General features: G+C 61.3%; 53 protein-coding genes and 1 other RNA gene (1 of these 54 running past the window's edge). 38 read left to right on the forward strand and 16 right to left on the reverse strand.

The window, feature by feature from the left end; all coding sequences use genetic code 11:
- Nucleotides 1-233: hypothetical protein (locus VBE63_RS06720; protein WP_323682237.1), on the reverse strand; the 233-nt coding region annotated here is incomplete at its 3' end.
- A gap of 152 nt (nt 234-385) precedes the next feature.
- Between VBE63_RS06720 and VBE63_RS06725 the strand changes: the two genes are divergently transcribed.
- On the forward strand, nt 386-562 hold the full coding sequence (locus VBE63_RS06725; RefSeq protein WP_323682238.1) for a hypothetical protein: 177 nt from the start codon (nt 386-388) through the stop codon (nt 560-562).
- Here VBE63_RS06725 and VBE63_RS06730 read toward each other — a convergent pair.
- A complete protein-coding gene (locus tag VBE63_RS06730; RefSeq protein ID WP_323682239.1) occupies nt 546-863 on the reverse strand; it encodes an MTH1187 family thiamine-binding protein in 318 nt (105 codons plus the stop codon). The two genes, VBE63_RS06725 and VBE63_RS06730, sit on opposite strands and share 17 nt — an antisense overlap.
- 63 nt (nt 864-926) lie before the next feature.
- On the opposite strand from VBE63_RS06730, the gene VBE63_RS06735 reads away from it, so the two are divergent.
- Both VBE63_RS06735 and VBE63_RS06740 read left to right on the forward strand, forming a co-directional pair.
- Nucleotides 927-1,403 carry a hypothetical protein gene (locus VBE63_RS06735; protein WP_323682240.1) on the forward strand — a complete coding sequence of 159 codons (477 nt, stop codon included), beginning with the start codon at nt 927-929 and terminating at the stop codon, nt 1,401-1,403.
- Nucleotides 1,404-1,510: 107 nt separating this feature from the next.
- Nucleotides 1,511-1,780, forward strand: a complete 270-nt coding sequence (locus VBE63_RS06740; RefSeq protein ID WP_323682241.1) for a DUF6489 family protein — start codon at nt 1,511-1,513, stop codon at nt 1,778-1,780.
- Nucleotides 1,781-1,971: 191 nt separating this feature from the next.
- Here the strand turns inward: VBE63_RS06740 and VBE63_RS06745 are convergent, their stop codons facing one another.
- The 4 genes from VBE63_RS06745 to VBE63_RS06760 all read right to left on the reverse strand — a co-directional run bounded on the left by VBE63_RS06745 (nt 1,972) and on the right by VBE63_RS06760 (nt 4,259).
- A complete protein-coding gene (locus tag VBE63_RS06745; protein ID WP_323682242.1) occupies nt 1,972-2,310 on the reverse strand; it encodes a TusE/DsrC/DsvC family sulfur relay protein in 339 nt (112 codons plus the stop codon).
- Nucleotides 2,311-2,486: 176 nt separating this feature from the next.
- Nucleotides 2,487-3,179, reverse strand: coding sequence for a type I-MYXAN CRISPR-associated protein Cas6/Cmx6 (gene cas6 / locus VBE63_RS06750; protein ID WP_323682243.1), 693 nt, complete (start codon nt 3,177-3,179; stop codon nt 2,487-2,489).
- Nucleotides 3,180-3,188: 9 nt separating this feature from the next.
- Entirely contained in the window at nt 3,189-3,908 is a 720-nt protein-coding gene (locus VBE63_RS06755) for a hypothetical protein (RefSeq protein WP_323682244.1), read from the reverse strand.
- 159 nt (nt 3,909-4,067) lie between these two features.
- On the reverse strand, nt 4,068-4,259 hold the full coding sequence (locus VBE63_RS06760; RefSeq protein ID WP_323682245.1) for a sulfur relay protein DsrC: 192 nt from the start codon (nt 4,257-4,259) through the stop codon (nt 4,068-4,070).
- 572 nt (nt 4,260-4,831) lie between these two features.
- On the opposite strand from VBE63_RS06760, the gene dsrA reads away from it, so the two are divergent.
- The 15 genes from dsrA to VBE63_RS06835 all read left to right on the forward strand — a co-directional run bounded on the left by dsrA (nt 4,832) and on the right by VBE63_RS06835 (nt 19,302).
- A complete protein-coding gene (gene dsrA, locus VBE63_RS06765; RefSeq protein WP_323682246.1) occupies nt 4,832-6,088 on the forward strand; it encodes a dissimilatory-type sulfite reductase subunit alpha in 1,257 nt (418 codons plus the stop codon).
- A 119-nt stretch (nt 6,089-6,207) separates the two neighbouring features.
- Nucleotides 6,208-7,281: a dissimilatory-type sulfite reductase subunit beta gene (gene dsrB, locus VBE63_RS06770; RefSeq protein WP_323682247.1), complete on the forward strand. Its 1,074-nt coding sequence runs from the start codon at nt 6,208-6,210 to the stop codon at nt 7,279-7,281.
- 52 nt (nt 7,282-7,333) lie between these two features.
- Nucleotides 7,334-7,726, forward strand: coding sequence for a sulfurtransferase complex subunit TusD (gene tusD / locus VBE63_RS06775; protein WP_323682248.1), 393 nt, complete (start codon nt 7,334-7,336; stop codon nt 7,724-7,726).
- Nucleotides 7,727-7,762: 36 nt separating this feature from the next.
- Complete coding sequence (gene tusC / locus VBE63_RS06780) at nt 7,763-8,173, forward strand: sulfurtransferase complex subunit TusC (protein WP_323682249.1); 411 nt, start codon at nt 7,763-7,765, stop codon at nt 8,171-8,173.
- Between the two features lie 27 nt (nt 8,174-8,200).
- Entirely contained in the window at nt 8,201-8,509 is a 309-nt protein-coding gene (tusB, locus tag VBE63_RS06785) for a sulfurtransferase complex subunit TusB (protein WP_323682250.1), read from the forward strand.
- A 34-nt stretch (nt 8,510-8,543) separates the two neighbouring features.
- Nucleotides 8,544-8,876: a TusE/DsrC/DsvC family sulfur relay protein gene (locus tag VBE63_RS06790; RefSeq protein WP_323682251.1), complete on the forward strand. Its 333-nt coding sequence runs from the start codon at nt 8,544-8,546 to the stop codon at nt 8,874-8,876.
- A gap of 185 nt (nt 8,877-9,061) precedes the next feature.
- Complete coding sequence (locus tag VBE63_RS06795) at nt 9,062-9,793, forward strand: respiratory nitrate reductase subunit gamma (RefSeq protein WP_323682252.1); 732 nt, start codon at nt 9,062-9,064, stop codon at nt 9,791-9,793.
- Between the two features lie 76 nt (nt 9,794-9,869).
- Nucleotides 9,870-11,402, forward strand: coding sequence for a sulfate reduction electron transfer complex DsrMKJOP subunit DsrK (gene dsrK / locus VBE63_RS06800; protein WP_323682253.1), 1,533 nt, complete (start codon nt 9,870-9,872; stop codon nt 11,400-11,402).
- Nucleotides 11,403-11,552: 150 nt separating this feature from the next.
- Complete coding sequence (locus VBE63_RS06805; protein WP_323682254.1) at nt 11,553-13,514, forward strand: NAD(P)-binding protein; 1,962 nt, start codon at nt 11,553-11,555, stop codon at nt 13,512-13,514.
- Between the two features lie 28 nt (nt 13,515-13,542).
- Entirely contained in the window at nt 13,543-14,010 is a 468-nt protein-coding gene (locus VBE63_RS06810) for a sulfur reduction protein DsrJ (protein ID WP_323682255.1), read from the forward strand.
- 30 nt (nt 14,011-14,040) lie between these two features.
- On the forward strand, nt 14,041-14,820 hold the full coding sequence (dsrO, locus tag VBE63_RS06815) for a sulfate reduction electron transfer complex DsrMKJOP subunit DsrO (RefSeq protein ID WP_323682256.1): 780 nt from the start codon (nt 14,041-14,043) through the stop codon (nt 14,818-14,820).
- 72 nt (nt 14,821-14,892) lie between these two features.
- Complete coding sequence (nrfD, locus tag VBE63_RS06820; RefSeq protein WP_323682257.1) at nt 14,893-16,125, forward strand: NrfD/PsrC family molybdoenzyme membrane anchor subunit; 1,233 nt, start codon at nt 14,893-14,895, stop codon at nt 16,123-16,125.
- A gap of 112 nt (nt 16,126-16,237) precedes the next feature.
- Nucleotides 16,238-17,614: a cobyrinate a,c-diamide synthase gene (locus VBE63_RS06825; RefSeq protein WP_323682258.1), complete on the forward strand. Its 1,377-nt coding sequence runs from the start codon at nt 16,238-16,240 to the stop codon at nt 17,612-17,614.
- A gap of 104 nt (nt 17,615-17,718) precedes the next feature.
- On the forward strand, nt 17,719-18,033 hold the full coding sequence (locus VBE63_RS06830; protein ID WP_323682259.1) for an iron-sulfur cluster assembly accessory protein: 315 nt from the start codon (nt 17,719-17,721) through the stop codon (nt 18,031-18,033).
- Nucleotides 18,034-18,099: 66 nt separating this feature from the next.
- A complete protein-coding gene (locus VBE63_RS06835; protein ID WP_323682260.1) occupies nt 18,100-19,302 on the forward strand; it encodes a sulfur reduction protein DsrS in 1,203 nt (400 codons plus the stop codon).
- A 1-nt stretch (nt 19,303) separates the two neighbouring features.
- Here VBE63_RS06835 and rpiA read toward each other — a convergent pair whose 3' ends face one another.
- Nucleotides 19,304-19,972, reverse strand: coding sequence for a ribose-5-phosphate isomerase RpiA (gene rpiA / locus VBE63_RS06840; RefSeq protein WP_323682261.1), 669 nt, complete (start codon nt 19,970-19,972; stop codon nt 19,304-19,306).
- Between the two features lie 236 nt (nt 19,973-20,208).
- Between rpiA and ilvA the strand changes: the two genes are divergently transcribed.
- A complete protein-coding gene (gene ilvA, locus VBE63_RS06845) occupies nt 20,209-21,738 on the forward strand; it encodes a threonine ammonia-lyase, biosynthetic (RefSeq protein WP_323682262.1) in 1,530 nt (509 codons plus the stop codon).
- Nucleotides 21,739-21,802: 64 nt separating this feature from the next.
- On the opposite strand, the gene VBE63_RS06850 is transcribed toward ilvA, so the two are convergent.
- From VBE63_RS06850 to VBE63_RS06865, 4 genes are all read right to left on the reverse strand, one after another.
- Nucleotides 21,803-22,426, reverse strand: a complete 624-nt coding sequence (locus VBE63_RS06850; protein WP_323682263.1) for a 5-formyltetrahydrofolate cyclo-ligase — start codon at nt 22,424-22,426, stop codon at nt 21,803-21,805.
- A gap of 24 nt (nt 22,427-22,450) precedes the next feature.
- A non-coding RNA gene (ssrS, locus tag VBE63_RS06855) (6S RNA) lies at nt 22,451-22,636 on the reverse strand.
- A 13-nt stretch (nt 22,637-22,649) separates the two neighbouring features.
- The gene (locus tag VBE63_RS06860; protein ID WP_323682264.1) at nt 22,650-23,012 is read right to left on the reverse strand and encodes a cell division protein ZapA; all 363 of its coding nucleotides are present in this window, start codon (nt 23,010-23,012) and stop codon (nt 22,650-22,652) included.
- The gene (locus tag VBE63_RS06865; RefSeq protein WP_323682265.1) at nt 23,012-23,221 is read right to left on the reverse strand and encodes a TIGR02449 family protein; all 210 of its coding nucleotides are present in this window, start codon (nt 23,219-23,221) and stop codon (nt 23,012-23,014) included. The genes VBE63_RS06860 and VBE63_RS06865 overlap by 1 nt, the downstream gene beginning before the upstream one ends.
- Nucleotides 23,222-23,491: 270 nt before the next feature.
- Here VBE63_RS06865 and VBE63_RS06870 point away from each other — a divergent pair, with 270 nt between their 5' ends.
- The 8 genes from VBE63_RS06870 to VBE63_RS06905 all read left to right on the forward strand — a co-directional run bounded on the left by VBE63_RS06870 (nt 23,492) and on the right by VBE63_RS06905 (nt 35,390).
- Nucleotides 23,492-24,067, forward strand: a complete 576-nt coding sequence (locus tag VBE63_RS06870; RefSeq protein WP_323682266.1) for a UPF0149 family protein — start codon at nt 23,492-23,494, stop codon at nt 24,065-24,067.
- Entirely contained in the window at nt 24,068-25,459 is a 1,392-nt protein-coding gene (locus tag VBE63_RS06875; RefSeq protein ID WP_416274512.1) for an aminopeptidase P N-terminal domain-containing protein, read from the forward strand.
- 127 nt (nt 25,460-25,586) lie between these two features.
- The gene (gene ubiH / locus VBE63_RS06880; protein ID WP_323682267.1) at nt 25,587-26,849 is read left to right on the forward strand and encodes a 2-octaprenyl-6-methoxyphenyl hydroxylase; all 1,263 of its coding nucleotides are present in this window, start codon (nt 25,587-25,589) and stop codon (nt 26,847-26,849) included.
- A 95-nt stretch (nt 26,850-26,944) separates the two neighbouring features.
- A complete protein-coding gene (locus VBE63_RS06885) occupies nt 26,945-28,207 on the forward strand; it encodes a UbiH/UbiF/VisC/COQ6 family ubiquinone biosynthesis hydroxylase (protein WP_323682268.1) in 1,263 nt (420 codons plus the stop codon).
- A gap of 437 nt (nt 28,208-28,644) precedes the next feature.
- A complete protein-coding gene (locus tag VBE63_RS06890; protein ID WP_323682269.1) occupies nt 28,645-29,898 on the forward strand; it encodes a 6-phosphofructokinase in 1,254 nt (417 codons plus the stop codon).
- A gap of 169 nt (nt 29,899-30,067) precedes the next feature.
- Nucleotides 30,068-30,844 (forward strand): hypothetical protein, encoded by a 777-nt coding sequence (locus tag VBE63_RS06895; RefSeq protein ID WP_323682270.1) that lies wholly within the window; start codon nt 30,068-30,070, stop codon nt 30,842-30,844.
- Nucleotides 30,845-30,985: 141 nt separating this feature from the next.
- Nucleotides 30,986-33,181 (forward strand): sodium-translocating pyrophosphatase, encoded by a 2,196-nt coding sequence (locus VBE63_RS06900; RefSeq protein ID WP_323682271.1) that lies wholly within the window; start codon nt 30,986-30,988, stop codon nt 33,179-33,181.
- Nucleotides 33,182-33,311: 130 nt separating this feature from the next.
- The gene (locus tag VBE63_RS06905) at nt 33,312-35,390 is read left to right on the forward strand and encodes a sodium-translocating pyrophosphatase (RefSeq protein WP_323682272.1); all 2,079 of its coding nucleotides are present in this window, start codon (nt 33,312-33,314) and stop codon (nt 35,388-35,390) included.
- A gap of 280 nt (nt 35,391-35,670) precedes the next feature.
- On the opposite strand, the gene ilvD is transcribed toward VBE63_RS06905, so the two are convergent.
- Complete coding sequence (gene ilvD / locus VBE63_RS06910; RefSeq protein ID WP_323682273.1) at nt 35,671-37,596, reverse strand: dihydroxy-acid dehydratase; 1,926 nt, start codon at nt 37,594-37,596, stop codon at nt 35,671-35,673.
- A 198-nt stretch (nt 37,597-37,794) separates the two neighbouring features.
- On the opposite strand from ilvD, the gene VBE63_RS06915 reads away from it, so the two are divergent.
- The gene (locus VBE63_RS06915; RefSeq protein WP_323682274.1) at nt 37,795-38,355 is read left to right on the forward strand and encodes a DUF3592 domain-containing protein; all 561 of its coding nucleotides are present in this window, start codon (nt 37,795-37,797) and stop codon (nt 38,353-38,355) included.
- A gap of 93 nt (nt 38,356-38,448) precedes the next feature.
- Here VBE63_RS06915 and VBE63_RS06920 read toward each other — a convergent pair whose 3' ends face one another.
- Together VBE63_RS06920 and VBE63_RS06925 are read right to left on the reverse strand one after the other, a co-directional pair.
- Nucleotides 38,449-38,652 (reverse strand): hypothetical protein, encoded by a 204-nt coding sequence (locus VBE63_RS06920; RefSeq protein WP_323682275.1) that lies wholly within the window; start codon nt 38,650-38,652, stop codon nt 38,449-38,451.
- A 300-nt stretch (nt 38,653-38,952) separates the two neighbouring features.
- A complete protein-coding gene (locus VBE63_RS06925; RefSeq protein WP_323682276.1) occupies nt 38,953-39,417 on the reverse strand; it encodes a pilin in 465 nt (154 codons plus the stop codon).
- 1,111 nt (nt 39,418-40,528) lie between these two features.
- Between VBE63_RS06925 and VBE63_RS06930 the strand changes: the two genes are divergently transcribed.
- The 5 genes from VBE63_RS06930 (at nt 40,529) to ppa (ending at nt 48,426) form a co-directional block, all read left to right on the forward strand.
- Nucleotides 40,529-42,802: a hypothetical protein gene (locus VBE63_RS06930; protein ID WP_323682277.1), complete on the forward strand. Its 2,274-nt coding sequence runs from the start codon at nt 40,529-40,531 to the stop codon at nt 42,800-42,802.
- Nucleotides 42,803-43,113: 311 nt separating this feature from the next.
- A complete protein-coding gene (locus VBE63_RS06935; protein ID WP_323682278.1) occupies nt 43,114-43,575 on the forward strand; it encodes a sel1 repeat family protein in 462 nt (153 codons plus the stop codon).
- Between the two features lie 215 nt (nt 43,576-43,790).
- Nucleotides 43,791-45,407, forward strand: coding sequence for a diguanylate cyclase (locus VBE63_RS06940; protein WP_323682280.1), 1,617 nt, complete (start codon nt 43,791-43,793; stop codon nt 45,405-45,407).
- Between the two features lie 14 nt (nt 45,408-45,421).
- A complete protein-coding gene (locus tag VBE63_RS06945; RefSeq protein ID WP_323682281.1) occupies nt 45,422-47,707 on the forward strand; it encodes a YgiQ family radical SAM protein in 2,286 nt (761 codons plus the stop codon).
- 170 nt (nt 47,708-47,877) lie between these two features.
- Entirely contained in the window at nt 47,878-48,426 is a 549-nt protein-coding gene (gene ppa, locus VBE63_RS06950) for an inorganic diphosphatase (protein ID WP_323682282.1), read from the forward strand.
- Nucleotides 48,427-48,468: 42 nt separating this feature from the next.
- On the opposite strand, the gene VBE63_RS06955 is transcribed toward ppa, so the two are convergent.
- Nucleotides 48,469-48,783, reverse strand: coding sequence for a DUF1840 domain-containing protein (locus VBE63_RS06955; protein ID WP_323682283.1), 315 nt, complete (start codon nt 48,781-48,783; stop codon nt 48,469-48,471).
- 160 nt (nt 48,784-48,943) lie between these two features.
- Between VBE63_RS06955 and mdoH the strand changes: the two genes are divergently transcribed.
- The 4 genes from mdoH (at nt 48,944) to VBE63_RS06975 (ending at nt 54,249) form a co-directional block, all read left to right on the forward strand.
- Nucleotides 48,944-50,773, forward strand: coding sequence for a glucans biosynthesis glucosyltransferase MdoH (gene mdoH, locus VBE63_RS06960; protein WP_323682284.1), 1,830 nt, complete (start codon nt 48,944-48,946; stop codon nt 50,771-50,773).
- Nucleotides 50,774-50,948: 175 nt separating this feature from the next.
- Nucleotides 50,949-51,149, forward strand: a complete 201-nt coding sequence (rpmE, locus tag VBE63_RS06965; protein ID WP_323682285.1) for a 50S ribosomal protein L31 — start codon at nt 50,949-50,951, stop codon at nt 51,147-51,149.
- 189 nt (nt 51,150-51,338) lie between these two features.
- Entirely contained in the window at nt 51,339-52,598 is a 1,260-nt protein-coding gene (locus VBE63_RS06970) for a malic enzyme-like NAD(P)-binding protein (protein WP_323682286.1), read from the forward strand.
- A gap of 352 nt (nt 52,599-52,950) precedes the next feature.
- Nucleotides 52,951-54,249: a citrate synthase gene (locus tag VBE63_RS06975; protein WP_323682287.1), complete on the forward strand. Its 1,299-nt coding sequence runs from the start codon at nt 52,951-52,953 to the stop codon at nt 54,247-54,249.
- Between the two features lie 15 nt (nt 54,250-54,264).
- Here the strand turns inward: VBE63_RS06975 and VBE63_RS06980 are convergent, their stop codons facing one another.
- Nucleotides 54,265-54,990: a hypothetical protein gene (locus VBE63_RS06980; RefSeq protein ID WP_323682288.1), complete on the reverse strand. Its 726-nt coding sequence runs from the start codon at nt 54,988-54,990 to the stop codon at nt 54,265-54,267.
- Nucleotides 54,991-55,171: 181 nt separating this feature from the next.
- Here VBE63_RS06980 and pilM point away from each other — a divergent pair, with 181 nt between their 5' ends.
- Nucleotides 55,172-55,778, forward strand: the 5' portion of a protein-coding gene (gene pilM, locus VBE63_RS06985) for a type IV pilus assembly protein PilM (protein ID WP_323682289.1). It continues 464 nt past the right edge of the window; the window shows 607 of its 1,071 coding nt (coding positions 1-607); its start codon is at nt 55,172-55,174; its stop codon lies off the right edge, out of view.

A 55,778-nucleotide genomic window follows, 5' to 3' on the forward strand; every position in this document is an offset into this window, starting at 1 on the left:
CTCTCGACCCGGCGTGAGAATCCGGAGCCTTGCGTCCCGAGCAGGCTGCGCAGTTCGAAGGCAAACCGCGCCAGTCGGCGCTCTGCGGCAGGGAGGGCGTCGAGATCCTTGCGCCAGAAGGTCAGGCGCCCGGTGCGGGGCGTTGGCGGTTGTTGGCGTGGGGATGTGGCTGAGGATTTGGATGAAGATGAGGTTTTGGATGCGGGTCGTGGGCTGCGTGTGCGGCTCGGCATGGTTCGTCTCCGTGGCGGGTTTCGGCCATTGAACCAAAGGCGTGCGACAATGCCTGTCTGGTCAGGCATGCAAGAAGCCTGTCCGAGAACATGGAAGGTGATGGTCTCGACCGTCGATATGATTGCTCAAATGGTTAGCGCGAGTCCCAAGGATGACTACTGTCAGCGGCGACTTGATGACCGAGGAGCAGGTCGAGGCCCGCGGGTTGCGACTCCAGCCAGCAAACGCCGAGATGGCACCGCTGCGGTTCCCTGCGCAAGCCGAGCAACGGATTGGCGTGGTGACTGCCGTTTTACGGGCGACTGACAAGTTTAGTGCCCAACCCTAAGACCGAGCCGCGCCTCAACGCTCGCCGTCTTTTGTGCGAGGCGTCCCGTTGGGCCTTCGCGAATATCCAACTTGACCGTGGCATAGACGCGCTTGCAGCCGGCGGCGGCCAGCAGGGCCTGCGCGCGCTCGATCAGGGCGAGGGCCTCTCCCATCGTCTCGGTCTCGAACAGGGTGCCCATTGCCGTCAACTGGTAATCGAAATCGCTGCCTGCGATCAACTCGACCACTGAGGCAACATAAGGGCTTAAGTGCTCGGCCTGGCCGACTGGGAAGATGCTGAAGTCGACGAGAACAGACATCGGCGTGCCTCCGGGGTTAAGCTAAGTGAGTGATGGCCTTCCCTTTGCCATGCTGACTGATCGATGACTAGAATCCAAACCACTGACTTTGAACTCGGTGCTGATCCCGACTGGGACAGCCCGCTAAACTTTAAACTGACCCCCGAGTTGCTTGTGCATGCGCTGATGGAGACGGCCTCCGCGGTGCATACGGGCTGGGAGAGCTGTATCGACGAAGATGCCATCCTGTCGCAGATTCTGGCGATGGATGATACCGGCGACAAGAGCATCCGGCTGGTTGAGCAAGAGATGCTCGATGAGCAAGATCAGACCGCGACCTGGCATGATTGGACGCTTGAGGTTCGGGTGGGTTCGGTGCTGACCATTGGTCATTGGCAGCTGCGTTCGACGGCGCCGCCGCTTGACTGGGAGTGGACGGCAGCGGCCGCCGAAAGCGCCTTTGAGCGCGCCTGCGTCTTACTTGGCCGTCGGGCGCGTCGCGGTCTGGTGATCGAGGAGCCGATGCGACCTGAGTTGCCGCCGCGCTCGAGTCGACACTGACCGCCCTGGGCCTTCCTCGCGAGGGAGGTTGGCGGTCCAAGCGCTGTTTTGAGATGTCTGTTTTGACAGGTCTTCGCCGCTAACAATGCCGCTGGAGGATGAACACCATGAAATTCCATGTCGACGTCGAAATGACGCCCGCCGAACTTCGTAAGCTGATGGGGTTGCCCGATCTTGAGGCGTTGCAGCAGCGGATGCTGGACGACATTCAAGCCCGAATCGAACGGGGGGTTGAGGGTTATGACCCGATGGAGCTGATGCAGCCCTATCTGAAAACCAGTCTCGCGAGTATGGATATGATGCAGCGGTTGTTCGCTGCTAGCCTGGGGGCGGCTGGGGCGGCTAAAACGCAGACGTCGGGCTCTGGCGGCGACTGAGCGGGGGCAGGCAACGATACCCGCGTAGCCATGCGCATGCAGTGGCAGGATGCGGCGACAGCCTGAATGGCGACCCTGCTGCGAGGCCATGACAGCGCAAAAAAGCCGACTGATAGTCGGCTTTATCGTCAAGGCGTTCGGTTAAAAAGGTCCGTCAACATCTTTCCGTTTTGAGCGCCACCGGAGGACGATCAATAACCGCCCTTGCGGTGAACCTCGGGTAGGCCGGCAATCTTGGTGCCCTGCTTGGTGGGCGCTAGCGGGAACAGCTGATAGACCTCCTTGCTACTCGGCTTGCTGCCCCACTTTTTGCCCATGTCTTTGAGCAATGCCCGTTCCATGGGTTGATTTTGGTTGTTGTTCAGATACTCGTCGCGCAGGTAGTTGATGACGTCCCAGTGACGTTCGGTCAGCTCGACCCCCTCGATGTCAGCTAGCGCTTTGGCGACATCTTCATCCCAGTCCAGCGGGTTGACCAGGAACCCGGACTCGGTGGTTTCGATGCGCTTACCATTCACTTCAATCGTCATTGCGAATGCTCCTCTCGTCGTTAAGTGCCGCCGTTCTGTTGGCAGGCGGTCTAGGGTTAACCGTTATCAGCGCGCGGCCGGAGAGGTGATCCGACGCTCGCATTTGAAAACCCCTGAATATTAGTCAATTGTTGTAGAGGCGTCACCTCTGTGCGCCCGCTAGCCGGTGGTGCTGGTCAGCGAGCGGCCTGGCCGACGGCTTCGATGCCCTTGTGCGGGAGGAAGATCCCACAACCCAGGGTCTGGTGATCGCCGATGCCCTGTTGTTGTAGTGCGATGGCGTCGTCGAGACTGAGCTCGGCCAGCATGAGGCTGCGCGTGACCACAGGGCCTGTTGCCGTGTTGAGGGAGAGGGTCTTGCCGCAGAGGGCCTTGCGGATCTTGATGCCTCGCTGCGCGAGCTCGCTGACAACTCGCCGTAAGAACTGATCCTCGTCTTCGTCGGCATGGGCGACAACGTAGCGCGCGAACAGGGTCTTTTCCGCACTGAGCGGCCGCTCCTTCGCCGGACCAAGGCTGAAACTCGAGCCCTTGACCTCGAGGGTGCTGCCTTCGAGCGCGGCCTTCAGCGCATCAAGCCGGGCACGCGGAATACGGATGCCGAGTTTGGTCCGGCGTGATGGCAGCAGCTGCTGCTCGCCATCGCGCGAGGGGCGTTCCCAGCCATTTTGCGAGCCTGCCACATGGATCGTATGGATCGCCGCTTGCGGCTCCTCGGCGAGCCAGGGTACGGCGCCGAGGACGGCGTTTGCCAGCGCCTGCGCATGGTCGACCGGCAGGGATTTACAGTGCTGCAGGGGAAACATGACGTCGACGACGTCGTTGGGTACCTTGGGATGGATCTCCGGATCGGATTCTTGCCAAAACATCGGTGGGTCTCAGTTGACGGGAAGCTTGCCCTGAAGGGAGTCGCGATCAAACCACCACTCGTCTTGTACGAGCACGTCGACCACATTGCGCAGCCTGACCAGGAACTTCTCGGGCTCGCGAAGCTCGAGCCGGTCACGCCAGAGGTCGAACGCCTCTTGGGACTCGACGCCACTGTGGCGCCGGGCGACGTCGGCTAGGATCTGCGAAGTGAAAAAGGTCAGGTTCTCGTGCAGCGCCCCATCGGCGCGCATATCGGCGAGGAAGAGGGCGGTTGTCGCAGCGACGGCGGCGCCATCGGCATCATCGGGGGTCTCGTCGACGACGTGCGACAGCAGCTCGATCGAGAGCTCGACATCGATGGGGTAGGTGACGGCGAGCCAGATGCCTTGGCCCAGGGCGCTCAGCGATTGCTCCTGCTCGGCGCGAAACAGGACGTCGCAACAGTCGGCCGCCGACTCGAAGGCCTCTGCATCGATGAAGGCATCGAAGGCCTCGCGGCCCAACGGCCACGCCTCTTCGCCGCGGTCTAGCCCGACGAGGGTGCGTGCCTGCTGTAATTGAAGCTCGGCCAACTGCTGGCGGTTGGCGCCGATGCGCTGCAGGGTGGAATACTGCTCCTCAAGCGCCAGCAGGTGAGATTCCAACGCCGCCTCTTCGGCGGCGCGGTTGGTGATGGAGTCGGCGGCGGTATCCTGGAGATGGGTCCGCGTGATGTCGAAATGATTCATGACAACTGCTCTTGTCGCCGCGTACGGCGCTGTCCTCGTTGAATGTATGGCTCACTCCGTGACGACGGCTCAGCCGGCCTTGAGCGCGATCAGGCCTTCCCTCCAGGGGCGGTGGATGCACGACGCCCCTAGCCGGCGGGTTTGTAGTGCGCGGCTGAGCTAGCGCACCAGACCGCTGAATGCAGCCTCGAGTCGATCTTCCCAGTCATCGGGCGTGTCGGAGAAGGGCGGCTTCACATCGATGCGAAAGAAGCGCTCGCCCTGACGCGCTACATCCTGGATCGCCGAAACTAGTTCCTCGAAGCTCTCGAGCTCTTTATTGGAGACGAGGATGTCGCTGAGCATGAGCATGTGTGATGAGCCTCTCTGACTGAAGTGCACCGACGGGCCCGCGGTCGCCACGCATCGGGCTCGATGCCTGGTCGCCGAGGTGGTCTTTCTCGTTTCGAGCAGGTAAAGCCGAGAGCGGGCAAAAACAACTCAAGCCTTGCGGCAGCAAAGCCGCGGCTGGCCAGACGACGGCGCCTTTGGTCGCGGTGCGTCGGCCCTGCGTCTCGCAGGCGCGCGGATGGTTTCAGCCTGCGAAGGCCGCTCGACACCGCTCGGTGGCAGGTCGAGCTTGGCTCAAAATAAGCCATTGGAATATTAGGATATGTTGACAGAGGGCGGCTTGACGCTTATGCTCTGCGCCCCAGTGACGACGGCTGCGATGGCGCTCTAGGTGGCTGATCGCAAAAGAGAAAAAGTGCGGCTGTCAACTATCCCTAAGGGGATAGACGGGGGAGGGTCTACCCCCCTAAGGTGCGGTTTTCGGCGAGGCCCGCCGCCCCGTATAGTGCAGCTCCGTGGCACACGGCGCCGCGAAAGAATCTGAATTCGTTCTGTGTCTTACCACGACGTTTCTCGATAGGAGAGATAGCGACATGGCCCTCGACAAGCACCAAACTCCGATGCTCGATCAACTTGAAGACGGCCCCTGGCCGAGCTTCATCTCGGGTATCAAGCGTCTCCGCGACGAGCATCCTGACGAGCGCATCAATGCGCTGACCAACGACCTGCTCGGCCAGCTCGAGCACTCCTACGAGACCCGCAAGGGCTACTGGAAGGGCGGCACCGTCTCGGTGTACGGCTACGGCGGCGGCATCATCCCGCGCTTTTCCGAGGTCGGTAAGGCGTTCCCGAAGTCTCGCGAATTCCATACCCTGCGCGTTCAGCCGCCTGCTGGTAATCACTACAGCACGGCAATGCTGCGTCAGCTGGCTGATAGCTGGGAGAAGCACGGCTCAGGCCTGGTCACCTTCCACGGCCAGACCGGCAATATCATGTTTATCGGCGCCGACACCGAGTCGACCCAGCACTTCTTCGACGAGATCAACGAATACGGTTGGGATCTCGGCGGTGCTGGTCCCTGCGTGCGCACCGCGATGTCCTGCGTCGGCGCCGCCCGCTGCGAGATGTCGTGCACCAACGAGCTGAAGGCCCACCGCGCGCTGGTCAACAACTTCGTTGACGACGTGCATCGCCCGGCGCTGCCCTACAAGTTCAAGTTCAAGGTCTCTGGCTGCGCGAATGACTGCCAGAATGCCATCGAGCGCTCGGACTTCGCCGTTCTCGGTACTTGGCGCGACGACATGAAGGTTGACCAGGACGAGGTTAAAGCTTACGTCAAGGCCAAGGGTCGCCAGTACATCATCGATAACGTCATCACCCGCTGCCCGACGCAGGCGCTGTCGCTGAATGACGACGACACCCTGGCGGTCAATAATCGTGACTGTGTGCGCTGCATGCACTGCTTGAACGTGATGCCGAAGGCGCTGCATCCCGGCGACGACAAGGGCGTGACCATCCTCATCGGCGGTAAGCGCACCCTGAAGATCGGCGATCTGATGGGCACCGTGATCGTGCCCTTCCGCAAGCTCGACACCGAGGAAGACTACGAAGAGATGGTCGAGATGGCTGAGAACATCATCGACTTCTGGGCCGAGAACGGCCTCGAGCACGAGCGCTGCGGTGAGATGATCGAGCGTATCGGTCTGGCGAACTTCCTCGACGGCATCGGCATCGAGCCTGATCCGAACATGCTGAGCCATCCGCGTCAGAGTTCCTATGTCCGCATGGATGGCTGGGACGAGGCCGCGGAGCAGTGGTTCGAGCGCCAGGCCGAGAAGGCCGCGGGCTAAACGCCTGTAGAGGCTCAGCCGCGAACGTTGGCGCACAGCAAGGCTGGATCTGCGCCAACGTTTGCCGCACCGAATTTGATCAGCACCTAACTGTTTACTGATTTACTGGAGAGTTGCCGATGGCCAAAGACATGCGCGAGCCCATCGAGTCTGGCTGCCCCGACCCTTGGCAGTACATGCACCCGACGATGCGGAAGAACTTCGGTCAGTGGAAGTATCACGAGCATCCCCGGCCGGGTGTGCTGCGCCACGTCGCTTACAGTGGCGACGAGATCTGGACCGTGCGTGCCGGCACCCAGCGTATCCTTGACGTCTTCACGCTGCGCAAGCTGTGCGATATTGGCGACGAGCTCGCCGACGGTTATGTGCATTTCACCCTGCGCTCGAACATCGAGTACATGGTGACCGAAGAGTCACGCGTTGCACCGCTGATACAGGCCCTTGAAGAGGCTGGATTCATCGTTGGCGGTACCCAGAACACCGTGGCGATGATCTCGCACACTCAGGGTTGGCTGCACTGCGATATTCCGGGCACCGACGCATCGGGCGTGGTGAAGTCGATGATGGACGAGCTCATCGACGAGTTCCGCAACGCGACCATGCCGAATCGGGTGCATATCACCACGAGCTGCTGCCAGATCAACTGCGGCGGTCAGGGTGATATCGCGATCAATATCCAGCACACCAAGCCGCCAAAGATCAACCATGATCTGGTCGCGAACGTCTGCGAGCGCCCGTCGGTGGTGGCACGCTGCCCGGTTGCCGCGATCCGTCCAGCCATGGTCAACGGCAAGCCTTCGCTCGAGGTCGATGAGCGCAAGTGCATCTGCTGCGGCGCCTGCTATCCGCCCTGCCCGCCGATGCAGATCAACGATGCCGAGCACTCTAAGCTGGCGATCTGGGTCGGTGGCAACCACTCCAACGCCCGTGGCAAACCAACCTTCCAGAAGCTGGTCGCGGCTGGCATCCCGAACAATCCGCCACGCTGGCCCGAGGCGACCGCGATCGTCAAGCGTATCCTCAAGGCTTATAAGGAAGGCGCGCGTGATTGGGAGCGGGTCAATGAGTGGATCGAGCGGATCGGCTGGCCGCGCTTCTTCGAAGAGGTCGAGCTGCCGTTCACCAAGTACCACATCGATACCTGGCGCGGCTCACGTGCCAGCTTCAACGCCTCTTCCTATATCCGCTTCTGATCAGCGGCTCTGATTAGCAGCGGAAACCGGAGCCCACACCAGCGAGGTCGCAATGAAGTTCGCAATTCAGGTCAATGAAGGACCCTACCAGCACCAGGCTGCCGATACGGCGTATTTCTTCGCCAAGGCCGCCCTTGAGAAGGGACACGAGATTTTTCGTGTCTTCTTCTACCACGACGGCGTCAACAACTCGACGCGGCTGACGACGCCGCCTCAGGATGATCGCAATGTTGTCGCCCGCTGGGCTGAGCTTGCCGAACAACATGACCTCGATATGGTCGTCTGCGTCGCCGCCGCCCAGCGGCGCGGCGTGGTCGATGAGGGTGAGGCACAGCGCAACGGCAAGGATGCCACCAATATCGACCCCCGGTTTCGTATCTCCGGCCTTGGTCAGCTGGTCGAAGCGGCGATCCAGGCTGACCGGCTGGTCGTCTTTGGCGACTGATCATCTGTCCGGAAACAGAAACCAGGGGTACCCACCATGTCCGAAACCATCAAGCAATTTTTGTATCTGAATCGCAAGGCGCCCTACGGCACCATCTATGCTTGGGAGTCGCTCGAGGTCGTGCTGATCGGAGCGGCCTTCGATCAGGATGTCAGCCTTGCCTTCGTTGACGATGGCGTGTTCCAACTGACCAAGGGGCAAAACACCGCGGCGGTTGGCATGAAGAATTTTTCGCCGACCTATGCGGCACTCGGCGACTATGAGGTCAAGAAGGTCTTTGTCGAGAAAGAGTCGCTCGAAGAGCGTGGTCTCTCGCTGGGCGATCTCCAGCACCTGACCTGGGAAGACGAAGACGATGACTGGGCCGAAAGGGATTCGATTCAGATCGTCACGCGCGCCGAGATGGCGGCTATCATGGACGGCGCTGACGTCGTCTTCAGCTTCTAACGATCGAGCGAACATCCGAGGAACACGATGAGCACATTGCACACCGTTAACAAATCGCCGTTCGAGAAGACGTCGCTTGCGGCCTGCCTCGATCATGCGAGTGCTGGCGCTGCTGTCTTGTTGATTGAGGACGGCGTTTATGCGGCACTGACGCAGACGAGCGTTGAAAGCCAGGTCAAAGGCGCCCTCGATGCTGTCAAGGTTTATGCCTTGGGGCCTGATCTTCAAGCTCGCGGCTTGTCAGAGGAGCGCGTCATCCCTGGAATCAGCGTCGTAGACTATGCCGGCTTCGTGGACCTTGCCGCGGAGCACGACAAGGTTCAGGCCTGGTTGTAGTTTTTCCCTTTCCCACCTGTTTAGGAGAGTATCGATGCCAATCGAAGTAGATGGTAAGACGTTCGAGACCGACGAAGAAGGCTACCTGGCCAACATCAATGACTGGGAGCCGGGCGTCGCCACGGTGATGTCGAAGGAAGATGATCTTGAGCTCACCGACGAGCATTGGGACATCATCAACTACCTGCGCGAGTACTACGAGGAGTACCAGATTGCTCCTGCCGTGCGCGTGCTGACCAAGGCCGTTGGTAAGAAATTTGGCAAGGACAAAGGCAACAGTAAGTACCTCTATGGCCTGTTCCCCTATGGTCCAGCCAAGCAGGCTTGCCGTTACGCGGGTCTGCCGAAACCGACCGGCTGCGTCTAAACAACGCTGCTCGACTTGGCCGGGCGGTTTCGCCGGCCAGTCACTCGGGCTCTCTGAAGTCCGAGCAGGCTGTCGACAGCCTCTCGAGGCTGTCGACACTGATAACACGCTCGAGATCGCGCACCTGTTGGGCTGCTCGATCAGGGCAGACGCCATTGGGCCAACGCCACTGAGGTAGCGGAAACATGTCGTTTCTGTCGGATGTTTACGCCGGTCTGTTTTACTTCGCGGCCTTTGTGCTGGTCGCCGGGTTGGCCAATAAGGTCATCCAATATGCGCGCACACCCGCCCCGCTGAAGATCCCGACCACCCCAGCGCCGACCACCAAGACCGGGGTTGCGCTGCGCATCACGCGCGAAGTGGTGTTCTTCGAGAGCCTGTTTCGCGGTAGCAAGTGGACCTGGATCTTTGGCTGGATGTTTCATTTTGGCCTCTTCTTGGTCACCTTGCGCCATCTTCGCTATTTCTTTGATCCGGTGCCGCTGCCGATTGAGATGATCCAGCCTTTCGGTATCTATGGCGGTATCGCGATGGTGATTGGTCTGGCTGGGCTTTGGGCTCGCCGCTTCCTGGTCGATCGGGTTCGCTACATCACTGCGCTTTCCGATCACCTGATCTTAGTGCTCCTGATCACGATCGGACTTTCCGGGCTCTTGATGCGTTTTGTGCTGCACACCGACATCATGCGGGTGAAGCAATTCTTTCAAGGTCTGTACTCGGGTCAGGTCTACACCTTGCCGGCTGATCCCGTGCTGTTATTGCATCTGCTGCTCGTAGCGCTGCTGATGATCATCTTCCCGTATAGCAAGCTGCTGCACGCGCCCGGCCTCTTTTTCAGCCCATCGCGAAATCAGGTCGACAATCCTCGCGAGCAGCGGCATATCGCGCCCTGGGCCAAGCGCCTAGAACAGGACTGAGTAGCTCAGGCTCTGTCGCTCTGGCGCTTTGATCACTGCGACCCTGGCTGGCGACGTTTCGAAACGAGGTTGAATCATGGCGAAGGCCGACTTCCAAGTCCCCGTACTCAAGCAGTACCCAGAGATCCCGGAGATCGAGCCGGGCGTCATGGCGCACTCGAGCCCGTTCAAATCCAAGCCACAATTTCAGGCTGAGTTGGGGTTTCCAGGCGAGCTCGTCGACGACTGGCAGACCAAAGCGATCGACAAGATGGGCGATCTGCTCGGCCGCTATCGCTCGCTGCGAGTCTATCTGGACTCTTGCGTCAAATGCGGTTCATGCACCGATAAGTGCCATTATTATTTGGGCACCCACGACCCGAAAAACATGCCCGTCGGTCGCCAAGACCTGATGCGCAAGGTCTATCGTCGCCATTTCACCCTCGCGGGTCGGTTTTTCCCCAAATTGGTCGGTGCCGAGGATCTGACTGAAGAGGTGCTTGGCGATTGGTACAGCTATTTCCACCAGTGCTCGCAATGTCGACGCTGTTCGGTGTTCTGTCCCTATGGGATCGATACCGCTGAGATCTCAATGGCGGCGCGCGAGATCATGGATCACATCGGTGTTGGCCAGAAGTACTGCAACGAGATCATCGGTAAGGTCTACAAGATCGGTAACAATCTGGGTCTGCCAGGGCCAGCCTTGGCCGATACCCTCGAGGGCCTGGAAGAAGATGTCTTTGACGAGACCGGCGTTGAGGTCAAGTATCCGCTGGACCAGGAAGGCGCCGAGATCCTGCTGGTCACACCCTCGGCGGACTTCTTCGCCGAGCCGCATGTCGATGGCCTAATCGGCTATGGCAAGGTCTTCCACGAAGCCGGCGTCAGCTGGACCCTGAGCAGCCATGCGTCAGAGGCCGCTAACTTTGGCATGTTTATCGGTTCCTACGAGAACATGCGCCGGGTGGCACTGCGTATTCGCGAGGCGGCGTTGAAGCTCAAGGTCAAGCGCATCGTCTTTGGTGAGTGTGGGCATGCTTGGCGCGTGGCCTATAGTTTCCTGAATACGTTGGCTGGCCCCTGGGACTTCCTTGATCCGCGTTATCCGGTGCCGCAGCACATCTGCGAGTTCACTTATGGGCTGATTCAAGAAGGCAAGTTGAATCTCGATAAGAGCCGCAACGATGACATGGTGCTGACCTACCATGACTCCTGCAATGTGGCGCGCGCCTCGCGCATGGGTGACCGGCCCGGTGGCCAATTCGATATCCCGCGCGCCATCATCCGCGCGACCTGCAACAACTTCTACGATATGGACGAGGAGACCATCCGCGATCGCACCTTCTGCTGCGGTGGTGGTGGCGGCTTGCTGACCGACGACCTGATGGAGATCCGCGTCAAGGGCGCCCAGCCGCGTGTGGAGGCCTTGAACAACGTCATGCAGGAGAAAGGCGTGACCCACATGGCGGCGATCTGCGCCATCTGTAAGAGCCAATTCACCAAGGTGTTGCCTTATTACGGGATGGATCTGGACCAGATCGTGAGCGTCCATCAATTGGTTTCAAACGCGTTGGTCTTGACCGGCGAAGAGACCGACGACGAAGACGAGGTTGCCGATGAGGCGGCCTGAGCAGGAATCGACCATGACCCTGCTAATGCATTGAGACTGTAGCTAATACGAGCTTCGGGTGCGACGCATGCATCCAGAGCAGGTGATCATCCAAGAGCTGATCAACCAAGAGCCTCAGCTCGACTTCGACTCTTGTTAGGAGCGTTATCGATGGCAACTTCCACTGACGAAATGACCAAGCTTTCCTGGCGCCGCTTTGAGGATGGCGACAATGTTTGGGACAACCTGACCGAGCAAATCTTTGTTCAGGATACGTCTCATAAGTGCCCCACCTATGTGCACAAGACGCCGCCTTGTCAGGGGAGCTGTCCATCGGGCGAGGACATCCGCGGCTGGCTGCAGATCGTGCGCGGCCTCGAGCAGCCACCGGAAGGCATGACCTGGCAGGAATATGCCTTCCGTCGCTCCACCGATGCGAATCCCTTCCCGTCGATGATGGGCCGTGTTTGCCCGGCCCCCTGTCAGGACGGTTGCAACCGAAACGAGGTCGAGGACTTCGTCGGCATCAATGCCGTCGAGCAGTTCATCGGTGATACCGCCACCGCCAATGGCTACAAGTTCGAGCCGGCGCCGGTTGATACCGGCAAGCGGGTGGCCATCATCGGTGGCGGGCCGGCTGGACTGGCCGCGGCCTACCAGCTGCGTCGCAAAGGCCATGCGGCGACGATCTTCGAGGCGAACAAGGAGCTTGGCGGCATGTTCCGCTACGGCATCCCGGGCTATCGCGTGCCGCGTGATGCGCTCGATGCCGAGATCAACCGCATCCTCGACATGGGCCAGATCGAGCTGAAGATGGGGGTCAAGGTCGGTGTCGATGTCAGCGTCGACCAGCTCGAGAAGGACTACGACGCCATCCTCTGGTCCATCGGTTGTCAATCGGGCCGCGGCCTGCCGGTCCCCGGTTGGGAAGGCACCCCGAACTGCGTCTCGGGTGTCGCCTTCCTGAAGGCCTTCAACGAGGGCCGCATGAAGGTGACTGCCGAGAAGGTGGTCTGTGTCGGAGGTGGTGATACCTCGATCGACGTTGTTTCGGTGGCGCGTCGCCTTGGGCATATCACCAAGAGCGGCAAGAGTGATCTGCCCGAGACCGTCATCCACGATGGCTACGTCGCGCATGACACCGCGATGACGGCGGCTGCTGAGGGCGCTGAGGTGACCCTCACCTCGCTGTTCACCCGCGACAAGATGACCGCTTCCGAGCACGAGGTTCACGACGCCCTGCATGAAGGCGTCACCGTACTCGACGGTGTGATGCCGGTCGAGGTGATCAAGAATGCCGAGGGTCGTGCAATCGGGCTCAAGGTCGCCGACTGCGAGATGAAGGATGGCCGCCCTTCGCCGGTGGAAGGCACCGAGCGGGTGCTCGATGCTGACCTCATCGTTGCGGCCATTGGTCAGGGCGGTGAGCTGACCGGTCTCGAAGACCTCGACAATGGCCGTGGTCTGATGAACAGTGACAAGTTCTACCAGGTGCCCGATAAGCCCGGCCATTTTGTCGCTGGCGACATCATTCGTCCGCATTTGCTGACCACAGCGATCGGCCAGGCCTGGATCGCTGTCGAGTCGATCGATGAATATGTCAATAAGGCGGAGCACAAGCGCCGTCCGAAGGTCGACGTCCATCACTTCGACCTACTCGCTAAGCTCAACGAGGCGAAGCTGGCGCCAGAGCAGTTCAAGGTCGACGGCAGCAGTGATCTGCGCGGTACCTCGAGTGCCAAGTATGCGATCCACAACTACGAGGATCGCTCTGGTGCTGAGGTCATCCCGCACGATGAGCTTTACCTTGGTCATTTTCCCTATACCCCGCGTGTACTGCGCCGCGAAGAGGTGCCCAGTTCTGAAGAGGTGCTCGGCCACTTCAAGGAGCGCGTCATCGGCTACTCCGAGGAGGATGCCGTTAATGAGGCCAAGCGCTGCATGAGCTGCGGCATGTGCTTTGAGTGCGACAACTGCGTCATCTTCTGTCCGCAGGATGCCGTGTTCCGGGTCAACAAGTCTGAGAGCACCACCGGCCGCTATGTCGATACCGACTACGACAAGTGCATCGGTTGCCACATCTGTGCTGATGTCTGTCCGACCGGCTACATCAAGATGGGCCTCGGTGAATAAGCAATCCGCAACAGGGCAGGAGACGTCGATGGCAACGATCATGACCAAAGGCGTCCTCCTCGCGCTACTGGCTGCCGTCCTCGGGGTAGGGTCGGCAGCCCATGCCGAGGAGGTCGGGGACTTCGTGCTGCCAAGCTCAAAGGCGGCAGGGCTGGAGAACTGCGTCGAGCCGACCGAGTACATGCGGCGCAATCATTTCGAGCTGATCCGCCACCAACGCGACGAGACCGTCTACGGTGGTATCCGTGGCTCTGATCACGGTATTTCGGGCTGCGTTTCATGTCACGTCGGTTATGACGACTCAGGCTCTCCTGTCGAGATCAATGCCGAGGGGCAATTCTGCCGAAGCTGCCATGCGTATGCGTCGGTCGAGATGAACTGCTTCGACTGCCATGCAACCGTTCCCAGAGGCGAAGCCTGGAACCACGAAGTTGCTGCGGCGCACGCGCATTTGACCGAGTCCGCATCAACGGAACCCATGGCCGCCGAGCGATAAGGCATTCAGCGAGGCGAGGCAATCGTGACGATGAAGCATGAAACCGAATCGATGAACCAAAGCCGCCGGGATTTTCTCGGCGCTGCTGCTGGAGTGTCCGCCGCAGCGGTCGCACCAGGCGTGTTCTTGCATACTCCTGTGGCCAATGCGGCCGCGCGCACCGATCCTGTCACCGATGTACACCGCTGGGGCCTTTTGGTTGATACCAGCAAGTGCGCTGACGGATGCACGGCTTGTGTCGATGCCTGTGATACCGAAAACGGCTTGAACTTGCAGGCGAAGCCGCAGGGTCAAGACGAGCTTAAATGGGAAAATCAGCGCGCCGTTTGGATTCGCAAGGTCAAGCTGCAGGACAACCTGACCGGTCGCGTGACCAATCTCCCGCTCATGTGCCAGCACTGCGAGCATCCACCCTGCGTCGACGTTTGCCCGACTGGGGCTTCGTTTAAGCGTGCAGATGGCATCGTCATGGTCGATCGCCACACCTGTATCGGCTGCCGTTATTGCATGATGGCCTGTCCCTACAAGGCGCGGTCATTCATCCATGAGCATGTGGATCATAAGCTGACGCGGGCGCCGCGAGGTAAAGGCTGCGTCGAGAGCTGTCATTTGTGCGCCCATCGACTAGATGCTGGCGATCTATCCACCGCATGTGCGGAGGCCTGTTCGGCGGAAGGGCATCAGGCGATCGTCTTTGGCGACCTCAAAGATCCGACTGGACCTTTGCGCCAGGCCTTGGCTCAAACACCGAACCGTCAGATCCGCCAGGACCTGGGCCTGAATACTGGTGTGCGCTACGCCGGCATCTGAACATCGCGTGTTCAGACCCCCTGATTGCCGCCCAGGCTGTTGGCGCCATCGCACCACGTTAGAGAAGTCAGTATGAAAAGAATTGTCTATCGGGAATGGCTAGTCCAGCCTCAGCGCTATTGGGGCTTACTTGCAATCCTTACCACGGTGGTCGCGATCGGCGGTCTGTCGGCACTCTATATGGAGCACCATGGCCACTGGGTCACCGGGATGACCAACTCTGTGGTTTGGGGTACGCCGCATGTGTTTGCGGTGTTCTTGATCATCGCCGCCTCCGGGGCCTTGAACATCGCCTCGATCGGGACCGTCTTCGATAAGAAGGTCTATAAGCCACTTGGCCGTTTGTCGGGGTTGTTGGCAGTGGCCCTGCTGGTCGGCGGTCTGCTGGTGCTAGTGCTTGACCTCGGGCGCCCAGATCGCCTGTTGGTCGCCATGACCAGCTATAACTTTAGCTCGATCTTCGCCTGGAATATCTTCCTGTACTCTGGGTTCGCCGCGATCGTGATTGCTTATCTCTGGACCATGGCCGAGCGCAAGGGCAACTTCCTGCAGAAGCCGGTGGGTACCTTCGCCTTCCTCTGGCGCCTGGCGCTGACCACGGGTACTGGCTCGATCTTCGGCTTTTTGGTGGGACGCGAGGCTTACGATACAGCGATCTTGGCACCAATGTTTGTGGTGATGTCATTCGCCTACGGGCTTGCGATCTATATGTTGGTGTTGTTCTTCACCTTCGATGCCGATGGGCGACCGATTGGCCCAGCAATGCTCAAGCGGCTGAAAAATCTGCTTGGCCTGTTCGTGGCGTCGGTGCTGTACTTCACGCTGATCTACCATCTCACCAAGCTCTACGGTGCTAAGAACTCCGATATCGAGGCCTTCCTGCTGATCAATGGCGGTCTCTATACCGGGTTGTTCTGGGTTGGTTGGATCTTGATCGGTGGCTTGTTACCGCTCGGTATTCTGTATCACCCCGAAATGAGTCAACGGCGTGAATGGATTACCGCCGCCTGTGGTCTGGTCATCCTGGGCGGGCTCGCAGCCATGTATGTGATCATTATTGGCAGCCAGGCCTATCCACAGGAGATGTTCCCAGGACATACCGTCGTCGAGTTCGGCGCCCCTGGGGATATCGGCGGTCAGGTTGCACCCTATTCCCCCAGTTTTCCTGAGCTATTGCTGGGGCTGGGTGGTGTCGCCATTGCGCTCTTGATCACGGCCGTTGGTGTACGTGTCTTGCAGTTCCTGCCCGAGTCACTGGCCGATCGTGACGTTGATCCGCATGCGAGCGTCCGCTCGCCAGCTTGAGCCTGGTCGTGACCGATCGCGGGTACCGAGTTCTGTACCCGCCAGCGCCATGACAGGGGTTTTCTTGGCCCCGCTCGCGAGCGGTCGATTCGGGTTGGGGCACTGACCAGCGATGGCGCATCTCTATCTCGCGGCAACGCAGAAGTCGTCCGGAAAGACGACGCTGAGCATCGGTCTCATGCGCGAGTTCGCGCGGCGCGGCCAGCATGTGCAGCCGTTCAAGAAGGGGCCTGACTACATCGATCCACTGTGGCTGGCGCGCGCCTCTGGAGGCCGGACTTGCCACAATCTCGACTACCACACCATGGCGGTCGAAGAAATCCAAGCCGATTTTTGCCGTCTGCTCGAGGCCTCAACCATTGGGGTGGTTGAGGGTAATGTCGGCCTGTTCGACAGCCCCAGCGTCGATGGCGCCGGCTCGAATGCGGAGCTCGCAAAGTTGCTGTGCGCACCGGTGCTGCTTGTGATCAATGCGCAGGGGATGGGGCGCGGCATCGTGCCGCTGCTGCTTGGCTACCAGGCCTTCGATCCCGATCTTAAGATCAGCGGGGTGATCCTGAACAAGGTCGGCGGTACCCGTCATGAGACCAACTTGCGGCGTGCGATCGAGCATTACACGGATCTGCCTCTATTGGGGGCGGTCGCCCGTGACGCGACGGTGGCGATTGAGGAGCGTCATCTCGGCCTAATCCCGAGTAACGAGGCGCCGGCGGTGGAGGCAACGATCGAGTCGATTCGTCGCGCGGTCACCGCATCGGTCGATGTCGATCGGGTTCTGGCTATTGCTGAGCAGGCGCCGGCCCTTGATTGCCGGCGACCGCAGCCTCCACTGCAGCAGCAGGCCGGTAGTCCTGTGCGCATCGGTATCGCGCGGGATGAGGTGTTTGGGTTCTATTATCCAGATGACCTGGCGGGTTTGCAGCGTGCTGGGGCTGAGTTGGTGCCGTTCAGTCCGCTTGCTGATGCGAGCTTGCCGGCGGTCGATGGGCTGATCCTTGGCGGCGGGTTTCCTGAATCACGGATGCAAGAGCTGGAGGCGAACCGAACCATGCGCCAGTCGATTGCAGCCTTTATCGCCGATGGCGGTGTTGCCTATGCGGAATGCGGCGGACTCATGTACCTCTGTGAGCAACTGCATTGGGGGAGGGAGTCGCGCCAGATGTGCGGGGTATTGAATGCCGAGGTCGCGATGCACCCGCGTCCTCAGGGCCGTGGCTATGTGCGTCTGCGTGAGACGGATGCCTTCCCCTGGCCGCGCGCGCCGGTGGATGTCCGCGAGATCTGTGCGCATGAATTCCATCATTCCGCCATCGTTGCGCCGCGCGCCGACTGGCGCTTCGCCTTCGATGTGCTGCGCGGCAGCGGCATCGATGGTCAGCATGACGGTATCATTCAACAGAATCTGCTGGCGAGTTATGCGCATCTGCGCGATGTTGGTGGAGTCAATTGGACGCGGCGCTTCGTCGATCGCGTCAGGTCGGTGCTTTAGCAAGCGCTGCCGCTGCAGCGCGAACCTAAAGCAGGCTCGAGTCAGACGAGGTCCCGCGGTCCGAGCGATGCCAGGGGCCTTGGCAACGAGATAGGATGAAGGTTATGTTCAAACTGACGATGGCAGCTGCTGAACAAGTCTTGAAGGCGGCAAAAGAGGCTGGAACCGAGGGCATGTCCCTGCGTCTCGCGGCGACCCAGCAAGCCGATGGCAGCATCGACTATCGCATGGGCTTCGACGCTCCTACTGAAGAAGACATCCGCTTTCAGAGCGAGGGCGTGGACCTGGTGATGACACCTGAAGATGTGCCGTTACTGGACCAGACGGTGATGGACTTCGTCGAGATCGAGCCAGGCAAGCCGCATTTCATCTTCATGAATCCGAAAGACCCCAACTATCAGCCGCCCGCGGATGCCTGAGCGCGGTCTCGAAGTGGCTCGCGCCAACACCAGCGTCACCACTAGGGGCTCACAAGAGACTGGCCGATGGAACTGTCGAGCGAGGATCAGCTAAGGCTTAACGTGCTGTTGGCGAGTCGACCGCAGGCGATTCGGATCGACGAATCACGCCTCATCGTCTATGGCCTTTCTGAGCGCGGTGAGGCCAAGGTGGCGCTGAATCCGAGCGGGGCGGCCTTGGAGGCTTATCTGCGTGCGGTCAAAGAGCTGATCTCAGGTTACATCCTGGGCTCGCCCGGTGGCTATCCTGTCTATCTGCGGCGCTGGACGCGGATGGGGCAGATGCGCGATCAAAGCCTTGAGCAGTTGTTGATGCTCGGCGAATCAGAGGCCGTGGTAGCGGCGGTTGGCTCGCCTGGTCTCACCCCGGAGCTGGCACGCCGCGCCTGGTGGGCGATGGAGGATGCCGAGAATGCGCGTCGCATGTTACGCAACCCGACCATCGTCGCAAGTGAGATGGGGCCGGTGCTGGCTGATTATCTGGTCGAGTACCTGCCGTTTGAGACCGATCACGAGACGATGATGGAGTCGGTCCGGCTGGTGCTGCAGCCGGGTCTTCTGAGTGATGAGAAGATTCTTGAGCTATGGCAGAAGTCGACGCGCAAGCAGGCCTATCTGGTCGGCTTTCTGCGCGCGCGGCCCGATGACCTGCCGGAGCAGCTACAGCCGCGGGCCGATGCCGACGCGATCGCGGCAGCGCTGGCCGATGAACTCAGCGCTGGAAACGCCCTGGCCGGGCTCTTGGTCCGCGTCACCAGTGCCGGTGGGCAGCGCTTTCTCAAGACCCTCTCGGCGGTGTTGGCCAAGCCACCGAATCAGGAGATCGTCAGCGCTGGCTTCGACCTGCTGCGCGGCTACTTTGCCGCGCTGCGACCGGAGGGTGATCCGAATCTGGTCATTGAGGCCTTGCTGGCCGATGGCGAGGCCTTTGCTGGGCTTGGCGGTCGCGTTCCAGTAAGCACCTTAGGGGGCATCCCAGATGGCGCGATCGAGAGGTCTAAGCCTGATGAGGCTGGGCCAGTACCAACCACGGAACAGGCGCGGCGCATCCTCGATCGGCTTCCGATGGTCGCACCGGACCTCGCTGCGATGCGCGTGCTCTCAGGTGCTGGTTACGGGCTCATTCGCCCACTACTGCCCGACCCAACCACCCTCGGCAGCCTGATGCGTCGCAAGCTCACGCCGGCGATCGATCCGCTCCAGGCACAAATTTCGCAACTGCTTGGTTAGGTTAGGCGGTGAGCGTCCGTGGTCCTTCGGTAGAGCCCAGGATCAACACATCGGCAGGCCGCAGCGCAAAGATGCCGACGGTGACCACACCGGCGATGTTGTTGATCTGTTGCTCGAGCTTCATCGGCTCCATGATCTGTAGGCCGTTGACGTCTAGGATCAGGTTGCCGTTGTCGGTGGTGAAACCCTCGCGCCAGACCGGGTTGCCGCCGAGCTTGGCCAGCTCGCGGGCGACATAGCTGCGGGCCATCGGGATGACCTCAACCGGCAGCGGGAAGGCGCCCAGCACCGGCACCAGCTTGCTCTCGTCAGCAATACAGACAAAGCGCTCGCTGGCAGCGGCAACGATCTTTTCGCGCGTCAGCGCGCCGCCGCCGCCCTTGATCAGCTGCAGCGCCTTGTTCGACTCGTCCGCGCCATCGACATAGAGCGACAGGCCGCCGGTGGCGTTGAGGTCGAGCACTGGGATGCCGTGCGCCTTCAGCCGCTGGCTTGAGGCCTCGGAGCTGGAGACGGCGCCATCGATCTTGCCCTTGATGGTGGCGAGATAATCGATGAAATGATTGACCGTCGAGCCGGTGCCGACGCCGATGATGCCACCCTCAACATGGCTCAGTGCAGCCTCTGCCGCTTGTTTCTTTAATGCGTCCTGGTGTTGTGCAGAGTCCATGGTCAATCCTCGAAAACGATGTGGTGAGTCAGCGTTTGCAGGCGGTTAAATCCGCGGCGCTGGCAGCGGTTTGCTGTAAGACAGGAAGTATATCAAAAGCCTTTCGGCCTCATCTGTCGTATCCTGAGGTGTTTTGCCTGGGCCCTTACGCGGCGACTGCGTCTCTCTACGTGCCGCTCTAACGCAGATGGCGCGTCGCCCCGGGACGATGACGCGCTTGTTTCACGGTAATCGTCATGCTGAACGCCTACATCGAGCGCATTCTCAAGGCTCGCGTCTACGACATCGCCATCGAGTCCCCGCTCACCCTCGCCAAAGGCCTGTCGCGGCGTGTCGGCAACCAGGTCCTGCTGAAGCGCGAGGATCTGCAGCCGGTGTTCTCATTCAAGCTGCGTGGCGCCTACAACAAGCTTCGGCATCTGCCGGCAGCCGCGCTCGAGCAGGGCGTGATCGCGGCCTCGGCGGGCAATCATGCGCAGGGCGTGTCGATGGGCGCCTCGCATCTCGGGGTACAGGCGGTGATCGTGATGCCGAAGACGACGCCCGGCATCAAGGTCGATGCGGTGCGCAACTGGGGCGCCAAGGCGGTGCTGCATGGCGATTCGTTCGATGAGGCCTATGCACACGCGATGGAACTGGCCGCTGAGCGCAACCTGACCTTCTTACACCCCTTTGATGATCCAGATGTCATCGCCGGCCAAGGCACCATCGGCATGGAGATCCTGCGCCAGCTTCCAGAGCCGCCGCATGCCATCTTCGTACCGGTCGGTGGTGGTGGACTCATTGCTGGGATCTCGGCCTATGTGAAGGCGATCTATCCCGAGGTGAGGGTGATCGGTGTCGAGCCTGAGGATGCGCCGACCCTGCATGCAGCCCTGGCCGCCGATGAGCGCGTGGTGCTGCCTGAGGTTGGCCTGTTCGCCGATGGGGTGGCAGTCCGGCAGATCGGACAGGAGACTTTCCGCATCGCCCGCGAGACGGTTGATGAGGTGGTGTTGGTCAGTACCGATGCCATCTGCGCCGCGATCAAGGATATTTACGATGATACCCGGGGTATCGCTGAGCCGGCTGGTGCGCTCGCGGTCGCTGGGCTCAAGGCCTATGTCGAGCGCAGTGGCGTGCGCGATGCCTCACTGGTAGCGATCGAGAGTGGTGCCAACATCAACTTTGATCGGCTGCGCCATGTCGCCGAGCGGGCCGAGCTGGGCGAGCGCCGCGAGGCCTTGTTCGCCGTCGAGATCCCGGAGCGCCCTGGTAGCTTCCTGGCCTTTTGCAAGGCGCTTGGCAAGCGGCAGATCACCGAGTTCAATTACCGCTACGCGGATCAGCATCAGGCCGTGGTATTCGTTGGCGTCGAGCTGGGCGGCGGTCTCGCAGAGCGTCATGAAATGCTCGAGCGCATCGAGAAGAAGGGCTTCACCGTCACCGACATGAGTGACAACGAGACCGCGAAGCTGCATATTCGCTTCATGGTCGGTGGGCACGCGCCCGGGGTCTGCGATGAACGCCTGGTCCGTTTTGAGTTTCCCGAGCGGCCCGGGGCGCTGCTGAACTTTCTCACCGGGCTTGGGCGGCGTTGGAACATCAGCCTGTTCCATTATCGCAATCATGGCGCCGCCTATGGACGGGTGCTGATGGGGCTACAGGTGGCTGAGGCCGAGGTGCCGGAGTTCATTGAGCAGCTGACCAGCTTGGGGTATCCATTCTGGGACGAGAGCGAGAACCCCGCCTATCGGTTGTTTGCCGGCATTGAGCGTGGCGCCTGACTGATCCGGCCAAGCGCCGGTGCGGTCTCATCAGGCGCCCTGATCAACCGGGCTGGCGAGTACATCAAGACCAGAGGGCCCGGCCTATCTCGTCCGGCGATTGGATTGCTCGGCGATAAAGCGCCTGCTCGGTGACGATGGCATCCATTGGACGGTCCCAGGGCTCGGGCTCGATAGCTTCAACCCGTTGGCATTCATGGGCGAGACCAATCAGCCGTGGCCGTTGCCAGTGCTGGCGACTGCCCAGGAACGCGAGGCTGCGATCGTAGAACCCCGCGCCCATCCCGATCCGGTGGCACTCGGCATCAAATCCAACCAGCGGGACTAGGATCAGATTAAGGCCCTGAGGCGGGACGATACGACGCTGATGGACAACCGGCTCAAGGATGCCGAAGCGGTTGCGCTGCAGCCTTGATTGGGCATCGAAGCGCACAAACCAGAGTCGGCCGGGGGCATGTTGGCGCAACACCGGTAGGTACCAACGCCGACGGCCTGGAAGCCGCTCGCGGATTGGCATTGGATTGAGCTCGCCATGCAGCGGGAGGTAGAAGGCAATGCGCCGCGCGGCATGCAGCAGGCCGCTACTGATCAGGCGCTGGCAAACGGCTTCGGCGTGCTCGCGCTGTTCAGGCTGAGTCAGCGCGCGCCGCGCGCGACGCAAGCGTCGACGGAGCAGGGGATCAGTCATGCGGGTCTAGCAGTGAAAGGAGAGACACCTCCCACCTGTGCCGGTGCAGTCCTTCGTTCTTGAACCTGAGGGTTCAAGTGGGAACGCCACATCTAGCTTCAGGCTTTCCGCTCGCGGCGGACATGCACAACGGCCCGATTCTTGGCGCTCCCGGGGTACGAATTAGGCTCAAGAAAATACCCAGGCCGCTGCCGTACACTGTAGGAGATGTCTGAGATCGAGACTATACCTTATCGTTCGCAGCGTCTAGCCCGGTTGGCTCCGCTGGCTGGGAAACCTCGCTGCGATGTTTGGGTTCAATGGCCTGCGACAAGCGTTCCTGGAGATGCTGCAGCCGGTCGCGCTGCTCGCTGATCTCATCGCGCTCGCGCAACAGCTCGTAAACCAGGTTGAGTGCCGCCATCACGGCGATGCGATCGGCGCCGATGATGCGGCCGTTCTGGCGGACCTCGCGCATGCGCTGATCGAGCAGCCGGGCGGAATCGATCAAGCCGTGGTGCTCTTCGGGCCCGCAGGCGATCCGGTATTCTTTGTCCAGGATGCGGATCGTGACGGGCATCGTCCGGCCATCATCGGATGGGTTCATTACAATTGCTCCTCCATCGCCTTAAGACGTGCGACCATGGCCTCGATTCGGCTGCGGGCCAGCTCGGTCTTCTCGATCAGCTCGGCCCGCTCGGTAACCAGGTGTTCTTGACTCGCTCGCAGGGAAGCGTTTTCCTCGCGCAGCTGCTCGCACTTGCGAATCAGCGAGTCGACATGTTGCTCTAGCAGGTTGATATCGAAGTCGGCCATGCCGAGCTCCAGAGGAAAAGCTTGTCGAGACTATAGAAGGCGGCCAAGGTTGGGTCAAACCATGACGTCGATATCGCTAACAGCCGTTATCGATCAGGGTTGTCGATCAGCGTTGTCCATGCAAAAGTTCGGACTCCGCTCCATCTGCAACAATCGCTTCCACTGAGGCCGCCATGCCTCCACTGAGGCTGCCATTTTGATGACAACCGAGCGAGCTCTCAAGCTGGATCTTGTACCGTTGTGAGCCCGAATGATGATCAGGATTAGCCCATGGTGTCTACTGCCGCCCCAGATTACGACAGACTCTCTCGCTTACTGGCGGGTGTTGAGCTAGCGCCGAGCCCGGCGGAGGCGCAGGGAATGCTCTGTGGTCTGTTAGCGCTGCACCTGCCCGATCCCATTGAGCGTTGGCAGGCGCAGTTGTCGGTGGAGCCTGACGCGGATCTTGATGCGCTCGATCAACTTGCGGCTTGGACGCAAGCATCCATTGAGCCGCCCTCGGTCAGTTTTGATGTGTTCTTGCCATCTGAGGATCGGCCGCTAGTCGAGCGTGCAACTGCGGCGCTGGACTGGGTGCGAGGGTTACTCTTCGGTCTGGTACTGGGTGGCTTAGGGCGTGATCAGTTGTTCGGTCAGGCCGGTGAAGCGTTCGACGATCTGGTCGAGCTCACACGGATGGATCTCGATGCGGTTGCCGAAGGCCATGCTGATGAAGAGGCCGATGAAGAGGCTCTGACGGAGATCGTCGAATTTCTCCGCGTAGCAGCCATGTTGATCCGCGAGGACAGGGTCAAGGCCTTGATCGATGAACGCGACCGGCAAGCCGGCGGGATAGGATTGCACTAGATGACGAATGAGACGCGACAGGCACCGGCGCGAATGGCCGGTCTGCACCACCACCCCTTCAGCGCAACGGAGCTCCGAGCGCGGCGGCGTGAGTTGATCAAGGCGCTTGGTGAGGATGCCGTGCTGCTGGTCCCGGCCGCGCCGGAGGTGATCCGGAATCGAGATGTCCATCATCCCTTTCGGCAGTCCAGCGACCTGAGCTGGCTGACCGGGTTCCCAGAGCCCGAGGCGCTCGCCGTGCTGGCCCCCAAGCGCAAGGAAGGTGCCTTTGTCCTATTCTGTCGCCCGCAGGACCCCGAGCGTGAGATCTGGGATGGACATCGCTATGGCGTCGAGGGTGCGGTTGAGCACTTTGGGGCTGATCAGGCCTTCCCGATGACGGAGCTTGACCAGCGCCTCCCAGAGTTCTTGGCCGACCGGCGCCGAGTCGTCTATCCGTTGGGGCTCGATGACGTCTTCGATCGACGTGTGATCGGCTGGGTACGCGCAGTGCGGGCGCAGGCACGCAAGGGCATCAGCGCGCCGACGGAACTGGTCAGCTCTGACCAGTATCTGCATGAACGGCGGCTGATCAAGTCGACCTCTGAGTTGAAGGTGATGCGTCGTGCCGCTGAGATTTCGGCGCTGGCGCACCAGCGCCTGATGCAGAGCGCGCAGCCGGGCAGCTCGGAACAACAGCTAGAGGCGACCTTCCTAACCGCCTGTGCTGAACAGGGCGCTCGTTTCCAGGCCTATCAGCCGATTGTCGGCAGCGGCGCCAATGCCTGCGTGCTGCACTACGTGAAGAATGACGGGATCTTACGCGATGGCGATCTGGTGCTGGTCGACGCCGGCTGCGAGCTGGATGGCTACGCCTCTGACATTACGCGGACCTTCCCGGCCAATGGGCGCTTTAGCCCCGCTCAGCGTCGACTCTACGATCTGGTGCTCAAGGCCCAGCTTGCGGCGATTGCAAAGATACGCGTCGGCAACCATTGGAACCAGCCGCATAAGGCAGCGCTCAAGGTGCTGACTCAAGGGCTCGTCGACCTCGGTCTGATCAAGGCTGAAGGCGCTGCTCTGAAACAACTGATCAAGGATGAGCGCTATAAGCCGTTTTTCATGCACAAGACTGGCCACTGGCTGGGAATGGATGTGCACGATGTCGGTCAGTACAAGCAGAATGGGCGTTGGCGTCGGTTTGAGCCAGGCATGGTGCTGACCGTTGAGCCTGGGCTCTACATCGCGCCGGATGCCGAGGCGCCGGCCGAGTACCGAGGGATCGGCATTCGGATCGAGGACGACCTGCTCGTCACGGATCGCGAGCCGGAGGTTCTCTCGGCCAAGGTGCCGACAGATCCCGATGAGATCGAGGCGCTGATGGCGCTGCCTGCCACTGCCACTGCCGCCTAGCGTCGAGCCTGGGCCTTGGCCGCGAGCAGAACGAAGAGAACGCATTGCCAGACTGGCCAGTTGGTCATCAGACTGTGCTGAGATCTTAGCTTGATTCAGAGCGCGAACCGGAGATCCGAGAATTCCTATGCACGACTATGATTTGGCCATCATCGGCGGCGGCCTAGTCGGCGCAAGCCTGGCTGTGGCACTCGCCGAGACCGGGCTGCGCATCGCCCTGGTCGAAGCGACTGAGGCCGACGCGCCAGCGCACCCGAGCTATGACGAGCGTGTGATTGCGCTCTCACTCGGCAGTGCGCGTATCTTCCAGGGCATGGGCATTTGGTCCGCGATCGCGCCCAATGCCGCACCCATCCAGCATGTGCATGTCTCTGATCGCGGCCACTGCGGCTTCGCGCATCTGGATGCCGAGGATGAGGCGGTGCCAGCGCTCGGCTATGTGGCCCCCGCCCGTGTGATGGGGACGGCCTTGAGCCAGCGTCTTGAGACCGCGCCGCGGATCAGCCTGCTGCGCCCCGGGCGTCTCCAGGGTCTGCAGATCACCAAAGAGCGTGTCAGTCTTGAGGTCGCCCTGGCTGGGCAGTCGCAGCTGCTGACCGCAGCGCTGCTGGTGGCCGCTGACGGCGGCGAGTCCTCGGTACGCCAGCGACTTGGGCTGAAGGTGCGAAGGCAAGACTATGGCTACGATGCCATCATCGCCACGGTGACGCCCGAGCGCATTCCCGCCAGCACGCGGCCTGGCACCGCCTTCGAGCGCTTTACCGACACTGGTCCGCTCGCCTTGCTGCCGATGACCGAGGGCCGTTATGGCGTGGTCTGGACCGCGCGCCAGACTGAGAGCGCCAGCCTTATGGGCCTCTCGGACAGGGATTTCATCGATGCGCTACAGCGGCGCTTCGGAACCCGGCTCGGCGACCTGACCCGGCCTAGCCGGCGCATCGCCTATCCGCTACGGCTGATGCTGGCGAGCCAGCTTACCCGCGACCGTGTGCTGCTGATCGGCAATGCGGCGCATACGCTGCATCCAGTCGCTGGGCAGGGCTTCAATCTGGGGCTCCGCGATGTTGCCGAGCTTGCTGATCTGCTCGTCGACGCGACGCGCACCGCACAGGATCTCGGTGGTCCCGCGGTGCTCGGCCCTTATCGGCGCCGGCGTGCGCCCGAGCATGCGTTGATCGCCGGTCTAACCGATGGCTTGGCACGGCTGTTCGTCAATCCTTGGGGACCGGTGCGGGCCGGGCGTAACCTGGGGTTGCTGGCGCTGGACCTGTTGCCGCCAGCACGGCACCACCTCGCGCGCCGGTTCATGGGTGCGCTGGGGCGTCAGCCCAGGCTGGCCCGCGGGCTGCCAGCGGAGAGCGCGCTGCCGCTGTTGAAAGGAGAGAGGTAAGAGGTAAGAGGTAAGAGGTAAAGCGTGAAAAATGACGGCTGAGCCCCGTGTTTCTTTTGGGCCAAATCGATAAGGCTGCGTTGAGGATCTGACCGATGCCCGAAGCAGATGAACAGTATTTAGGACAAGTTGACATCGCCATCGTCGGTGGTGGCATGGTCGGCGCCGCTTTGGGCTGCGCTTGCGCTGAGCGCGGTTTGCGGATCGCGATCATCGACGGCCAACCACCGCAACGTGTTTGGCCGGCGGGCCAGGTCGATCTGCGTGTCTCGGCGCTGAGTCGTGCCAGTCAGCGGCTGTTGGAGCGCCTCGGTGCCTGGCCACGGATGGTCGAGCTTGGGGTCAGTCCCTATCGCGAGATGCGGGTCTGGGATGCGGTGGGTCGCGCCGAGATCCATTTCGACTCGGCCGATCTCGGCGAGCCCGACCTGGGCCATATCGTCGAGAATCGCGTCATCCGGCTCGCGCTCTGGGAACGACTCGAGGCAGCCGCGGCAGCCGATCCCGAGCGGATTCAGCTGCTGTCACCGGCAGCCCCATCCGTCCTCGAGGTCAGTGACGAGCAGCAGGCTCAAGTGCGGCTGGCCGATCAGCGCAGCCTTTCTGCCGAGCTGCTGGTGGGGGCCGATGGTCGTGCCTCCTTTGTGCGCGAGGCGCTCGGCATCGGTCTGGAGACCGCCGACTATGCCCAGTGCGCCATCGTTGCCAACATCGAGGTCGCGCACTGGCATCGCGAGACCGCCTGGCAGCGTTTCTTGCCGACGGGGCCGCTCGCCTTCCTGCCGCTCACCGATGGGCGCTGCTCGATCGTCTGGTCGGCCGATGAGGCGCGCGCCGAGCAACTGTTGGCGCTCGACGATGCCGGTTTCATCGCTGAGCTTGAGGTCGCCTTCGATCAGCGCCTCGGACCCATCCTGAGCACCGGCCCGCGCGCCGCCTTTCCGCTGAGCCGCCAGCATGCGCGCGACTATGTCCGACCGCACGCGGCGCTGATCGGCGATGCCGCGCATGGTATCCATCCGCTCGCGGGGCAGGGCCTGAACCTCGGTTTCCTCGATGTCGCTGCGCTGATCGATGCCATTGATCATGCCCGCGCTCAGGGCCGCGCGCTTGGCAGCCTGCGTATCCTCCGGCGCTATGAGCGTGCGCGTCGTGGTGAGAACGCGGCCATGCTTGGCGCGATGGACCTCTTCAAGCGCGTCTTCGGCAACCGCAATCCGGCCTTGGTCGGGGTACGCACGCTTGGGTTGGCCGCTGCTGAGCATCTACCCGGGATCAAGCCGCTGTTTATCCGGCAGGCGCTGGGGCTTAGCGCAAATCTGCCGACACTGGCACGGGCTGGTGGGCCGAGAGGCTAAAGGCCGCGTCCATCAACCGCCTGCCGATTTGCGTACCGCTGTGGAGAGCCTTGTTTGATCTTTGGCCTGCGAGCCAGGCGTTGACAGAGCGGCGAGAGGGCGAGAAAGACGCGGCCGCTTGGTGCAGATCAATCGATTCTCACTGCGGTGGACGCGCTCATTCTGTACTCTAAGGCCCAACTCGATGCCGATCTCTTGGTTCCGCTATGCCCTGCGCTGTCGTTTGTGCTCCGCGCTCTGCCTTGCTGGCGGGACGCTTGGTCTCTGCAGGAGGCGACGACCCTCCCGCGGCCGGGCGTCAATCCAGAGACTTATGCCTGATTTTCCGTGATCCTGGCCTGGCCAGTCGCGCGACTGAATGGCGCGGGCAGGCGCCTGCGCGCGCTTGTTTGTTGTTTCGATAACGCCTTCATAACACTGAACTTGAGAGGACGCCTATGACCGCAAAGAACGCCTTTTATGCCCAATCGGGTGGTGTCACTGCCGTGATCAATGCCTCCGCCTGTGGGGTGATTGAGACTGCGCGCCAGCATCCAGACCAGATCGCCAACGTCTACGCCGGGCGCAACGGTATCATCGGCGCCCTGACCGAGGATCTCATCGATACCCGTCAGGAGTCCGATGAGGCTATCGCGGCGCTCCGTTATACGCCCTCGGGCGCCTTTGGCTCCTGTCGCTACAAGCTCAAGAGCTTGGAGGCCAACCGGCGCGAGTACGAGCGCCTGATCGAGGTCTTCAAGGCCCATGATATCGGCTACTTCTTCTACAACGGCGGTGGCGATTCGGCTGATACCTGCTACAAGGTCAGCCAGCTTTCGGAGAGCCTGGGCTATCCGGTGCAGGCGATCCATGTGCCGAAGACGGTTGATAATGATCTGCCCATCACCGACAACTGCCCCGGTTTCGGCTCAGTGGCCAAGTACATCGCCACCTCAGCGCTTGAGGCCAGTTTTGATGTGCGCTCGATGGCGAAGACCTCGACCAAGGTCTTCGTGCTCGAAGTGATGGGCCGCCACGCCGGTTGGATCGCCGCCGCCGGTGGCCTGATCGAAGACCATGGGATGCCGGTGCTGGTGCTGTTCCCAGAGATCGAGTTCGATCAGGAACGCTTCGTTGCCAAGGTCAAGGCCATGGTGGATGCGCATGGCTTCTGCACCGTTGTGGTGTCCGAGGGCGCTAAATACGCCGATGGACGCTTCCTGGCGGAGCAGGGCACGCGCGATGCGTTCGGCCATGCGCAGCTCGGCGGGGCAGCGCCAGTGGTCGCCAATCTGGTCAAGGAGGCCCTCGGCTACAAGTTCCACTGGGCCGTGGCGGATTATCTGCAACGGGCCGCGCGGCACCTGGCTGCGAAGACCGATGTCGAGCAGGCCTATGCAACCGGCCGTGCCGGCGTCGAGATGGCCTTGGCCGGCGAGAACGCGATCATGCCAACCATCGAGCGCCTGAGTAGCGATCCCTACCAGTGGCAGGTTGGCAAAGCGCCCTTATCCGAAGTGGCCAATGTCGAGAAGTTCATGCCTCGCGACTTCATCACTGAGGATGGTTTTGGCATCACGGCTGCGTGCAAGTCCTACCTGTTGCCGCTGATACAAGGTGAGGACTACCCGCCCTTCGAGAAGGGTCTACCGCGTTATGTGACCTTGAAGAATGTGCCGGTCGCGAAGAAGCTCGACGCCTTCGAGGTCTGAGTACGCCGCCTGGCTTGGCTGCTGCTGATGTTGGCACTGGCATTGCTGCTGCTTTTGCGGCTGTCACTGCCGCTCGCGCGAGCACTGAAGCGGTGAGCTAAGCCTGCCATCGCCGCCGTGCCGCGGGTCGAGGCGGCGGATTTTTTTCTGCGATTGGGAACGAGTTACCATGAGCGATTACCATCTCTATCTGTCCGTGATTCCGGAGGCGCTGATCGCCTCCATGCTCGAGCCGGAGGCATTTGGCGCCTACTATGCGGTCGGTCGCAACGGGCGTGTGTTCGGCGAAGCCATCTTCTTCGAGATCGATCCAAGCTTTCGCTCGGATGATTTCGCCTTCTCACTCGCCGATGAGCGCTGCGTGACTCAGCCGGACGGTGCGCCAAAGTCATCGGTTTATCTCGGCATCTACAATGTGCTGGCGCGGATTCCGGTCTCGGCCATCGGTAACCTCTACCTGGTGACCGATGATGGCCGCGCGCTTGAGCTAGAACGTGGCGACTATCAACCGGACACCGAACATCCCTTGCATCTGTATCAGGAATTCTGCCCCAAGAGCCCGATGGTCGCGAGTCGGTTGGAGCCACAGGCCTTTTGCCGCTCGATCACCGATCCCTCGCATCCAGTGCACCTGCCGCGAATCGTCTTCTCGGATCTCAACCTTGGTGAATTGGCAGATGATCCGCGCAACGGCAAGGCTGATGATCTGCCATATCGGTACATCTCTCATCTGCGCGACGTGCTGTCGGATTTCAGCACGAATACCAAGGACAGCAAGCTGGTGCTCAAGCATGTGCGCGATGGTGTGCTCTATCGTACGGTGCGCAATGGCTTTTATCTCGGGGATCACGAACATTTCGCCTATTACCCCTTCCCGAGCCGCGAGGCCTTGCAGTCGACCTATTACGACTGGTGGCGCTCGGCTCAGATCGCGCATTTTGATTGATCAACTGAGTTGATCGATCGACTTGATCCAACCGACTTGATTAAGCGTCGCAACGCTTCGAGCACGCTGTTCTGTTGTCTCCATCCTTAATCCTGCTGCACTGCCAAGCCTGTGCGGCAACTCAGCTGTAGAAGTCGAACCATGAACGAACCCATCTTTTGGCTCGCTCCGCTCGCTTCCGTCTTTGCCCTTTTCTTCGCCTGGCGTTTCTTCAAGGAGATGCGCGCTCTGGATGAGGGCACCGAGACCATGCGCGAGATTGGAGCGCATGTGCGCAAGGGCTCCATGGCCTATCTGCGCCAGCAGTACAAGATCATGCTGGTGGTTTTTGCGCTGGTGGCCGGGCTCTTTGCTGTCCTCGCCTATGGGCTTGGGGTGCAGAACCCCTGGCTGCCCGTCACCTTCATCTTTGGCGGTTTCTTCTCTGCGCTAGCCGGTTACTTCGGCATGCAGACGGCGACTCTGGCCTCGACCCGCACCACGGCCGCGGCAAGGACCTCACTGGCGGGGGCGCTCAATGTCGCCTTTCGCAGCGGTGCGGTGATGGGGCTGGTCGTGGTCGGCCTGGGTCTGGGCAATCTGGCTTTTTGGTTCCTGCTGATCAATCTGTTCACCTCGGGTGATCCGAGCCAGGGTGCCTATTTGATCCTGGTCACCACCACGGTGCTGACCTTCAGCATGGGCGCCTCGATGCAGGCACTATTCGCCCGCGTTGGCGGCGGCATCTATACCAAGGCGGCGGATGTCGGCGCTGATCTGGTCGGCAAGGTCGAGGCTGGTATCCCCGAGGATGATCCACGTAACCCCGCGGTGATCGCGGATAACGTTGGCGATAACGTCGGTGACGTCGCCGGCATGGGCGCGGACCTGTTCGAGTCTTACTGCGGCTCCATCCTCGCCGCCTCGGCATTGGGTGCGGCGGCCTTCGTTGCCGATCCGGCGATGCAGATGAAGGCGATCGCGGCGCCGATGGCGATCGCTGGTATTGGCATCATGCTCTCGGTGCTGGGTGTCTTTCTGGTCAAGACGCGTGAGGGCGCGACCCAGAAGGAGCTGCTTGGCGCGCTGTCGAAGGGCATCAACACCAGCGCTGCGCTGATTGTGGTGGCTTCGGCCGCGGTGCTCTGGCTGCTCGGCATCGAGAATCCCTGGGGAGTCTGGGGTGCGGTGGTCACCGGCCTAGTCACCGGGCTCATCATCGGGCGCTCCACGGAGTATTCGACCTCGGCCTCGTTCAAGCCGACGCGCAGCATTGCGGCCGCGGCTGAAAGCGGTGCAGCAACGACCATTATTGCTGGCATCGGCGTCGGCATGCTCTCGACCGTGATCCCGGTGTTGGCGGTCGCCACTGGCACCATGCTGTCCTACCTGTTCGCCTCTGGCTTCGATCCGACGCAGATGGGACAGGGCCTCTATGGGATTGCCATTGCGGCAGTGGGTATGCTGTCAACGCTCGGGATCACCTTAGCCAGTGATGCCTATGGGCCCATCGCCGATAACGCCGGCGGTAATGCCGAGATGAGCGGCTTGGGGCCAGAGGTGCGCGAGCGCACCGATGCGCTGGACTCGCTCGGCAACACCACGGCGGCGACCGGCAAGGGCTTTGCGATCGGTTCGGCGGCGCTGACGGCGCTGGCGCTGATTGCCTCTTATATTGAGGTGATTCGGATCGAGCTGATCAATGCGGGGCAAACCACGCTCGATGTTGGTCGCGAGATCAGCGTCGCCACCGCCGATGCGACCTTGATTGACTTCATGGCCTTCTACAATGTGACCTTGCTGAATCCAGCGGTGCTGATCACCTTGTTCTTGGGTGCGATGGTGGCCTTCACCTTCAGCGGGCTCACGGTGCAGGCGGTGGGTCGGGCTGCCCAGACCATGGTGGAGGAGGTTCGGCGTCAGTTCCGCGAGGATGCGGGCATCCTCAAGGGCACCTCAGCGCCGGATTACGAGCGCTGTGTCGCCATCTCGACCGTTGGTGCGCAACGCGAGATGATCATCCCCTCGGTGATCGCGATCGCCGCTCCGGTGCTGGTTGGCCTGCTGTTCGGCGTTGCCGGGGTCATCGGCCTGCTCGCCGGCGGGCTCTCGACCGGCTTCGTCCTCGCGGTGTTCCTGTCCAACGCCGGTGGTGCTTGGGACAATGCCAAGAAGTACATCGAGGCCGGCCACCATGGCGGTAAGGGCTCCTCTGCGCATCGTGCATCCGTCATCGGCGATACCATTGGCGACCCCTTCAAGGATACCTCGGGGCCGAGCCTGAATATCCTCATCAAGCTGATGAGTATCGTCGCCATCGTGATGGCGGGGGTGACCGTCTCCTATACGCTCCTCTGAGGCCGGCGGACGGAGCTTGTGCAGCGTCGACAGCCCACTGTCGGCGCTGAGTCAAGTCTGGGCAGACTCCGCGCCCTTGTCTGGTCTCGGTGCGGAGCCGAGCCGTCTTCGGGATCATGGGAGATCTGCCATGCCGCTGAGTCTGGTCTTCAGCTTATTCTGCGCGCTCGTTGCCCTCGGCTATGGGATCTTATCGATCCGCTGGTTGCTGGCGCAGCCGCAGGGTGATGAGCGGATGCGGGCGCTGGCTAACGCCATCCAGCAAGGCGCCTTTGCCTATCTCAATCGTCAGTCGCTCAGCGTTGCCTTGGTCGCTGGGCTGGCCATGGCGGCGTTATGGCACTGGTTCGGGCTCGAGACGGCGATCGGCTTCTTGATCGGCGCGCTGCTCTCGGGGTTGGCTGGCTACATCGGCATGAGCTTCTCGGTGCAAGCCAACCGGCGCACGGCGGAGGCGGCGCGCAATGGCCTCGATGCGGCACTGCAGGTCGCCTTTCGGGGTGGCACGATCAGCGGTCTACTGGTCGCGAGTCTTGTGCTTCTTGGGGTTGCTGGCTATTACCTGGCGTTGGAGCCAAGCGACCCCGGCGACCTCAAGGGCCAGAGACAAGCGCTACAGGCCTTGGTCGGGCTCGCTCTTGGTGGCTCGCTGATCTCGATCTTCGCCCGGCTCGGCGGCGGCATCTTCACCAAGGGCGCCGATATCAGCGCGGATCTGGTGGGACAGCTCGAGGCAGGACTCGCGGCGGATGATCCGCGCAACCCAGCGGTGATCGCCGACCAGGTGGGCGATAACGTGGGTGACTGCGCCGGAATGGCAGCCGACCTGTTCGAGTCCTATGCGCTCACATTGGTCGCGACCATGCTGCTCGGCAGCCTGTTGTTCAGCGCCTCTGCTCCGACGACGATCGTCTATCCGTTGGTGCTCGGCGGTCTCTCGCTATTGGCTTCGGTGGTTGGCTCCTTTTTCGTCAAGCTGGAGCCTGGCGATGGCCACATCTTGGCGGCACTGGCCAAGGCCTTGATGGTTGCCGGCGTCCTCGCCTTCATACTCTTGGTTCCGGTGACCTGGCTGCTGCTGCCCGCGAGCTTCAGCCCCTTGGGTAGCGATATCCTTTTCAGTCGCTGGGGGGTGCTCGGTGCCGCAGGCATCGGGCTGACGCTGACGGGCCTGATCCTGGTGATCACTGAATACTATACGAGCGCTGACTATGAACCGGTGCGCAGCATTGCTAAGGCGTCCCGCAGCGGACATGCGACGAATCTGATCGCAGGGTTGTCGGTCTCGATGAAAGCGACCGTTGCGCCGGTGTTGATGATCTGCGCCGCCATCTGGGCCGCCGATGCCTTGGCCGGGATCTATGGGATTGCGATTGCAGCGACGGCGATGCTCTCGCTGACCGCTGTGGTGTTGGCGCTGGATGCCTTTGGCTCGATCACCGACAACGCCAGCGGCATCGCCAAGATGGCGGCTATGGGAGAGCCAGTGCGCGAGGTGACCGATGCGTTGGAGGCGGTGGGCAACACCACCAAGGCGGTCACTAAGGGCTATGCGATCGGCTCGGCGGCGCTGGTTGCGCTGGTGCTCTTTGCTGATTACAGCCATGCCCTGGCTGCCGCAGGCAGGCTGCTGGTGTTTGAGCTAGCGCATCCGGCCCTGCTCATCGGCCTGTTCATCGGCAGCTTGGTGCCCTACCTGTTCAGCGCTCTGGCGATGGAGGCCGTGGGGCATGCAGCTGCGCGCGTGGTCGAGGAGCTCCGTCGACAGTTTCGCGAGACGCCGGGCATCCTTGATGGCTCCGACAAGCCCCAGTCTTTACCCGTGCTGGATCTCCTGACCAAGGCGGCGCTGAAGGAGATGATCATCCCCGCATTGCTGCCGCTGGCGGTGCCGGTGGCTGTCGGCTTTGGGATGCAATGGTTAATGGGTGGCAATGCAGGGGCACTGGCGCTCGGCGGGATGTTGATCGGCACCATCGTCACGGGGCTCTTCATCGCGATCTCGATGACCGTCGGGGGCGGCGCCTGGGGTAATGCCAAGAAGCATATCGAAGCGGGCAACTTCGGCGGCACCGGCTCGGAGAGCCATCAGGCCGCCTTGACCGGCGACGCCGTTGGCGATGCCTACAAGGCAGTCGCGGGGCCGGCAGTGAATCCGCTGATCAAGATCGTCAACAGTGTTGCCCTGATGATGGTGCCGCTGCTGTAGCGCGGTCGCGAGCGCCTACCAGACAAATCGGGTAGTGATCCAAAGCTGTCGTTGAATAATCTTTAATCCTAAAAAGAGCATTTCAACCGCAGATGACGCAGATTAACGCAGAGATTTCAATATATTGCAGCTGATCATTGCTTCGCCTGTTAGTTGGCCTTGTCAGACCTGCAAGCCATTATTTTAATCTGTGCACATCTGCGTCATCTGCGGTTTATAGGTTAATCTTTATAAATCAATGATCTTTAAAACAACAGATCTGTAGCACTACCGAGGTTCCTCAAGCACCGATCTGAGACAAATCTCGCACAGCGCCATGGGCCGCGGAGGTGGTTAGCGCGGCATAGGCGCGTAGGGCCTGCGAAACCGGGCGTTGGCGACCCACCGGCTTCCAGGCCAGATCGCCGCGCGCTTGCATGGCTTGGCGGCGCTCGGCCAGCACGGCGTCGTCGACCACGACTCGGATCGATCGCCCGGGGATGTCGATCTCGATGATGTCGCCTTCTTCCACCAGGCCGATGGTGCCGCCTTGAGCTGCCTCCGGTGAGCAATGGCCGATCGACAGCCCTGAGGTGCCGCCAGAGAAACGCCCATCGGTGATCAAGGCGCAGGCCTTGCCGAGCCCCTTGGACTTCAGGTAGCTGGTCGGGTACAGCATCTCCTGCATGCCGGGGCCGCCCTTGGGGCCTTCGTAGCGGATCAGCACCACGTCGCCGGGCTGGATCTGGTCGGTGAGGATGGCGGTAACCGCGGCCTCTTGGCTCTCGAAGATGCGCGCCGGGCCGACGAAGCCGCGCAGCGTCGAAGTCGGCACGCTGGTGGTGTAGCGCAGCTGCTCGGCCTGCAGCATGCTGAGATCGACCCCGGCGGTCTTGACGATGCAGCCGTCCTCGGCGATGTTGCCGTAGAGCACCGCGAGCCCACCGTCCTTGGAGTAGGCGTGCTCGATATCGCGGATGCAGCCGTTGGCGCGGTCCAGGTCTAGCTCCGGCCATTGGCTCTCTTGGCTGAAGGCGATCTGGGTTGGGATGCCACCGGGGCCGGCTCGATAGCGATGCTGGGGCAGAGACGCTTGGCCTTCCTCGCTCTCCCGAGTACAGCTGATCACATCCCAAGCCCCTAGCGCCTCACCCATGGTCGGGCTATGGACCGTATGACAGTCACGATGGATCAGCCCGCCACGATCGAGCTCAGCGAGGATGCCGATCACGCCGCCGGCCCGATGCACGTCCTCCATATGGTACTGCTGCGTCGCGGGCGCCACCTTGCAGAGGTTGGGCACCTTGCGGCTCATGCGGTCGATATCGGCCATGGTGAAGTCGACCTCGGCCTCGCGCGCCGCGGCCAATAGATGCAGCACGGTATTGGTCGAGCCGCCCATCGCGATGTCTAGCGCGATCGCGTTCTCGAAGGCGTCGAAGGTGGCGATGCCGCGCGGCAAGATGCTGGCATCGTCCTGCTCGTACCAGCGCTTGGCTAGGTTGACGACCAGCCGACCGGCCTCCAGGAACAACTCCTTGCGCGCGGCATGGGTGGCCAGCAGCGAGCCGTTGCCCGGCAGCGACAAGCCGAGCGCCTCGGTCAGGCAGTTCATCGAGTTAGCGGTGAACATGCCGGAGCAGGAGCCGCAGGTGGGGCAGGCCGAACGCTCGATGGCGGCGACATCCGCATCGGTCTCGTCGGGGTTGGCGGCCGAGACCATGGCATCGACCAGGTCCAGCTTCAGATCGCCCCTGTTGGCCAGGCTGACCTTGCCGGCCTCCATCGGACCGCCGGAGACGAACACCGCCGGGATATTCAGCCGCAGCGCAGCCATCAGCATGCCGGGGGTGATCTTGTCGCAGTTGGAGATGCACACCAGCGCATCGGCACAGTGGGCGTTGACCATGTACTCGACGCTGTCGGCGATCAGGTCGCGCGAGGGGAGCGAATAGAGCATGCCGCCATGGCCCATGGCGATGCCGTCATCGACGGCGATGGTGTTGAACTCCTTGGCCACGCCACCGGCGGCTTCGATCTCGCGGGCGACCAGTTGGCCCATGTCTTTCAGATGGACATGGCCGGGCACGAACTGGGTGAAGGAGTTCGCTACTGCGACGATCGGCTTGTCGAAGTCGCCGTCCTTCATGCCGGTCGCGCGCCAGAGCGCCCGCGCGCCCGCCATGTTGCGGCCATGGGTGGTGGTACGAGAGCGGTACTGAGGCATTTGGGGTCTCCGGACGTTGAGTCGGTGCGGCTGGGCATATGCAACTGCCCATTATCAACCTTCACGCGCGCGGACGAAACGCCCTCGATCCACTTCAGGTGGCACGAGTGAGCTCCAGCTCTGGATCATCCGGGTGGATCGGATATGCTATCTGTGCTCGATTGACTGAGGCACGGCGGACTTCTGGAGGATTGCTCAGTGTCAGATGAGAAACAGATGCAGGCGCTTAAGGCCCGAAAGGTGCTTCGCCGTTTCGGTCTAGGACTCGGTGCCTTGGGAGCGCTGTTTAGTGTTTTCGGAATCTATTTCCTCTTTGTTGCGAGCGAGACTTTGTCATGGTCCTCTGCACCAGGCACTGTTGTGAAGACTGAGGTAAACACCCAATATTCCTTGAAAAAAGGCTCGAGAGCGACGTCGGACGTTCGCGTTTATTATAACCTGTTGGTTCACTACACCTATGCTGTTGCTGGTCGATCTTACGTCTCCACGCGCTATTCATACGGAGACGGCGAGAGTGCGAGTCGCCGCTTCAGGGAGCGGGCTGACGCAGAAGCAGAAGCGGCATCACGTTTTCCAGGCGGTGCTGCTGTTACTGTGCATTACGACCCGAACAACCCCGCCGAAGCTGTCCTCAAGGCCGGCTGGAATTGGGGAGCCTGGGCTCCACTCTTGATCGGGCTCTTTCTTGGTGGAGCCGGCGGGCTGTTCTACGCGGTTGGCGGCCAATCAACAAAGACGTCCTCCGAATCGACAGTCTGACAGTGTTTTGGGCCTTGATCATTAAGTCGGTTGTGCTAGGCAAAGCCTGGAAGGACGGGAAGATGGCGGAAGGATAGGATGCTGGCCCTCTGATCAGCCTACGCCTGGACGCATCCTCTCTTCGACAAATTCACCCAAGCGGTTGCACTGACGCCCTAGGGCTTTGTTGGCTTCCCAAACTTGGCGGTCAGTCTTCTTCTGCTGAAGCGCGGTTTTCTGGAGCTTGCGATCCGTTTCCTTGGACTGAAGCGCGATTTCCTGGAACAGATTCAGGATCTCATCGCGGGTGACAGACATGGCACCGCTCGGCTCTGGGCCATATTTCTCGAGTCCAGCATAGCAACAACCCCGCATCGAGGACTCGAGAGCGGGGTTGGCAAGGGTGGTGGGCATCCGTGCCCGAGGCATCGTGGGTCCGGGGTGGGCTTCGGCTTGGCTCGGCTGTAGCGGCAGAGAAATTAAACTGTGCTCGCCCCCTTGTTCGCCGAAAAGAATTCGAACCTAATGGAACCTTTATTCGAACCTTATATTCATGGGGACAGAGTCTAACAGATTGTTTGAGAGAGTTAAACTGAGTTCTTGTTCAGGCACTAGTTACTAACTATCATCATCACTACCACCGGCGGCAACACTGCGGCACTCGGCAGGAACTATATTGAGGCAAGCATCGGCATTAGTAGTACATGTCCAGACGACACTGTAATCGTCATTCATAGTAGGTTTAAGAATGATCGCGCAAGCATCTGTACCACCGGCGCCTTGTGTTGAAGTAACCGTAATCGTACCTGATTCATCATCGCATGTTGATGATGCGACGTTGTCTGTCTTAACAGTTAGGTTTGAATAACCAGCACAATTACCCGTCGTTTTAATCTCGCCAGCATTGGCAATATTCTCGCTTATAGTAGCCTTAGCTGATGCAGCTGCAACAAGAGCTTCAGAAATGCGTGCCCTTTTTGTGAAATCTTGATAAGCCGGCAAAGCAATCGCCGCCAAAATACCAATGATCGCCACGACGATCATTAGCTCGATCAAAGTAAAACCTTGTTGATGCTTACGCATAAGAAAATCCCCGTACAGAAACAGAGAAAACAAAATCGATCCACCATCACCAGCGACCGAGCGAAATCAGCAATAGGCTTCGTGCTGGCTCGCGAAATATTAAGCAGCGGCCATGCCAAGTGACGCCGAAACCCCAACAAGGGGGCGCGGCATTCAGGCGAAACTACGATCTCAATCTCTTAGCCCATCACCAAGGCCGGGCATTACCCAGGCTCGCCGCCACTCCAAGGATTGCACGCCACCCCAGTCGTGATGAAAAATCAGCGTCTTTAGCACTTAGGTACGAGGATGTGGCCCCGTCTCAAGGCCGTGATGAGACGGGGTAATCCCCCGTCTCAAGCTAGCATGCGAGACGGGTCACCCAGTCTCAAAGGTGCCCGTTCAGCCTTCGATGTTGCGTTACTTGATGTTTGGCAAGATTTAGCAACGTTTGCCATTGTCCCGCTCAGGCAGTCATGGCAACGATGAATGTTTCTTTAGCGGATGCGATGACGGCTAGGGTCGATGAATGCTCGCGCTCAGGTCGCTTCAGCAATGCCAGCGATGGTGTGCGCGCTTTCATTGACCGCGCCAGCCGAGGTTGGCCAGGCTGGCCACCGAACTGGAATCCTCGCGAGATCGCTGCATCGAACGCGCCGGACACGCGTTCCTCGCTCTCTGTCTAATCCTCGCCGTCCTGGCGCTGATTTACGCCCTGAAGGAAACGCTAAAAGCTCGGACGCGGGCGGGGGGCCTGATGCCGGTGGCCGACCCGTCGCCGTCCGCAACCCGCGCTGGGCGGCAAGTCGTATGGGAATATCTGGGCGATCCCGACCCGCGCAGTCAGATCGAGGCGAGCCAGCGAATACGACGCAAAAGTTGGCGGTGGGTGTTAGCGGTGGGTGTTAGCGATCATGCTGGCCGTCGGCATCGTGCCGGTGCTGGCCTACGGGGGGTGGGGCCTCTTCTATCCGGGATTGGTGTTGGTAATCGGAGGCAGGTTAATCGAGATCGTCTATTTGCGGTAGGCTCGCGGCTTAACAGTGGGTTGATCGAAGCGGCCCTCGAACAGGTTGGAGAATGATAAGGGTGATCGACGTTATGCTGGCGATGACGTTCCGAGTGTTGCGGGATGGCGTCTGAAACATCCCAAGCCGAGAGACCCGCCTGGTGGGTCTACGTCCTAGCGCTGATGCTGGCGCTGCCCGGCGTTTGGCTGTTCGGAACCCTGGTGAATCTGTTCGAGCGGGCGGGGGCCGATGTTCTCTCGGCCTGGCTCGGGGCGCTGGCCGCCGGTGGCGTGCTGGGCGTGCTGGCGTTCGGGTTCGCCTCCCGCTGGCCCTGGCACGGCCTGCTCTGGGGGCTGCTGCTGGCCGCGCCGACGCTGTTGGCCATGGCGCTTTGGCTGGGTGTCAATCAGGCGCGGGTCGATGCCGCGCTGCTGTTCGAGGTCGCGGGCAATCTGGTGGTGCTGGCCGCGCACGCGGCGCTCGGCGGTCGCTGGGGCCAGCGGCGGTGCCAGCGCTCCCAACGGTTGACGCTGGCCAAGCGACCTTTTGGGAACGTGATCCCAGCCAGGGCGAACGCGCTTTCTACACCAGCGCCCGACCCGTCGCCGGAATGGCTTGCTTCATTGCTGATTCCAGTGCTGGTGGGGCTTGGCTGTTTGAGCCTGCTGATGGTCCTGGGATGGAGTCTGCTGGCAGGCCAGGGCCAAGCGCGGACCATCGCCTTCTCGCTACTGCTGGCGGGCGGGTGTCTCTGGTCCGCGTGGCACATTCGGCTGGCGTGGAACCAGCGTCGGGTCTTGCTGGCGGAGCGCCCGGAGACACTGGCCATCGGCGCGACCGTCCGTGCCTGGTTGCCGATCGTCGGGTTCGCGCACGGGGCGTTCAATCTGGTCGTGTTCGCGATCCTCGGACTGGCCGTCGGGGTCAGTGTACTGTTCGGCGCGTTCGCCGGCGAGCTGACCGGTTTCTTGCTCAGCGCGCCCCAGTTTCTCGTCTTTTGGTTTCTCCTTGGAGGTCTCTCCGCGCGGCTACGCCCGGCGGTTCCACGCAACGCGAAAGGTTGGGATCAGGGGTCCGGTTACTATTTTCTGTTGGGATTCGCGGCCATGTGGCTGGGTATCGCGGGTTCCATGCAGGCGGTCGAGGTTGGGTCCTTGCAGCGCGCCGAGGTGGTCGATGGTGTGCGCTTGGGCGAACTGCCGGCCTACGGCGGGCGCAACGCGCTGCTCGGCGTCGAGAACGTGGTTCCCGCGCGCCTGCCGATCCAATCCCACGGCTGGCGCAAGTACGTCAAGGAAGGTCCCGACCGGTATTATCGAGTCTATGTGGTTCCGTTGACCGAGCGCCGGGGCGCTGTTGGATCGGACTCGGTGACGCCGGACAATGCCTGTATCTGGCTGGGTATTCGAACCGACGACCGAGCGCATCGCGGCGACTTGCGGAGCCTGCGCGAATCGCCGCGCTGGCTGCGCGAGGTGACTTGGGGGCCTGTTACGACCCGCGACTACGAAGGACGCTACCACCGCGCCATCGGCGGCCCGAGCGACGCCGAGCGCGGCTGCCGGCCCCTGGTGTTCCAGGCCGTCGCCGCACCCGAGACGTTGCGCGCCGATGCCTGGCGGCAACTGGCGCTGTACTTCGGCATCGGCAACCTGGTCCCGCTGCTGCTTCTGCTGGGCTACGGACTCTGGCGGTTGGACCGACTGGGCACGGATGAAATCCTGATCTCGAAGGGGCCGGACGGTCGCGCAAGGTCCAGCGAACCGCACCCACTCCAGCGCGTTTTCCAATGCAGCGATGAGGATCGCGAGTACTACCGGGCCGGACGCTTGAGCCGCCGCCAGCAACAGCGGGTCCGACGGAAGTTGTGGCTCGCAGCCGGCGGGACCATCGCCGGCATGGTATTCGCCGGAGTCTGGACCTTGTTGGCCATCGTTTTGGCTGGGGCTGTCTGGCTCAGTCCCGACTCCGGCTGGGGAGCGCGAGGGGCCACTGCCGCCGCGCTGCTTTTAGGGCTCTTTTTCCTGATCGGCTTGCCGGTCGAGCAGTGGCGGAAGCAACGTCTCACCCGGCAAGATCTGCGCGAGGGGCGGGTCGAACGGCTGACCGGCCAGGTTCACCGGCACATGATCCGTCACCACAAGTCCGCGAACGAATACTGGATCGTTATGGAGGGGCGGCGCTTCGATATTACCGACGACATCCACGACGTACTGAAGGACGGCGCGGTGTATGATCTCTATCGGTTACCGCGCACCCGGCGGCTGCTTGCCATCCTCCCGGCGGAGAGAGCCGCGTCGCGCTCGAAACCTTCTCCGCAGGCAGGCCGTGTCAGGAAGCCGCCGCCCGCGGGCGGCGGAGCCCGTCCGCCGAATCGCCCGAACACGCCTGATTGACGCCATGCTGCTCGACGAGACCGATCTCTATGCCTTGCATCGCCAAGGCCGCTGAGTACCGCCGCCAACATGCAATGCGCGGTGATGGCCCGCGAGACCTAGGCGGACCTGACCGTAAAGGTCGTTGCGACCGCTGGCCTGCTCGGCAACGCCACCCGCGCCGGCGATCTGGCCGACGGCGAGCGGCAGCGATCAATCAACGAGATCGAGTCTGAAGCGCTGGCGAGACTCAAGAGGTGAAGTCGCCCCCGACATCCCCGGTGCACCCTAATGAAGAGGATTCGATCCAGATTTTCTCGCAGGGGTTCAAAATGCCAACGATCCACTTCAAAACCGCCATGGCTATCACCGGCCTCAGCCGTGCCAGCCTGTGGCGACGCATCAAGGATCATCCGGGGTCCAGTGAAACCCTCGGTGAGTCGAAGGGCCTCCTCCAAACCCGCATCCACCTTGATAGCGCCCTGACCTGGGCTGGTCTGACGCTGGATGAGGAAGAGCGCACTCTGATCCCCGCCGCTGATGCCGGGGATGCCGCCGCCCAGCGTGAGCTGGGCTTGGTGTTCCTGGGCCTGGAGCAACCACAGCGCGCGGTTCATTGGCTGCATCTAGCCGCCGCGCAACAGGATGCCGACGCGATGCAGTGGCTCGGTAAGCTCTACGCGGGCGATGAGGGCGTGGAGCAAGACGAAGCACAGGCCATGGAGTGGATCAAAAAAGCCGCCGCGCAGGGTCATCTGATCGCGCAACGGCAGGTGGAGGAGTTGGGCCGCTAGCGATGGTCAACCGGCAGACCTGAGCTCCCGTTCAAGCACTTTGACGTTATGGGGCATGCTGTTAGGCTGTTATAACCCCTATAATGCACCGGGCAGCCTTAAGTAATCAGGCGATCGTGGTTCATTTCATCAGTACGCTTGGGCGTGACCGGCTTGGCAAAAATGGCCAAAGTCGAGTAACAACCGCGTCGTTCAACCTAAGTGGGCAGCTTGAGGTGAAAGCGCTGAAGGCAGGCGAACGAGCCGATGGGATCGATGACATCAACGGCTTCGGTCTGGGGAGCCTGGCTGCTCGCCCTGGCCTGTTGTCCAATCTGTCAGGACGCCTTGCATGGGATTACGGGCGTCTGCTCATCTTCTCGGTAATGCTGCAGCTCCTGCTGTTCCAACTGTCATCCTCTCTTGCGTATCACCCGAACGCCAGCTTCTTGTATGTCCCGGCAGGCCTATCAGTTGCCCTGTTCCTGCTGTTGGGCACCCGGGCCTTGCCGATCCTGCTCTGCTGTAGCGCCGCGACAACGCTGGTGAACGCATCCACCCTAGAGCCGGTTGCGAACCCGCTGCTCGCGATCCTGCCGTTCCTAGGGATTCCGCTGGCCCATGTCGTTCCCTACTGGGCTGGCGTGCATGTCTTGCAGCGCACAACGACGGGGGCGTTCGACCCGCGCAATCCCACCCACGTCCTGCGTTTCCTAATCATCATCCCGATCGCGGCGGCGGTGGCTGCGCTTCTGGGCGTCATGATGCTCTATCTGTTAGGCGGTGTGCCTTTCGCCCAGGTTCAGGATCTGTTCGCGGCCTGGTGGATCGGCGACACGGTGGCGGCGCTGTGCCTCAGCATCGCCATCGCCTACCTCTATCTGATGGTGCTGAAGTGGATCGGTGCGGATCTCGGCTGCCGCTTCGTCTGCGAGGACGATGTCCACCATCAGCGCTTGCCACTTCGCGATCTGCTCTATCTGCCGTTGGCATGGCTGCTGTTTTTGGTCAGCGCATTGCTGGCCTATCGGTATCCAGAGAAGCTCGGTCTGTCGTTTCCGGTGTATGCGATGGTCATCGCCTTGCTATGGACCATCTACAAGGCCCGCTCGCTGATCGTCTATCTGGTGCTGGCGGTCATGACCGTCACGCTGGCCTATACGGCCTCGACCTTCGGCTTGATCGCGAGCGCTGCCGAATACCAGATCGCCATGATCGCCGTTGGCTCGATCACCTACTTCACCCATGCCGCGGTGTCGAGTCAACGCAAGGCGCTGGACCATTCGGAGCAGGTGAACAAACGGCTGCTGAGCGAGATCCGCCAAAAGGAGTCTCTTCAGGAAAAGGCCGAGCTCCTCCAGTTCCGATCTGGCCGCGATTATCTCACTGGGGCACTGAACCGTGCCTTTTTTGAGGAGGCGCTGCATACCCAGTATCACCGTAGGGTTCAGAGTGGAAGTCGGCACTGTCTTGCCTTCGTCGATCTCAACGACTTCAAGCAGGTCAACGACCGCTTTGGACATCATGCCGGTGATGAGGCACTCAAGGCGGTCGCCCAGATTCTCATGACCCGCTCGCGTAAAGGGGATATCGTTGCCCGCTACGGCGGTGATGAGTTCGTTGTGATCCTCCCCGAGGTTGGGAACGCACGTGAGGCTGACGCCATCATCAGCCAATGGAAACGGGACGTCGCGGATCGGTGCATCCCGATCTATCCGGAGCTGACCCTGTCGATCAGCGTCGGTCGAGCGTTCTTCCCCAGCTCGTCAGAAAGCGAGACCGAACTGTGCATCCTGCGGGCCGCGGATCAGGACATGTATCAGGATAAGGCGCGGAGGAAAACGTCCAAATGAGTGGCGGCGCGGCAATGCAACAGGCTCCCGATCTGTTCTCCTATCGCAAGCACTGGGCGCATAAGCTCGGCACCGCACCGGAGCTGCCGATGACGCGCGCCGAGATGGATCTACTGGGCTGGGACAGCTGCGACATCATCATCGTCACCGGCGATGCCTATGTCGACCACCCCTCGTTCGGCATGGCCATCATCGGCCGCTTGTTGGAGGCGCAAGGCTTCCGCGTCGGCATCCTCTCGCAGCCGGACTGGACCTCGGCGGAGCCGTTCCGGGCGCTGGGTCGGCCGGAGCTGTTCTTCGGCATCACCGCTGGCAACATGGACTCGATGGTCAACCGCTACACCTCCGACCGGCGCCGCCGCTCCGATGATGCCTATTCGCCCGATGGTGCTGGCGGCCGACGCCCGGATCGTTCGGTGACCGTCTATGCGCAGCGTGCGCGCGAGGCCTTCCACGGCGTGCCTATCGTCATCGGTGGCATCGAGGCGAGCTTGCGGCGCATCGCCCACTTTGATTACTGGTCCGATCGGGTGCGGCGTTCGGTGCTCGCCGATGCCAAGGCCGATCTGCTGCTGTTCGGCAACGCCGAGCGGGCGATCGTTGAATTGGCGCACCGCTTGGCGCGTGGCGAGGCGATTGTGAGCATCCGCGACATCCGTGGCACCGCATTCATGCGGCGCGGGCTGCCTGAGGGTTGGACTGAGATTGATGCCAGCGAGCTGGACAAGCCCGGCCCGGTGCGTCCGCATCTGAACCCCTACGAGACACCGGATTGGCCGGTTGAGCCAGCAGCGGGCAGCGGTGATAGTGGACCCTATGTCCATGGTCGCCAGCCGACCTGCGCCGATGCCCCCGCAGAGACCCGTTCCAAGGTGCAGACAGCTGCCAAGGCCGGTATTGAGACGATCGCTCATGCCGCCGTCCAAAGGGGTGCCAAACTCACCACTCAGGTAGCTGCCGGAACATCCGCGAACACAAGCGCCAAAACAAGCGCCAACACCAACGCCAATACAAACAGCCAGGCAGTCTCCATCGATCAGCTCCGACGCCGGCCTGGGCGCGAGCGCAGCGTGGTGCGGCTACCCTCGTTCGAGCAGGTGCGCGATGACTCGGTGCTCTATGCCCATGCCTCGCGGGTGTTTCACCTGGAGACCAATCCGGGCAATGCGCGCGCGCTGGTGCAGCGGCATGGTGAGCGCGAAGTCTGGCTGAACCCGCCGCCGATCCCGCTTAGCAGCGCTGAGCTGGATCGCGTCTTCGCGCTGCCCTATAGCCGTCGGCCGCATTCCGAATACGGCCAGGCGCGGCTACCGGCCTGGGAGATGATCCGCAATTCGATCAGCATCATGCGCGGCTGCTTCGGCGGCTGCACCTTCTGCTCCATCACCGAGCATGAGGGGCGCATCATCCAGAGTCGCAGCGAGGAGTCGATCCTTGAGGAAATCGCCGAGGTCCGCGATCGCACGCCCGAATTCACCGGCATCATCTCCGATCTGGGCGGGCCGACCGCGAATATGTGGCGTTTGGCCTGCAAGGACGCCCGGATTGAGGCGGCCTGCCGGCGCCTGTCCTGCGTCTACCCGAGCATCTGCGCCAACCTCAACACCGATCATGGGCCGCTGATCCAGCTTTATCGCAAGGCGCGGGCGGTCCCCGGCATCAAGCGCGTGCTGATCGCCTCTGGGCTGCGCTACGACCTGGCCCTGCGCTCGCCCGAGTACATCCGCGAGTTGGTCATGCATCATGTCGGCGGTTATCTGAAGATCGCCCCAGAGCACACCGAGCCAGGGCCGCTGGCGGCGATGATGAAGCCCGGCATCGGCAGCTATGAGCGTTTCCGCCAGCTATTCGAGCGCTACTCGCGCGAGGCCGGCAAGGAGCAGTACCTGATCCCGTACTTCATCGCCGCCCATCCAGGGACCAGCGATGAGGATATGCTGAACCTGGCCCTCTGGCTCAAGCGCAACCGCCTGCGGCCAGACCAGGTGCAGGCCTTCCTGCCAACGCCGCTGGCGCTCGCCTCGACCATGTATCACAGCGGCATCAATCCGCTGCGGCGCGTCCGGCGCGACGCCAAGCCGATCAGCGTAGTGCGCAAGCTGCGCCAGCGCCGCCTGCACAAGGCTTTTCTGCGTTGGCATGATCCTGCCAACTGGCCAGCGTTGCGTGAGGCGCTCAAGTCCATGGGCCGCGCTGACCTGATCGGAAACAGCAAGCATCATCTGGTGCCCGCCTGTCAGGCTCGGAGTGCTGGCGGCCCCACTCCGCGCGGACGGCGTCGGTCCATGAAGCCTCGATGAGCTCGCCTCTCTTTGAAGGTGGCCGGGCCGATTGGAGGGGCCTGGGGCGAGTCCTGACTGTCCGTCGCCGGCGGTTCCGGCTATCCTGTGCGGCTGTGACCGTCGCCGGTGAGGACGCCGGCGCAGCCGAATAGACCGAGAACCGAATTGACCGAGACAAGAGGCTAATTATGGACCTTCAACGCGTCCCGCGTGGCGACAATCTTCCGAGCGAGATCAATGTCATTATCGAGATCCCCTCGCATTCGGAACCTGTCAAGTATGAGATGGACAAGGGCACGGGGGCGATGTTCGTCGACCGCTTCATGTCGACCGCGATGCATTATCCCTGCAATTACGGCTATGTGCCGCATACGCTGTCATCCGATGGCGATCCGGTCGATGTCATGGTGGTGACCCCTTATCCATTGATCTCGGGCTCCGTCATCAAGTGTCGTCCGATCGGCGTGCTGAAGATGACCGATGAGTCTGGAGATGATGCCAAGATCCTGGCGCTCCCGATCGACAAGTTGTTCAAAGGTTACCGGAATATCGAGAGCTTCCGCGATATGCCGCCGCATCTGCTCGATCAGATCGCGCACTTCTTCGAGCATTACAAGGATCTGGACGAGGGCAAATGGGTGCGCATCGCCGGCTGGGGTGGTCGCGAAGAGGCACGCGAGGAGATCATGGCTAGCGTGCAGATGTTTGAGTCGGAGCCAGAGAAGCCGCGCTTCTAATCGGGTCTCACTAACCCGATCTCACACATCGCTGGCCCCACATTATCGGTCCCACATCACATGCTTCTCATCGCGGGCCGCGGCCTCGAGCAGGTCGATCAACGGCAGTGCTCGATGTCTGAGGCTCACACTTTGTGCGCGGGCATCGTCATCGGCATCGTCGTGCTCTGGGTCCAGCGGTGCGTCTGGGTTGGCATCAACTGCGGCCTTGAGTCGGGTGAGTGCCGCGGGGATATCCTCGGCGAGCAGGGCGCCGGGCACGGCGCCGCTATGGCCCATCATCCGGATCAGCGCTTTGGCGACATCACCGAACATGGTGATGTCGGCGTGAACAGGGGTTGTGAAGGTGATCAGCATCGGTATCCTCCGGTCGTGTGTGGGGTCGTATTGATGGGGATCAGGCACCATTGATGGGCGCTAAACATAGCCTGATCAGTGATTCCTGTAACCGCTTTTCAGTCACCCAGTTCGCTGAGATCCTGCTGTGTCATTGAGTCCCTTGAGGCTATCGAAACCAATGGCGTCGGCGATCAAGCCGAGGGGAGGGGCGCCGATTGTTACGACTTTGCGCCGATTTCTATTCGCTGGCTTGGTGGTCCTGACGACCAGTGCGGCGCTGGGATTGATGATCTGGGCGCTGCAGGCCGGAGGCTTTGACGGGCTGGATGTGCTGCTCGTGCTTTGCTTTGCGATGACCCTGCCTTGGACGGTGATCGGATTCTGGAATGCGGTGATTGGGCTGCTGATCATGCGCTTCTCCGCTGATCCAGCACGAGCGGTCTGTCCGCTACTCGCCGCTGCTGATGATTCGTCGCCGATCGACAGCAGCACGGCGTTGCTGAGCTGCATTCGCAACGAGGATGCAGTCCTGGTTGCTCGCAATCTGGATCGGATGATCGACGAGCTGGTGGGTGCCGGTGTGGCCGCGCACTTCAAGGTCTATGTGCTCAGTGACTCGACTTGGCCGGAGGTGATTGCAGCCGAAGAGGAGCGGATCGGTTGGCTCACTGATCGTTGGCGAGGGGTGATCGAGGTCGTCTATCGGCGGCGCGCTGAGAATCCCGGCTTCAAGGCCGGTAATGTGCGCGACTTCTGCGCGCGCTGGGGAGCTGCGCATGAGTTCATGGTGGTCCTTGATGCCGATAGCCTGATGTCCGCGGAGACCCTCTTGCGCATGGTGCGAACCCTGCAGTCACAGCCGCAGCTTGGCATTCTGCAGACCCTGATGGTGGGGCTGCCTAGTGATAGCGCCTTTGCGCGTCCGTTTCAATTCGGCATGCGCTTGGGCATGAAGAGCTACAGCCTTGGGGCGGCCTGGTGGCAGGGCGACGCGGGGCCGTACTGGGGGCACAATGCGCTGATTCGGCTGCGTCCCTTCATCGACCATTGCGAGCTGCCGCGGATCACTGGCGAAGGGCCGCTCTCGGGTTGGGTCCTGAGTCATGATCAGCTCGAGGCGGCTTGGATGCGCCGTGCCGGGTATCAGGTACGGGTGATGCCGACCGAGGGCGGCAGCTGGGAGGAGCATCCGCCGACCCTGCTCGAATTCATTCGCCGCGACCTGCGTTGGTGTCAGGGCAACATGCAGTATCTGCGGCTCGGGCGCAAAGCGCTCGCTGGCTTGCATCCGGTGAGTCGCTGGCAGCTGCGATTCGCGGTGATGATGTTCCTGGCCTCGCCGGCCTGGCTATTGTTGATGCTGGTGGGCCTGCTCCGGTTTGGTAATGGCGATGCTGATCTGGTCTACTTGTCGGCACCCGTTCTGGCGCTCTTTGTGCTGGTGATGGGGATGGTCTTTGCGCCCAAGCTGGCGACCCTCACAGATACCCTGAGTCGCCGTGCTGGGCGGCAGCGATTTGGTGGTGGCATGTGGCTGATCCTCGGCAGTCTCACCGAAGTCCTGTTCAGTACCCTGCTGGCGCCGATCATGGCGATTGCCCACAGCCTGTTCCTATTCGGTCTGGTGTTTGGCCGTGCGGTGGTTTGGGGGCCGCAGCGGCGTGTGACGCATGGCGTACAACCGCTGGAGGCGATGCGGCGACTTTGGCCGCAAACCCTCTTTGGGGTGTTTGCTGTTCTCTGGCTTGTGCTGTTCGCATCGCCTGGCGGGCTGTTGCTTTCGCCGTTTGTTGTCGGCGCGCTGCTCGCGGTGCCGATTGCGGTCAGCTCTGCTTCGCCAACGCTGGGCCGCCTGGTCACCAAGAGGGGGCTTTGGCGAACGCCGGATGAGATCGAGCCGGCACCCCTGGTGCGGGCGGTCAAGCCGCATCTGGTTGCCGCCACTCGTCAGCCATCGGGGGCGCCCTCAGCGGCATTGCCTGAGCCCCTGACGGAGACCGCTGACTAGAACCCTTGACCCAAAGCGGGCAGCAACGCCCGCAGCCATCGTTGTCGCGTCCCGAGCCCGTCGAGAGCAGGAGCTGATCCTGTCGATCCTGATGCTCAAGCTTGCGAAGCCAAATTGAGCGCGCTATGCTTCGTCGATTAACCTGACTAGAAAGCCGATTCGGAGCAGGCTGGCCATGAAAGAAGGCATCCATCCAGAGTATCAGGACGTTAAAGTCGTCTGCAGTTGCGGCAACACGTTCAACACGCGCTCAACGCTGAAAGATGAGCTGCACGTTGAGGTCTGTTCTGCCTGCCATCCGTTCTACACGGGGAAGCAGAAGATCCTCGACACCGGCGGACGAGTCGATAAGTTCCGTCGCAAGTACGGTCGTTAAGCCGCTGTCGAAGATCGACATTCGTCTGCTGTGGTTTTGAAGACGATCAGCATCGCCATCAGCGCTATCAGCGCTATCAGCGCAACCGCAGGCAGAGCCCGCCATGGGCTCGCTCGCTGTTAGACTGTCTCGGCGCCGGTGCGCCTCCTTGCGCTCGATCGGCGCTAAACCGCCAACGGAGCGCCCCTAATGTCCAATGACCAGAGAACCGACGTCGACGCGGAGCTGAATGCGGCTGCGCTGACTTATCACGAGCTGCCGCGGCCGGGAAAGACCGCGATCGAGATCACCAAGCCCGCAGCGACTCAGCGCGATCTCTCCCTTGCATACACACCCGGTGTGGCCGAGCCGGTGCGGCGTATTCATGCTAACGCCGAGGATGCCTACCGCTATACCAACCGGGGTAATCTGGTGGCAGTCATCACCGATGGCACCGCGGTGCTCGGTCTTGGTAACGTCGGAGCCCTCGCTGGGAAGCCGGTCATGGAAGGCAAGGCCGTCCTGTTCAAGCGCTTTGCCGATATCGATGTCTTTGATATCGAGGTCGATGCCGAGACCCCCGAGGACTTCATCGAGACGGTGGCCCGGATTGCGCCGACCTTTGGCGGGATCAACCTTGAGGATCTGGCAGCGCCGCACTGCTTCGACGTCGAGCAGGCGCTGATCGAGCGACTCGATATCCCGGTCTTTCACGACGATCAACATGGTACCGCGATCATTATCGCGGCTGGTTTACTCAATGCGCTTGAATTGCAGGCTAAGTCGCTGCCCGATACGCGGATCGTCGTGCTGGGCGCCGGCGCGGCTGGTATTGCATCGATCAAGCTGCTGATCGAGCTCGGTGCGAGCCCCGATAAGATTCTGGCCTTGGACCGCAAGGGGGTCATTCATCAAGGGCGATCCGATCTGAATCGTCACAAGGCTGAGATCGCTGTCGAGACCGAGCGGCGCACACTGGCCGATGCCTTCGAAGGCGCTGATGTCTTCATTGGGCTGTCAGGGCCAGACCTGGTCAGCTCGGAGATGCTTGCGTCGATGGCGTCGCAACCGGTCGTCTTCGCGCTCTCGAATCCGGTTCCGGAGATCCGCCCCGAGGTTGCGCTCAAGGTACGCGATGACCTGATCATGGCGACTGGCCGCTCGGATTACCCGAATCAGGTCAACAATGTGCTCGGCTTCCCCTTCATCTTTCGTGGGGCGCTCGATGTTCGCGCGACGCGCATTACCACGGCCATGTGTATCGCGGCCGTCCATGCGCTCAAAGACCTCACCAAGGAATCCGTTCCAGCATCCGTGCTGGAGGCTTATGGCTTGAGCGACCTGACGCGTGGACCCGACTACATCATTCCAAAGCCGTTGGACCCGCGGCTGCGCGAGCGTGTCTCTGCTGCGGTTGCCCGTGCAGCCGTTGCGGATGGGGTTGCGCGTTTAGTGCCCGACTCGCTCTGAGTCGAGCGATCGCGCTTGCAGTCTTCGCCTGGGCTAGAACCTGTCATCTAGATGTCAGCGAGTCGGCGGAAGCCTCGCTTGAAGGCGCCTCATCGCTCAGTTGCGGTATCAAGACCGAGCTCGGCACCTTTCGTGCTTAGCGAAATTCCATAAGGGCTCGAATTGGGCTCGAATCAGGCTCGCCGGGCTCGCGTAAAATGGCTGCGGCTGAACGAGGCGCGGCAGCAGCGAGGATCTTGCGTTGAAGGCTGCCGTGACGGGTCGAAATCTGCTCATGGCGCACAGTTTTAGTGCAGACTGCCCTGATTCAGTGCTGATGCATCCATCCTTATCATAGGCGGGAGAGATCTCTATGGCCGATCAGATCATCACCATTACCGACAAGGCGGCCGGGAACAGTTTTGACTATCCGCTGAAGACGGGTACCTTGGGGCCTGGCGCGCTCGATATCTCCTCGCTCTACCGCGACGCCGGCTTCTTTACCTACGATCCGGGCTTCATGGCGACCGCCAGTTGCCACAGTGCGATCACCTTCATCGATGGCGAAAAGGGTGTGCTGCTCTACCGTGGATACCCGATCGAACAACTGGCTACTAAGGCGAGCTTCCTTGAGGTTGCCTATCTGCTGCTCTATGCCGAACTGCCAACCGAGGAGGAACTCGATCATTTCGAGCATCTGATCACCAGTCACACGATGCTCAACGAGAACCTGAAACGGTTCCTGAGTGGCTTCCATTATGATGCGCATCCGATGGCGATCCTGTGCGGCGTGGTCGGTTCGCTGTCGGCGTTCTACCACGAGTCGATTGATGTCAATGATCCCCGTTACCGCGAGGTCTCGGCGCATCGCTTGATCGCCAAGATGCCCACCATTGCCGCCGCTGCGTATAAGCACTTCGTCGGCGAGCCGATCATGTATCCGCGCAATGACCTGCGCTATGGGGCGAATTTCCTGCACATGATGTTTGCGACCCCCTGCGCCGATTACGAGCCTGGCTTGCTGGCTGAAAAGGCATTGAATCTGCTCTTCATTCTGCATGCCGATCATGAGCAGAACGCGAGCACCTCGACGGTGCGCCTGGCCGGCAGCTCGGGCGCTAATCCTTTCGCCTGCATTGCGGCGGGCATCGCCTCGCTCTGGGGGCCGGCGCATGGTGGCGCGAATGAGGCCGTGCTCGACATGCTTGAGGAGATTGGCCATGTCAAGAATGTCGCGAAGTTCATCGATAAGGCGAAGGACAAGGATGATCCCTTCCGACTCATGGGCTTTGGGCACCGGGTCTACAAGAACTATGACCCGCGCGCAAAGATCATCCGTGAGGTTTGTCATCAGGTGCTTGAAGAGTTCCCCGGCGCCTCTGATAGCCCGTTGCTTGAACTGGCCGTCAAGCTCGAAGAGATTGCGCTCAACGATGAGTATTTCGTCGAGCGCAAACTGTATCCAAACGTGGATTTCTACTCCGGCATCATCTATCGGGCGCTTGGCATCCCGCGCAACATGTTTACCGTGATGTTTGCTGTTGCTCGAACCGTCGGCTGGGTCTCGCACTGGATGGAGATGATGAGCGATCCGAACAATCGCATCGGCCGTCCGCGGCAGATCTATCACGGACCCGGCGTCCGTGATTACGTTCCGATCTCCAAGCGCTAGTTGCCAGGCTCGCCCTTAGGCGAGTAGCGCTTTCTCTTCGTCGCTAGCCTCCTCGGCGCCCCTGAGCAGGCGTTCGACCGCGTCGACATCCAGCCCTCGTTCTGGTCGCTCCGAGATTGCGCTCAGCGGCGGATTGCGCCGCGCGCGCTCGGGTAGCACCACCAACTCGACCGGGATCTCGCCGGCGACGAAGGCGAAGGTCGGATGCGTCTGTCGCGTCCCGTCCGCGTAGCGATGTTGGCGATCACGTCCTTGCCAGGGGATGCCTTTGTCGATCAGTCTGAAAACGATTGGGCGGGGGTCGTCTGCGAACAGATGCAGGCGCACGCCTTGGTCGAGCGAGGCCGTGCCTGACAGGGTTTGTCCGACCAGCCGTGGCTCGAACTCAGCGAAGGTCTGCATCGCGGCGAGCGCCTGCTCGCGCAATGTGCTGGTGACCTGCTGCTGGGCCTCGGGGTTGAAAAGGCGATACTCGTCTTCCAGCGCGGCCTGAATCTCGGCGTTGTCTGGCCAGCATCGTTTATTGGTGATGCCGAGCCGTTCGACCGCCTTGCGCCGCGCGTGCTCGAGCCTAAGCAGACTCTGTTCGCGCATGATGCGGGCCGCCTCGTAGGCAAGCTGTCGCCGTTGTCCGGCGCAGCCACTGCGCGCGCTTGGTCTTGCGCTGCTCTTGGGTTGCGCTGAAGCCATGCTCGCTTCGCGCGAGCGGCGAGTGGGTCGGCTGCCGTTTCGTCTAGGCATGCGTTCTGTCGTCGTTCTGGTTGCTGCTAAAGCCTGCTCGTGTTTCTGCTAAAGCGCTCTCGCGTTTTCGCTAAAGCGTTCTCGCATTCTTGCTAAAGCCTGCTCACGATTTGCTATAGTCTCAGAAAGGCTAAGAAATTCTTAGACGTTAGCCTCTGCTCTAGGATCTGTCTGACGCAGAATGTTCGGATTCGGTCGGAAACAAACTGCACTGCTTGGCATCGATATTGGGTCGAGCGCCATAAAACTGGTTGAGCTTGCGCCCGGCTCGGCAACAGGGTCGAAGCCCTTCCAGGTCGAAGCCTTGGCGCTTGAGCCGCTGCCGCCTCACAGCCTAGTCGAAAAGAAGATCGCTGATGTGGCCCAGGTCGGCCAAGCGATTGCGGTGGCCGTTAAACGCTCTCAATCGAAGACGAAGCGCGCGGTCGTTGCGGTTGCGGGCTCGGCAGTGATCACCAAGGTGCTCTCAGTGAACGCCGAGCTGTCCGATGCCGAGATGGAGGCTCAGATCCAACTCGAGGCTGAACAGTATGTGCCCTACCCCCTGGAGGAGGTCAACCTCGACTTCGATGTGCTGGGGCCTTCCGAGAGCTCAGCCGGGATGGTCGATGTGTTGCTCGCGGCCTCACGCCAGGAGAATGTCGATGACCGGGTTGCCGCGCTCGAGCTGGCCGGGTTGAACGTTGAGATCGTCGATATTGAGTCGAACGCGGTCGAGAACGCGAGCGGCCTGCTCATCCATGCGGCCAAGCTCGGGCCGGATCGACTGACCGCGGTTGTGGATATTG

This window comes from Lamprobacter sp. (assembly GCF_034860625.1).
Taxonomy (GTDB): Bacteria; Pseudomonadota; Gammaproteobacteria; order Chromatiales; family Chromatiaceae; genus Lamprobacter.

Bases quoted from the DNA above. Each gene is read 5' to 3' on its own strand.
- VBE63_RS06725 (WP_323682238.1), top strand. From the start codon at position 386: ATGACTACTGTCAGCGGCGACTTGATGACCGAGGAGCAGGTCGAGGCC.
- VBE63_RS06730 (WP_323682239.1), bottom strand. From the start codon at position 863: ATGTCTGTTCTCGTCGACTTCAGCATCTTCCCAGTCGGCCAGGCCGAG.
- VBE63_RS06735 (WP_323682240.1), top strand. From the start codon at position 927: ATGACTAGAATCCAAACCACTGACTTTGAACTCGGTGCTGATCCCGAC.
- VBE63_RS06740 (WP_323682241.1), top strand. From the start codon at position 1,511: ATGAAATTCCATGTCGACGTCGAAATGACGCCCGCCGAACTTCGTAAG.
- VBE63_RS06745 (WP_323682242.1), bottom strand. From the start codon at position 2,310: ATGACGATTGAAGTGAATGGTAAGCGCATCGAAACCACCGAGTCCGGG.
- cas6 (WP_323682243.1), bottom strand. From the start codon at position 3,179: ATGTTTTGGCAAGAATCCGATCCGGAGATCCATCCCAAGGTACCCAAC.
- VBE63_RS06755 (WP_323682244.1), bottom strand. From the start codon at position 3,908: ATGAATCATTTCGACATCACGCGGACCCATCTCCAGGATACCGCCGCC.
- VBE63_RS06760 (WP_323682245.1), bottom strand. From the start codon at position 4,259: ATGCTCATGCTCAGCGACATCCTCGTCTCCAATAAAGAGCTCGAGAGC.
- dsrA (WP_323682246.1), top strand. From the start codon at position 4,832: ATGGCCCTCGACAAGCACCAAACTCCGATGCTCGATCAACTTGAAGAC.
- dsrB (WP_323682247.1), top strand. From the start codon at position 6,208: ATGGCCAAAGACATGCGCGAGCCCATCGAGTCTGGCTGCCCCGACCCT.
- tusD (WP_323682248.1), top strand. From the start codon at position 7,334: ATGAAGTTCGCAATTCAGGTCAATGAAGGACCCTACCAGCACCAGGCT.
- tusC (WP_323682249.1), top strand. From the start codon at position 7,763: ATGTCCGAAACCATCAAGCAATTTTTGTATCTGAATCGCAAGGCGCCC.
- tusB (WP_323682250.1), top strand. From the start codon at position 8,201: ATGAGCACATTGCACACCGTTAACAAATCGCCGTTCGAGAAGACGTCG.
- VBE63_RS06790 (WP_323682251.1), top strand. From the start codon at position 8,544: ATGCCAATCGAAGTAGATGGTAAGACGTTCGAGACCGACGAAGAAGGC.
- VBE63_RS06795 (WP_323682252.1), top strand. From the start codon at position 9,062: ATGTCGTTTCTGTCGGATGTTTACGCCGGTCTGTTTTACTTCGCGGCC.
- dsrK (WP_323682253.1), top strand. From the start codon at position 9,870: ATGGCGAAGGCCGACTTCCAAGTCCCCGTACTCAAGCAGTACCCAGAG.
- VBE63_RS06805 (WP_323682254.1), top strand. From the start codon at position 11,553: ATGGCAACTTCCACTGACGAAATGACCAAGCTTTCCTGGCGCCGCTTT.
- VBE63_RS06810 (WP_323682255.1), top strand. From the start codon at position 13,543: ATGGCAACGATCATGACCAAAGGCGTCCTCCTCGCGCTACTGGCTGCC.
- dsrO (WP_323682256.1), top strand. From the start codon at position 14,041: ATGAAGCATGAAACCGAATCGATGAACCAAAGCCGCCGGGATTTTCTC.
- nrfD (WP_323682257.1), top strand. From the start codon at position 14,893: ATGAAAAGAATTGTCTATCGGGAATGGCTAGTCCAGCCTCAGCGCTAT.
- VBE63_RS06825 (WP_323682258.1), top strand. From the start codon at position 16,238: ATGGCGCATCTCTATCTCGCGGCAACGCAGAAGTCGTCCGGAAAGACG.
- VBE63_RS06830 (WP_323682259.1), top strand. From the start codon at position 17,719: ATGTTCAAACTGACGATGGCAGCTGCTGAACAAGTCTTGAAGGCGGCA.
- VBE63_RS06835 (WP_323682260.1), top strand. From the start codon at position 18,100: ATGGAACTGTCGAGCGAGGATCAGCTAAGGCTTAACGTGCTGTTGGCG.
- rpiA (WP_323682261.1), bottom strand. From the start codon at position 19,972: ATGGACTCTGCACAACACCAGGACGCATTAAAGAAACAAGCGGCAGAG.
- ilvA (WP_323682262.1), top strand. From the start codon at position 20,209: ATGCTGAACGCCTACATCGAGCGCATTCTCAAGGCTCGCGTCTACGAC.
- VBE63_RS06850 (WP_323682263.1), bottom strand. From the start codon at position 22,426: ATGACTGATCCCCTGCTCCGTCGACGCTTGCGTCGCGCGCGGCGCGCG.
- VBE63_RS06860 (WP_323682264.1), bottom strand. From the start codon at position 23,012: ATGAACCCATCCGATGATGGCCGGACGATGCCCGTCACGATCCGCATC.
- VBE63_RS06865 (WP_323682265.1), bottom strand. From the start codon at position 23,221: ATGGCCGACTTCGATATCAACCTGCTAGAGCAACATGTCGACTCGCTG.
- VBE63_RS06870 (WP_323682266.1), top strand. From the start codon at position 23,492: ATGGTGTCTACTGCCGCCCCAGATTACGACAGACTCTCTCGCTTACTG.
- VBE63_RS06875 (WP_416274512.1), top strand. From the start codon at position 24,068: ATGACGAATGAGACGCGACAGGCACCGGCGCGAATGGCCGGTCTGCAC.
- ubiH (WP_323682267.1), top strand. From the start codon at position 25,587: ATGCACGACTATGATTTGGCCATCATCGGCGGCGGCCTAGTCGGCGCA.
- VBE63_RS06885 (WP_323682268.1), top strand. From the start codon at position 26,945: ATGCCCGAAGCAGATGAACAGTATTTAGGACAAGTTGACATCGCCATC.
- VBE63_RS06890 (WP_323682269.1), top strand. From the start codon at position 28,645: ATGACCGCAAAGAACGCCTTTTATGCCCAATCGGGTGGTGTCACTGCC.
- VBE63_RS06895 (WP_323682270.1), top strand. From the start codon at position 30,068: ATGAGCGATTACCATCTCTATCTGTCCGTGATTCCGGAGGCGCTGATC.
- VBE63_RS06900 (WP_323682271.1), top strand. From the start codon at position 30,986: ATGAACGAACCCATCTTTTGGCTCGCTCCGCTCGCTTCCGTCTTTGCC.
- VBE63_RS06905 (WP_323682272.1), top strand. From the start codon at position 33,312: ATGCCGCTGAGTCTGGTCTTCAGCTTATTCTGCGCGCTCGTTGCCCTC.
- ilvD (WP_323682273.1), bottom strand. From the start codon at position 37,596: ATGCCTCAGTACCGCTCTCGTACCACCACCCATGGCCGCAACATGGCG.
- VBE63_RS06920 (WP_323682275.1), bottom strand. From the start codon at position 38,652: ATGTCTGTCACCCGCGATGAGATCCTGAATCTGTTCCAGGAAATCGCG.
- VBE63_RS06925 (WP_323682276.1), bottom strand. From the start codon at position 39,417: ATGCGTAAGCATCAACAAGGTTTTACTTTGATCGAGCTAATGATCGTC.
- VBE63_RS06930 (WP_323682277.1), top strand. From the start codon at position 40,529: ATGGCGTCTGAAACATCCCAAGCCGAGAGACCCGCCTGGTGGGTCTAC.
- VBE63_RS06935 (WP_323682278.1), top strand. From the start codon at position 43,114: ATGCCAACGATCCACTTCAAAACCGCCATGGCTATCACCGGCCTCAGC.
- VBE63_RS06945 (WP_323682281.1), top strand. From the start codon at position 45,422: ATGCAACAGGCTCCCGATCTGTTCTCCTATCGCAAGCACTGGGCGCAT.
- ppa (WP_323682282.1), top strand. From the start codon at position 47,878: ATGGACCTTCAACGCGTCCCGCGTGGCGACAATCTTCCGAGCGAGATC.
- VBE63_RS06955 (WP_323682283.1), bottom strand. From the start codon at position 48,783: ATGCTGATCACCTTCACAACCCCTGTTCACGCCGACATCACCATGTTC.
- mdoH (WP_323682284.1), top strand. From the start codon at position 48,944: ATGGCGTCGGCGATCAAGCCGAGGGGAGGGGCGCCGATTGTTACGACT.
- rpmE (WP_323682285.1), top strand. From the start codon at position 50,949: ATGAAAGAAGGCATCCATCCAGAGTATCAGGACGTTAAAGTCGTCTGC.
- VBE63_RS06970 (WP_323682286.1), top strand. From the start codon at position 51,339: ATGTCCAATGACCAGAGAACCGACGTCGACGCGGAGCTGAATGCGGCT.
- VBE63_RS06975 (WP_323682287.1), top strand. From the start codon at position 52,951: ATGGCCGATCAGATCATCACCATTACCGACAAGGCGGCCGGGAACAGT.
- VBE63_RS06980 (WP_323682288.1), bottom strand. From the start codon at position 54,990: ATGCCTAGACGAAACGGCAGCCGACCCACTCGCCGCTCGCGCGAAGCG.